The following is a 57,006-nucleotide window of genomic DNA, read 5'->3' as shown; positions in this document are numbered from 1 at the left end:
GGCCACCGGCCGCAGTCGTTGTTGATCGCCATCCGCACCCGGTCGCGCGCCTCCGACAGGCTCTTGTCGACCCGCCCCACGATCGTGGTGTTGACCAGGCCGGGAGAGACGTCGACCTGGACGTCGATGACGTGCCCGTCGGCGCCCTTGAGCGCCAGCGAGCGAGCGGTCGCGAAAGCCATCAGCCGACCCCCTCGACGTGCTCGACCTCGACCGGTCGCCCGCGCGGGGCCAGCACGCCCACCAGGTCGATGCGGATGTCGTCAGGGTGGCAGTCGTGCACGAGCAGCCACCGCGCCCCCAGCCGTCGCAGGCGGTCGGCCTTGCGTCGGTCGACCGCCTCCAGCGGCGCGCCGTAGTCGGTGGACGTGCGGGTCTTGACCTCGCAGATCACCAGGACGTTGCCGTCGCGCAGCACCAGGTCGATCTCGCCGGCGTCGCAGCGCCAGTTGCGGTCGAGCAGGACCAGCCCGAGCCGCGCCAGGTGTCGCGCCGCGATCGTCTCGCCACGCTCCCCCAGCCGGCGACGGTGCTCGGCAGCGGGGTCGCGGGCGAAGGGGGAAGCGGCAGCTCGTCGGGCCATCGTGGGTGCCTTCCGGTGGGCAGGTTCTGGGAGGAACCAGCACACCGCGCGGCGGCGACGGTGGGGGGCGGCGGGGAGCGGGGGCTGTGGAGGACGGCTTCCGGGGACCGCCTGTGGACGGTTCGTGGCCATCGGCCCGCGGCGACGCGCCACACGCGCACCGTCGGCGTACGGCTGGCCATCGGCGCCGGGCGACACGACCTGTGGGGGCAGTCCGACACTTCGTGGGGGTTGCAACGGCCACCAAGTGGCGGACTCCCCACTCGAGCGGGGAGTCCGCCAGCCGGTGCCGGGCCCTCCCCGGACAGACGGCTGACGGCTGACGGCAGACGAGCGGTCAGTCCTTGGGCGGGTCGATGTCCTGCGGTGCGAGCTCCTCGACGTTGACGTCCTTGAACGTCAGCACCTTCACGTTCTTCGCGAAGCGCGCGGGGCGGTACATGTCCCAGACCCAGGTGTCGCTCATCGAGACCTCGAAGAACACGTCGCCGCTCTCGGAGCGGGCCTTCACGTCGACCTGGTTGCACAGGTAGAAGCGGCGGTCGGTCTCCACGACGTACTTGAAGATGCCCACGACGTCGCGGTACTCGCGATAGAGGGTGAGCTCCATCTCGGTCTCGTACTTCTCGAGATCCTCGGCGCTCATCGGTCCTCCTCGGTGGTGCTGCCCGGCCCTGGGCCGAGACTAGCCACCTCCTCCGCACCGACCGGCTCCAGGCCCGCGGCGCGCCGTACGTTGACGAACCGCATGCGGTGCACCGGGCACGGGCCGTGCCGGGCGAGCGCCGCCTCGTGGTCGGCGGTGATGTAGCCCTTGTGGGTGCGGAAGTCGTAGTGGGGCCACTGGTCGTGCAGGTCGACCATCAGCCTGTCGCGGGTCACCTTGGCGACGACCGAGGCGGCCGCGATGCAGGCAGCGACCCGGTCGCCCTTCCACACCGCCAGGCCGGGCACGCCGAGGCCGTCGACGGGGAAGCCGTCGGTGAGGACATACGACGGCCGCGTCCCGAGGCGGGCGACCGCGCGCCGCAGCGCCTCGAGGTTGGCCACGTGCATGCCGAGGCGGTCGCACTCCTCGTTGTCGATCACGACGACCGACCACGCCAGGGCCCGCTTGACGACCTGCGCGTAGACGCGCTCCCGGGCCGCCTCGGTGAGCAGCTTGCTGTCGGCCAGGCCGGGCACGGTGCCCGCCTTGCCCGGCGGGAGGATCACGGCGCCCGCGACCAGGGGCCCGGCGCACGCACCCCGACCCGCCTCGTCGACGCCCGCGATCGGCTCCAGCCCGGCCCGCCTCAGGGCGCGCTCGTAGCCGTAGATCCCGGCGTCGCGTCGCACGGTCACCCCGCCCGGCAGGGGCGCGGGCGGCGGCTGGGGCGAGGGCGTCACGGGGTCGGGTCCGGCACGTCCTCGAACGTGGCCGGACGGGTGTTCCAGCGGAAGCGGTCGGCGGGCCACAGCAGCACGAAGACCTTGCCGACGACCAGGTCGACCGGGACGAACTCGTCGCCCGGCACGCACTCGGTCTCGTCGGACTGGCACATCTTCTGCGAGCTGTCGGCCGAGCGCGAGCGGTTGTCGCCCATGACGAAGATGTGGCCGTCGGGGATGGGACCCACGCTCCACTTCTCGTCGCAGGCGCCGTTGGTCGGCATCGGGCCGTTGCAGCTCGCACCCCCGCGCTTGACGTAGTCGGACTCGTCGAGCGGCTGCCCGTTGACCACGAGACGTCCCTGGTCGTCGCAGCACTCGATGGTGTCGCCGGCGACGCCGATGACGCGCTTCACGAGGTGGCCACCGGTCGGGTAGAGCCCGATCTTGGCCATGACCTTGGCGACGGGGTTGGTCGGACCGGCCGAGTCGACCGGCGGCAGCCAGCCACCCGGGTCCTTGAAGACCACGACGTCGCCCCGCTCGGGCTCCTCGTCACCCCAGTAGGAGACCTTCTGGATGAGGATCCGGTCGTTGAGGATCAGGCCCGGCTCCATCGACTCCGACGGGATGTAGAAGGCCTGGACGAAGAAGGTCTTGATGACGATCGCGAGCACCAGCGCGACGCCCAGCAGCAGGATCGTCTCCTGCCACAGCGGCAGCTGCTTGCGCTTGCTGCGACCGGTCTTCCGCCCCGACACCTGTTGGGTGCGACCACTCATCGCGCCATCCTCCGACTGCTCCCCCGCACGCGACGACCGCGGTTCCTCCCCCGCTGAGAGGGACGAGGAACCGCGGCCATCAGAAGTCACTTCCAGAGACTAACCAGTCCCTGGTCGAACTCGCGCCTCGCGACGCGGTGCGACAGATCACGCCTCGCGGCGCTCCTTGATCTTGGCGGCCTTGCCGCGCAGGTTGCGCAGGTAGTAGAGCTTGGCACGGCGCACGTCGCCCCGGGTCACGATCTCGATCTTCTCGAAGATCGGGGAGTTGACCGGGAAGGTGCGCTCCACGCCGACGCCGAAGGAGACCTTGCGGACGGTGAAGGTGCGGCCGATGCCCGAGCCGTGGACGCGGATCACGACGCCCTGGAAGACCTGGACACGCGAGCGGCTGCCCTCGATGACCTTGACGTGGACCTTGACGGTGTCGCCGGCGCGGAAGTCCGGGACGTCGTCACGCTTGATGGCGGTGCCGAGGTCGGCGATGACGTTGGTCATGACGTTGCTCCTCGCGAGTGCCACAGGTCAGCCGCGGATTCTGGTGGTGATGGACTTGGCTGGTGCTCGGTGCGGCCGGCCGTCGCGCCCCCTGTGGCAGGTGCGGTGCGGCGGGACCCCGGCGCGGCGCATCGGCTGATGCATCCGGGCGTCCCTGGCCTCGAGCGGACCAAGGGTGAAGTCTGCCAGAGCGTGGCGGTCAGCGTGAAATCCGCTTCCGGACGTCCTTGGTGAGCACCACGGCACCCGGCGGGGCCGTGCGGTCGGGGCGCAGCCGGAAGCCGGCCCTCTTGTACATCCGCAGGTTGTCCGTCGACCCCGCCCCGGTGAAGAGGACGTACGTCGTCACGTCGGCGGGAGCGAGTCCCTCGACCAGCTCGAGCAGCGCGCGCCCGAGACCCCGGCCCTGGAGGTCGGGCGCGACCATGACGCGGCCGATGTCCCACTCGCCGTGCGCGTCGACGCGACCCCGGACGGCCCCGACCAGGCGGCCCGACGACGGCTCGCGCGCGACCATGACGGTCCACTCCCCCAGCCCGCGGCGTACGTCGTCCAGCGACTCGCGCAGCGCCGGGATCTCCACGCCCGGGTTGGCCTCGAGCTCCTGCAGCCAGCACGCACGTTGCAGTGTGTAGAGCTCACCGGCGTCGGCGGGGACGGCAGGGCGCACGTCGAGGTCGGCGAGGGCGCCGACGAGTCCCGTCGCCGGCAGCAGGTCGGGGCGGCGATCAGCCGTGCGGCGCGCCGCCTGCTCGCGACGCCACGCGGCGATCCGGGCGTGGTCGCCGGACAGGAGCACCTCCGGGACGTCGCGCCCGTTCCAGGAGGCCGGCTTGGTGTAGACGGGGTACTCGAGCAGGCCGTCGGCGTGGGACTCCTCGACCAGCGACTCGGCGTTGCCCATGAAGCCGGGCAGCAGGCGCACGACCGCCTCGGTGATCGCCAGGGCGGCCACCTCGCCGCCGTTGAGGACGTAGTCGCCAAGAGAGATCTCGCGCACGGTGCCGAGCGTGGCGGCGTGCTCGACGACCCGCTGGTCGATGCCCTCGTAGCGGCCGCAGGCGAAGACGAGGTGGTCCTCCTCGCTCAGCTCGTGGGCGAGCGCCTGCGTGAAGGGCTCGCCGCTCGGAGTGGTGAAGACGATGGTCGCGCCCCGCGCGACCGCGTCCAGCGCCTGCCCCCAGGGCTCGGGCTTCATCACCATGCCGGCGCCGCCGCCGTAGGGCGTGTCGTCGACGGTGTGGTGGCGGTCGGTCGTCCACTGACGCAGGTCGTGCACCGCGAGGTCGAGCAGGCCCTTGTCGCGGGCCTTGCCCGGCAGGCTCAGGTCGAGCGGGGCGAGGTAGTCGGGGAAGATCGTGACGACGTCGATCCTCACGGACGGGCCTCGTCCGCGTCGTCGGGGAAGGGCGACACCAGGCCCGGGCGGTCGGCGACCACGACACGACCGGCCTCGAGGTCCACCTCCGGGACGAGCGCCGTCACGAACGGCACGAGCGCGTCACGACCGTCGGCCGTGCGGACGGTCAGCAGGTCCTGCGCCGAGCCGTGGACCAGGGCCTTGACCGTGCCCAGCGGCGTGCCGTCGACGTCGACGACGTCGAGGCCGACGAGCTGGTGGTCGTAGAACTCGTCCGGGTCCTCCGGGGTCTCGTCGTGGCCGATGGTGGCGTGCAGGACGGTGCCGCGAGCGGCCTCCGCCGCGCTGCGGTCGGCCAGCTCCTCGAAGGTCACCAGGAGCGTGCTCTGGTGCCACCGCGCGCGAGAGACGGTGAGGCTCGACGGCCGCCGGTCCGCCCCGGCGGGGGCCTCGGCGCGCAGCGTCGTACCGGGGGCGAAGCGACGCTCGGGCTCGTCGGTGCGTACGTCGAGGGTGACCTCGCCGCGGATGCCGTGCGGCTTGCCGATGCGGCCGACCACGACCTCGATGTCACCCTGCTCTTGATCGCTCACGGCCTCAGGGTAGAGGGGCTTGCGCACGAGTCCCCCCGCGACTCGACCGCGACGGTCGGCGCCGCCGGGCGAGCGCCGCCGACTGGCGCGGGATCAGCGGGGAAGGTCGTCCTCGACATGTCGGGACGAGGCTCCCCGGTGTCAGGAAATGACACCGGCCCGGTGGAGATCCGAGATCTCCACCGGGCCGGTCTGCTGAGCTGTGCTGGCTACCGCCGGCTCTACCGCCGTCGGTCGGTGTCGACGCTGTTTCAGATGCTTCGTCGACACCGGCAGGTGCGGGCTGCTACCGCCGTCGGTCGGTGTCGACGAAGTCGACCCGGGCACCGCCGCGGCCCGCGAGGGCCGAGACGACGGTGCGGAAGGCGGTCGCGGTGCGGCCGTTGCGGCCGATCACCTTGCCGAGGTCGTCGGGGTGCACCCGGACCTCGAGGATCGAGCCGCGACGCAGCTGCTTGTCGCGGACGACGACGTCGTCGGGGTGGTCGACGATGCCACGCACCAGGTGCTCGAGAGCCTCGGCCAGCATGATCAGGCCTGCTTGTCCGCGTCGACGCCGGAGGTGTTCTTGCCTGCGTCCTCAGCCGTGACGTTCTCGAGGTCGGCGTTGGCGTCCGCGGCGCCCTCGGGCGTCTCGGAGGCCGGGACCTCGGCAGGCGCCTCGGCGGCGGCCGGCTCCTCGGCCTTCTTCTCGGCCTTCTTCTTGGTGGTGGTCGCGGAGCCCTTCGACTCGGCGGACACCTCCTTGAGGGCCTCGTTGAAGATGTCGAGCTTGGAGCGCTTGGGCTCCTTGACCTTGAGGGTGCCCTCGGTGCCCGGCAGGCCCTTGAACTTCTGCCAGTCACCGGTGACCTTGAGGATCGCCTCCACGGCCTCGGAGGGCTGCGCGCCCACGCCGAGCCAGTACTGCGCCCGGTCGGAGGTCACCTCGATGAGCGAGGGCTCCTCCTTGGGGTGGTACTTGCCGATCTCCTCGAGCACCCGGCCGTCGCGCTTCTTGCGCGAGTCGACGACGACGATGCGGTACTGCGGCACCCGGATCTTGCCCAGGCGCTTCAAGCGAATCTTGACGGCCACGTTTGTGGTGTCTCCTCAGGAATTGTCGTGAGTGAGGGACCGTTCCCAGGTGGGGTCACCGGTGCTGGTCCTTCGAAGGGCGCTGCGTGCTCGGATGAGAGGGTCCGGGCGCGCAGGACACGAGGAGCGATTCTGCCAGACGGTGGCCGGGTGCGACCAATCCGGTCGCTCAGCCGCCCGTGGTGGCCCGGCAGACCGCCTCGAAGAGGTCGTCCTCGGACATCGCCTCGTCGAGCGACGCGTCCTCGTAGCGCGTCGTGACGCCGTCGCGGGTGACGTGGCCGGTGAACGTGCCGACCTCCCCGGGCGGCTCGACCGAGGTGCCCACCACCCGGAGGATCGACGGGCCACCGACCGGCCCGACGTCCCAGATCGTGCCGGTGGTGACGACGGTGGTGGTGGAGGCGTCACCGGGCACCGCGAACGGCTCGAAGAACCGCACGTGGCTGGTGATGGTGGCGCTCGTCGGTCCCCCCGGCGAGGTGCTGAAGTGGTCCACGTCGTGCATCCGCACACGGCGGTCGTAGTTGAGGTAGTCGTGGTCGTAGTAGCGGGTCGACCAGCGGTCGGAGACGTACCTGTTGTGGAGCGGGACGTGGCACGGGAGGTCGACGGGCGCCCACCCGCTGTCGAGGTGGCGCTCGCCGGTGCACACCGGCCCCGTCGGGCGGAGCCGGCAGGTGAACGGCGCGAAGGCGGAGTCGAGCGTGGAGGGGACGAGGAGTGACTGGTCGACCTCGGGTGGGCGGTCCGCCACCGCTGCGGCGGGGACGGCGCAGGCGATGCCGGCGGCCAGGACGAGGGCACGCGTGACGAGAGAGTTCATGGGAGGGCTCCTCAGGGCTGGGTGACGTGGGGAACAGCCGCCAGGCGGGTGGGCGGTTGACCCTCACTGCTCCTGTCTGGACCAGGACCCGACCACCATCAGCCGCTCCTCGGCAGCCAGCGCACCGTCCGGGTCCTCCAGCCGCAGGTCGCCACCGACGATCCGCCAGGCGACCGCGACCGTGCACCCGGAGCACCCGAAGCCGGTGCTGGTCAGGACGAGGCGCCCTCGGGCGTCGTACGACACGGTGCCGCGGTCCCCGACCGACCACCCGCCCGGATAGCGACCGCTCTGGCTGTAGAAGGCACCGTCGAGACTGAGGACGAGCGGCAGCCGGTCGGCATCGCCGAAGTTGTCCCGGAGGAAGTCGGCCCCCACGCCGAGCGCCCGGGCCTCGGACCGCGTGACGGTGCGGCGCCAGTCGGCGTCCGGGACGGTGGCACCGGGGGTGGCGCCGGGTGTGGCGCTGGGGGTCGCGCTGGGGGTGGGGGTCGTCGGGACCGGCGCCGCTGGCTCCACCCCGCGCCCGGGACCGCCGGCACCGTCGTCACCGCCCACGGCGACGAACCAGGCGGCCGAGACGCCCGACCCCAGCACCACCGTCAGGGCTGCGACCGCCACCGCCCGGCGACGGCGGTGGCGCCGCCGCAGCCGGTCGAGCCGGACCTCGCCCCGCGGGTGGAAGGACGTCGCGTTGGCCTCGAGCCCACGACGCAGGCGCTCATCGACGGACATCACCCACCTCCTCCCCCAGCGCGACGGCGAGCCGGTGCCTGGCGCGGTGCAGGTGCTGCTTGACGGTGGAGTCCGACACGCACAGCAGCTCGGCGATCTCGTGCACCGGGCGGTCCTCCCAGTAGTAGAGGACGACGGCCGCCCGCTGCATGGGCGCCAGCTCGGCCACGGCCCTCGCCACGTCAGGGTCCGGGAGCTCGTCGTACGACACCTGCTGGGCGAGCCGCTCCTTCTCCGGGCGTGCCGCCGCGCGCTGGACCTCCCGCACCGCGATCCGGATGGCGACCCTGCGCACCCACGCCTCGGGACGCTCGTAGGTCGACACGGTGCGCCAGTGCCGCAGCAGGCGGTAGAGCGCCTCCTGCGTGATGTCCTCGGCACGGTCGCGGTCGCGCACGATCAGGAACACCGTCCGGGACACGGGCGCGAAGCACGCCCGGAAGTACCAGTCGTACTCCTGCTGGTCAGCGGCTCGCATGCGACGCCTCCATGACACGACACAGCCGCGAGGGCACCGGACGGTTGACCCGTCCCCCGATCTTCTCGCTAGGCGGGCGCGCCGTCGAGGCCGATGAACGCGCGTACGGCCTCCGCCCCGGTGACCCGGACCGGCTCGGCGCCCCGGACGAAGGTCTCGGGTGTCAGCACGAGGCCCTGGTTGAGCGCGAGCTCACCCTCGCGCCGCTGGAGCCGGTGCACCGTGGTCGGCTGGTAGCCGATCTTGCGGGAGACGCCGAGCGACGCCGGGTTGTCGAGGAAGGCAGCCGAGGTGATCTCCTCGAAGCCGAGGTGGTCGAAGAGCAGCTCGCACATCGCCCGGCGCATGGCCGTCCCGAGCCCGCGGCCCTGGAACTCGCGGCCGAGCCACGACCCGGTCTCGCCGGTCCGGGTCACGGGGAAGTGCCTGGCCGCGACCCCTTGCGCACCGATGACGCGACCGTCGAGGAGCACGGCGAGGTCGAGGCAGAAGTCGTCCGGGGAGAAGGTCGAGCGCTTGCCCCAGTGGTAGGCCGCCGTGTTGCGGGCGAGCTCACCGGGCGGGGCTGCGGTCCAGGGGAAGTAGAAGGGCATCTCGTCGGGCGGGTGGATGCCCTGCTCCGCGAGGTCGCTCAGCTCGACGATCAGGTCGTCGGACAGTCCCCGCAGCTCGAGCGGTCCGGCCTGCACGCGTAGGCCCACGGGCGGGAAGAGGTCGACGAGGGTGCTCATGGGACCATCCCACCCCGCCGGGACCTGGCGGCTCAAATCGTTTACGACGTCGCTCCCACCAGCGCCCTGCTACCACACGCCGAGCCCGGTCGCCATGGCTCGAAGTGACCTCACAGGTTGGCCTGTCCTCGAGTTGTCTGGACCACTCGGCTCCTGCAGAGTGGGGCGCCGTCAAGTACTCCATCCCCCCAGTTCCACAGGAGCACTCTCGATGAACACCACCCGGCGCATCGCCGCCACCGCCCTCGCGACCGCTGCGCTCGTCGCGCCGGCCGCCCTGTCCGCCACCGCCGTGGCCGCACCGGACAAGCCGACGAAGCCGGGCAAGCCGGCGAAGACGGTGAAGGCCCAGACCAAGCAGCTGCTCAAGGACATCGCGGGCAAGGACAAGCGTCTCGCTCGGCTGTCGACCAGCAACGCCGTCGAGTCGCTGGCCGACGACACCGAGGCCGCCGTCGTCGCCAACATCACCGACGCGCGCACCGCCCTGACCGACCTCGGGGCCACCGTCGAGGCGGCCGACAGCACCGTCGACACCCGGGCCGCCCGCAAGGAGCTGCGCTCCTTCCGCGTGGAGAACTTCCGCATCGTCGTCAACGTGGTGCGGAAGGTCGATGGCCTCGAGGAGGCCGCCGCGGCCGACCCGGAGGCCGTCACGCACCTCGCTGCCGCCGAGGACGCCGCGCTGCTCATCACGGCCACCAGCACCAAGGCCGACATCCGCGCCGCGCGCGAGCACCTCGCGGCCGCCCAGGCCGAGCTCGAGGGCGAGACCGAGACCTCCTGAGCGTCGTCGCGTCCTGGTGAGGGGCGGTCACCCAGCCGGGTGGCCGCCCCTCGCCGTCGGTCGGGCTCAGGCGACGACGCTGCGGCCGCGGAGCACCACGCGCGTGGGCGTGCGCAGCACCGACAGGTCGGCACGCGGGTCGCGGTCGTAGACGACGAAGTCGGCCGAGGCACCCTCGGTCAGCCCGTCGACGCCGAGCCACTCCCGCGCGCGCCAGCTCGCCGCGCCGAGCGCGTCGTGCGCCGGGACGCCGATCCGCGCGAGCGCCTCGACCTCCCCCGCGATGTTGCCGTGGCGACTGATGCCACCGCCGTCGGAGCCTGCGTAGATCGGCACTCCCGCCTCGTAGGCCGCCATGATCGTCGCGGGCATGCGGGCGTAGAGGTCCGTCATCGTCTCGGCGTAGGCCGGGAACTTGTCCTGCCCGGCAGCGGCGTGCTCGGGGAACTTGTCGAGCTGCATCACGGTCGGCACCAGCCGGGTGCCGTGCTGGACCATCGCGTCGATGAGGTCCTCGGTCAGCCCGGTCCCGTGCTCGATGCAGTCGATGCCCGCCTCGATCAGGCCGGGCAGCACCCCGTGGCCGAAGCAGTGCGCCGTCACCTTCGCGCCCTCGGCGTGGGCGGCCGCGATGGCGTCGGCGAAGGCCTCCGCCGGGAACGACGGCGCGAGGTCTCCCTCGTCGCGCGAGATCCAGTCGCCGACGAGCTTGATCCAGCCGTCGCCGTTGCGGGCCTCCTGCGCGGCGTAGGACGCCAGGTCGGCCGGCTCCACCTCGTGGGCGTAGCCGCGGATGTAGCGCTTGGTCGCGGCGATGTGCCGCCCGCACCGGATCAGGCGCGGCAGGTCGTCGCGGTCGTGGATCCAGCGGGTGTCGGCCGCCGAACCGGCGTCGCGGATGAGGAGGGCGCCGCCGTCGCGGTCGGCGATCGCCTGCTGCTCGGTGGCCGCGTCGTCGGTGGCACCGAAGTCGTCGAGCCCGAGGTGGCAGTGCGCGTCGACCAGCCCCGGGACGATCCAGCCCTCCGCGACGGTGTCGGCGCCCGGCTGGGGCTCGTAGGTGATGCGACCGGCGACGACGTAGAGGTCGCGCGGCTCGCCGTCGGGCAGGACCGGTCCGCGGTAGCGCTGGGCTGGCTCGGGGGGCATGCGCGGCACGCTATCGCCACACGTGGACGACCGGTGCACCTCGATGCCCACTTCTGGGCATGACGTCGGTCGGGCAGGAAATCACGATGGAGAGCACGGTGCCTGCGGCGGTCGGCGTTCGCGGAGCGGTCCGTGGGCCGGGGAGAAGGAGCGAGCCGTGCCCGTGCCTCGACGTCTTGCAGTGCTGGTGACGCTGGTCCTCGCGTCGACCACCCTCGCCATCGTCACCGCCGCCACCCCCGCGGTGGCCGCGCCGTGCGACCCACCCGTGACCAATCCCGTGGCGTGCGAGAACACCCTGCCGGGGAGCCCCGAGAGCGAGTGGGGCGTCACCGGTGCCGGGTCCTCCTCGATCCAGGGCTTCGCGACCGACATGAGCGTGGACCAGGGGCAGACGATCGGCTTCAAGGTCGACACCAGCGCGTCGTCGTACCGGCTCGACATCTACCGGATGGGCTACTACGGCGGCGACGGGGCCCGCCGGGTCGCGACCGTGACCCCGACCGTGCTCAACAACCAGCCCAACTGCCTCACCAACACGACGACGGGGCTGGTCGACTGCGGCAACTGGACCCAGAACGCGTCCTGGGCCGTGCCCGCGACCGCGGTCTCGGGCATCTACTTCGCCAGGCTGGTGCGCACCGACGGCACCGCCGGGGCCAGCCACGTCTTCTTCGTGGTGCGCGACGACGACGGCGGCTCGGACATGCTGTTCCAGACCTCGGACACGACGTGGCAGGCCTACAACACCTATGGCGGCAACAGCCTCTACACGGGATCGCCGGCCGGTCGCGCCTACAAGGTCAGCTACAACCGCCCGTTCACCACGCGTGGCAACGCCCCCGAGGACTGGGTCTTCAACGCCGAGTACCCGATGGTGCGCTTCCTCGAGGCCAACGGCTACGACGTCAGCTACAGCTCCGGGGTCGACACCGCCCGCCGCGGCGCCGAGCTCCTCGAGCACAAGGCGTTCCTGAGCGTCGGCCACGACGAGTACTGGTCGGGCACCCAGCGGGCCAACGTCGAGGCGGCCCGCGATGCCGGGGTCCACCTGGCCTTCTTCTCGGGCAACGAGGTCTTCTGGAAGACGAGGTGGGAGGACAGCATCGACGGGTCCGGGACGTCGCACCGCACCCTCGTGTCCTACAAGGAGACGCACGCCAACGCCAAGATCGACCCGCTGGCGAACACCTGGACGGGCACGTGGCGCGACCCGCGGTTCAGTCCCCCGGCCGACGGCGGGCGACCCGAGAACGGCCTCACCGGGACCTGGTTCGCGATCAACTGCTGCGCGATCGACATGGTCGTGGGGCAGGCGGACGGTCAGATGCGGTTCTGGCGCAACACCCGCGTGGCCACGCTCGCCGCTGGAGCGACCACGACGATCGGCGACAACGTCATCGGCTACGAGTGGGACGAGGACCCCGACAACGGGTTCCGGCCACCGGGCACGTTCCGCGTCTCGCAGACCACCGGAAGTGGTGACCGTCTCCAGGACTACGGCAGCTCCTACAGCCAGGGACAGGCCACCCACGCGATGACGACGTACCGGGCCGCGAGCGGGGCCCTCGTCTTCAGCGCGGGGACGATCCAATGGGCGTGGGCGCTCGACGGCAACCACGACCGGGGATCAGCCGCCCCCGACGCGGCTGCGCAGCAGGCGACGGTGAACCTCTTCGCCGACATGGGCGTCCAGCCGGACACGCTGCGCCCGGGCCTCACCGCCGCGACCGCCTCGACCGACACCACCGCCCCGACCACGACCATCACCTCGCCGGCCGCAGGGGCGACGCTCCCCGTCGGAAACCCCGTCACCATCAGCGGCACCGCCACCGACGCCGGCGGCGGCCGCGTCGCCGGGGTCGAGGTCTCGACCGACAACGGCACCACCTGGCGGCGGGCCACCGGCCGGGCGTCATGGACCTACACCTGGACGCCATCGACCTCCGGCACGGTCACCCTGCGCGCCCGCGCCGTCGACGACAGCGCCCGCCTCGGCACCGCGGCAACCACCTCCGTGACCGTCGGCACCGGGTCGACCGCCTGCCCGTGCACGATCTGGCCCGGGACCGCCACGCCTGCCGCCACCGACCCGGACAACAGCGCCGTCGAGCTCGGCGTGAAGTTCCGTGCCAGCGCCGACGGCCTGATCACCGGGATCCGCTACTACAAGCCCACGCAGACGTCCGGCACCCACGTCGGGTCGCTGTGGAGCAGCACCGGCACCCGCCTGGGCCAGGCCACCTTCACCAACGAGTCGGCCAGCGGCTGGCAGCAGGCGTCGTTCGCGAACCCGATCCCGGTGACGGCCAACACGACGTACGTGGCGTCGTACTTCACCCCCGGCAAGTACGCCGTCAGCTCGGGCTACTTCGCCACCGCACCGACGACCCGCGGACCGCTCACGGCGCTGCAGAACGGCACCGACGGCGGCAACGGGGTCTACCGCTACACCGCCACCGCCGGCGCCTTCCCCAACCAGAGCTACAACTCCGAGAACTACTGGGTCGACGTCGTCTACGCCGAGGCCAACGACACGGCGAAGCCGACCGTCACCGCCCGCACCCCCGCCCCCGGCGCCACCGCGGTCGCCATGGGCACCGACGTGACCGCCACGTTCTCTGAGGCCGTGCAGCAGTCGAGCATCGCCTTCGAGCTGCGCGCGCCCGGCGGCGCGGTGGTGCCGGCGACGACGTCGTACGACGCCACGAGCCGCACCGCGACCCTGCGTCCGAGCGCCGCCCTTGCGGCCAGCACCACCTACACGGCGGCGCTGAGCGGCGCGCGGGACGTCGCGGGCAACCAGATGGACGCGGTCACGTGGTCCTTCACCACCGACGCACCGGACACCACGAGCCCGACCGTGACCGGCCGCACCCCCGCGGCGGGGGCGACGGGCGTGGCGCTCGGGGTCTCCCCCACCGCGACGTTCAGCGAGGCCGTCCAGGCGTCCTCGATCACCTTCGAGCTGCGCGGCCCGGGCGGCACGCTGGTGCCCGGCACCACGACGTACGACGGCCCGACCCGCACCGCCACGCTCGACCCGGGCAGCAACCTGGCCGCGAGCACCGGCTACACCGCCACCGTGAGCGGTGCCCGTGACGCCTCGGGCAACCAGATGCAGCCGGTGTCGTGGTCCTTCACGACCGCCGCCGTCACCTCTGGCTGCCCGTGCACCATCTGGCCGTCGACCGCCACCCCGGCCGCGACCGACCCGGACAACAGCTCGGTGGAGCTGGGCGTGAAGTTCCGCGCGAGCACCGACGGCTTCATCACCGGCATCCGCTACTACAAGCCCACCCAGACGTCCGGCACGCACGTCGGCTCGCTGTGGAGCCGCACCGGCACCCGGCTGGGACAGGCGACGTTCACGAGCGAGACGGCGAGCGGCTGGCAGCAGGCGACCTTCGCGAACCCGGTCGCGGTGACCGCCGGCACGACCTACGTGGCGTCGTACTTCACACCGGGCAAGTACGCCGTGAGCTCGGGCTACTTCGCCACGGCGCCGACGACCCGCGGCCCCCTCACCGCCCTGCAGAACGGCACCGACGGCGGCAACGGGGTCTACCGCTACACCTCCACCGCCGGCGCCTTCCCCGACCAGACCTACGGCTCGGAGAACTACTGGGTCGACGTCGTCTTCGAGGACGGGCCCGACACCACCAAGCCGACGGTGACCGCGCGGACGCCCGCCCCGGGCGCCACCGGCGTGGGCGTCGCCACCGACGTCACGGCGACCTTCTCCGAGCCGGTGCAGCAGTCGACGCTCGGGCTCGAGCTGCGCGGCCCGGACGGCACCCTGGTGCCCGGCGCCACGGCGTACGACGCGACCAGCCGCACCGCGACGCTCGACCCGACCGCGAACCTCGCGAGCAGCACCACCTACACCGCGAGCGTCTCGGGAGTGCGCGACACGGCGGGCAACCTGATCGACCCCGTCACGTGGACGTTCACCACCGCTGCGGCGGACACCACCAAGCCCACGGTGACCGGGCGCTTCCCCGCCCCCGGAACCACCGCGGTGGCCACCTCGGTGAGCCCGACGGCCACCTTCAGCGAGACGGTGCAGGCTGCGTCCGTGGTCTTCGACCTGCGCGGCCCTGGATCGACGGCCGTGGCTGGCACGACGACGTACGACGCCACGACCCGGACGGTGACGTTCGACCCGACCGCCAACCTGTCGGCCAGCACGACCTACACGGCGTCGGTGAGCGGGGCCCGGGACCTCGCCGGCAACCAGATGGATCCGGTGTCGTGGACGTTCACCACCTCCGCCACCGCCTCCACGTGCCCCTGCACGATCTGGCCGTCGTCGGCGGTGCCGGCGGCCACCGACCCCGACACGAGCTCGGTCGAGCTGGGCGTGAAGTTCCGGACGGACACGCCCGGCTTCATCACCGGCATCCGCTACTACCGGCCCAGCCAGGCCACCGGCACCCATGTCGGCAGCCTCTGGACCGCCACCGGCACCCGGCTGGGCCAGGTCACCTTCACCGGTGGCACGGCGAGCGGCTGGCAGGAGGCCACCTTCAGCTCGCCCATCGCGGTCACGGCCAACACGACCTACGTCGCGTCCTACTTCACGCCGAGCCGGTACGTCGTCAACGGCGGCTACTTCAGCAGCAGCGGCACCACTCGCGGCCCGCTGACAGCCCTGCAGAACGGCGTCGACGGCGGCAACGGCCTCTACCGCTACACCTCGACGGCCAGCACGTTCCCGAGCCTCAGCTACAACTCCGAGAACTACTGGGTCGACGTGGTCTTCCAGGAGGACTCCACCGACACCACCGCACCGACCCTCAACGGCCGCGTACCGGCTCCCGACGCCACCGGTGTACCGGTCGGCGTGCGGCCGCAAGCGGCCTTCAGCGAGTCGGTCACCGGGTCCACCGTCTCGATGGTGCTGCGTGGTCCCGGTGGCCAGGTGGTCCCGTCCTCCACCGCCTACGACAGCGGCACCCGCACCGCCACCCTCACCCCGTCGATCGACCTCGGCTACTCCACGTCGTACACCGTGGAGGTCAGTGGCGCGCAGGACGCGGCCGGGAACACCATGGCGCCGGTCTCCTGGTCCTTCCAGACCTCCGCCGCGCCCCCGCCCGGGATCGAGGACGGTCCGGGCGGCCCGATCGCGGTCGTCACCAGCACCGGCAACCCGTCGACGTCCTACCTCGGCGAGATCCTGCGGGCCGAGGGGCTCAACGAGTTCGCGAACGTACGGGTGTCGACGCTCAGCGCGACCACCCTGGCGCCGTACGCAGTGGTCGTCCTCGGCGACGTGGCACTCACCGACGCCCAAGTGACGGCGCTCACCGACTGGGTGGATGCCGGCGGCAACCTCGTCGCCATGCGACCGGACAGCCGGCTGTACTCCCTCGCCGGCATCACCGCGCAGACCGGCACCGTCACCGACGGCTACCTCGCGGTCAACGCCGCCGTCGAGCCCGGCGCCGGGATCACCACCGAGACCATGCAGTTCCACGGGTCCGCCAACCGCTACTCCCTCAACGGCGCCACCGCCGTCGCGACGCTCTACTCGAACGCCACGACGAGCACCGGGCTTCCCGCCGTGACGCTGCGGAGCGTGGGCACCAGCGGCGGGCAGGTCGCCACCTTTGCCTTCGACCTCGCCCGGTCGGTGATCGCGACCAGGCAGGGCAACCTCGCCTGGGCCGGTCAGGACCGAGACGGCGCCTCGCCGAACCGCTCGAACGACCTCTTCTTCGGCGGGTCAGCGACCGACTGGGTCAACCTCGCCAAGGCCCACATCCCCCAGGCGGACGAGCAGCAGCGGTTGCTGGCCAACCTCGTCACCGTCGCCGCTCGCGACCGGCTGCCCATGCCCCGGTTCTGGTACTTCCCGGGGAGCCACAAGGCCGTCGTCGTGGCGACCGGGGACGACCACGGCAACGGTGGCACGCCGGGCCGGTTCAGCACCTACGCGGCCGCCAGCCCCTCCGGATGCTCCGTAGCCCGGTGGGAGTGTCCCCGCTTCACGTCCTACGTCTACCCGAGCACGCCGATGACGAACACCCAGGCCGCATCGTTCGACGGGCAGGGCTTCGAGGTGGGGCTGCACCCGCAGAACGGCTGCGCCAACTTCACGTCGTACCAGGGCCTGCTGGACACCTACACCAGCCAGCTCAGCAGCTGGCGCGCCAAGTACACCTCGCTCCCCGCACCGACGACCAACCGCTACCACTGCATCGTGTGGAGCGACTGGGTCTCCCAGGCCAAGGCCGAGCTCGCCTCGGGGATCCGGCTCGACACGAACTACTACTACTACCCGGGCTCCTGGATCGCGGACCGGCCCGGCTTCATGAACGGCTCGGGCATGCCGATGCGTTTCACCGACACCGATGGCTCGATGATCGACGTCTTCCAGGCCAACACCAACATGACCGACGAGTCCGGACAGAGCTATCCGTTCACGCCGAACACGCTGCTCGACCGTGCGCTCGGGAGCCAGGGCTACTACGGCGCCTTCACCGCCAACCTGCACACCGACGCCGCGTCGACCTACGAGGACACCCAGGTGCTGGCCTCGGCGCAGTCACGCAACGTGCCCGTGATCACCTCCCGCCAGTTGCTCACCTGGACGGACGGCCGCAACGGCTCATCGTTCTCGGGGCTCTCGTGGAGCGGTGGCACGCTGTCCTTCACGGTCGGCGTGGGGGTCGGTGCCACCGGCCTGACGGCGATGCTGCCGACCACCGGCCCGGGCGGCGCCACGCTGACGGGGGTCCGTCGCGGCAGCACCTCGGTGCCCTTCACGACGATGACCGTCAAGGGCCAGCAGTACGCCGTGTTCGCGGCCGTCGGCGGCGCCCACCAGGCGACGTACGCGCCGGCCGGTGGCACCAACCAGGTCACCGCGGCGAGGGCGACCACGGACGACGCCGGCACGACCTCGCTCACGTGGACGACGAGCGACCCCGGGACGACCGTCGTGCGGCTCGGCACTTCGCCCGCCGCACTGGACGAGGAAGTGGTCGTGAACGGACGCACCACCGAGCACCTCGCCGAGCTCGACGGCCTCGACCCGGCGACGCGCTACCACTACGTCGTGGAGACGCGAGGCCCGGACGGCGGCGTCGTCCGGTGGCCGGCGAGGGGTGCGGCACCCGCGACCTTCACCACGCCCGGTGCGGACCGACGTCCGCCCAGCATCGGTGGTGTCCGGGTCCGCCCGATGCCCGACGGCACGGCGCGCATCACCTGGCGCACCGACGAGCCCGCCACATCGCGGGCCCGCTACGGCCGGTCCGGCCGCGCCCTCGACGGCCTGGGCCTCGACGACCGGCTGTCGCGCCGGCACGTCGTGGTGGTGACGGGACTCGCGCCCCGTCGCGGCTACACGGTCCGCGTCGGGTCGAGCGACGCAGCCGGGAACGCCGCGCCGGCCCGGACGGTGCGCTTCCGGTCGCTCGCGCCGGGGATGGCCATGTTCACCGTCGAGGACTTCCGCACCGGCGAGACCGACGGCCGGTCGCGGCTCGACGGTCGCGGGCTGGGCTCGCTCACCCTGAGCGGGCCGGGATCGGGCACCTACACCTCACGGGTGGTCGACTCCGGGCGCAAGGCGGGCTGGCGGCGGCTCGTCCTCGACGCCGACGAGCCACGGGGCTCGCGGATCCTGGTGCGGGTCCGCGCCGGCGACCGGCCGAGCCCTGACGGCACGTGGTCGGACTGGCGGCTGGCGGCCCCCGGGGTCGGCCTCGAGCTGGACGGGCGCTACGTGCAGTACGCCGTCCACCTGTCCGCCGGCTCGAACTCGCTGCCCACGGTGCGCGGCATCGGGCTCACCCGCACCGGGGGCCCGGCCGGCACTGAGCCGCGCGTCACAGCCGGTCGAGCAGCCAGGACGGGCTGAGCACCTGCGCGGGCGCGACGTTGGCGGCCAGCGCGCGGTCGGCGGTCACCACGACCACCTGGCCACCCGACTCGCCGGCACGACGCGCCTGCTCGATGATCGCGGCGTCCCCGTCCCGCGCGGCGTGCACCGTGAGCACGTGGGCGTCCCGGCCGGCGCGCACGCCGCCCTTGGCCTGCCCCTCCAGCACCAGCACGATCTCGTCGTACGGCGTGTCGGCGACCAGGAGCCGCTCGTGCAGGCGGCGAGCCGCGCCCGCGCGGTCCTTCCACCAGCCGTCGGGCACGGACCCGACGACGTTGGCGCCGTCGACGACCAGGGTGGTCACTTGAGGAACTGGGAGAAGTCCTTGGGCAGGTTGAGCTGCTCGGCAGCCTTCTCGTAGTCGACATCGGCGCCGTCGGGGTTGCCGAAGGGGTTGGCGGCCTTGTCGGCCGACGCGGCCTTCTGCTGGGCCTTCTGCTGCGCGGCCTTCGCCGGGTTGCCCGAGACGCGCTTCTTGCCCTTCTTGCCCTTGGCCTGCGAGGCCTGGCGGGCGCCCGCGCGCTTGCCTCCGCCGAGACCGGGCATCCCGGGCATGCCCGGCATCCCGGGCACCCCACCGCCGCGTGCCATCGACTCCATCATCTTGCGCGCCTCGAAGAAGCGGTCGACGAGCTGGTTGACGTCGGAGACCTGGCGCCCCGAACCCGCTGCGATGCGCGCACGGCGCGAGCCGTCGATGATCTTCGGGTTGTCGCGCTCGGCGGGCGTCATCGACTGGATGATCGCCTGGATGCGGTCGATCTCGCGCTCGTCGAAGTTCTCGAGCTGGTCACGGAACTGCCCCATGCCGGGGAGCATCCCCATGATCTTCGTCATCGAGCCGAGCTTGCGGATCTGCATCATCTGCTGGAGGAAGTCCTCCAGCGTGAAGCCGCCCTTGGTGGCGAGCTTCTCCGCCGCCTTCAGCGACTGCTCGGAGTCGAACGCCTTCTCGGCCTGCTCGATCAGGGTGAGCATGTCGCCCATGTCGAGGATGCGCGAGGCCATCCGGTCGGGGTGGAAGAGGTCGAAGTCGGTCATCTTCTCGCCGCTGGAGGCGAACATGACCGGCTTGCCGGTGATGGAGCGGATCGACAGCGCGGCACCACCGCGGGCGTCACCGTCGAGCTTGGTGAGCACGACGCCGTCGTAGCCGACGCCGTCGAGGAAGGCCTGCGCGGTGGTGACCGCGTCCTGGCCGATCATCGCGTCGACCACGAAGAGCACCTCGTCGGGCTGCACGGCGTCGCGGATGTCGGCGGCCTGCTTCATCAGCTCAGCGTCGACGCCGAGGCGGCCGGCGGTGTCGATGATGACGACGTCGTGGAGCTTGCGCCTGGCCTCCTCGATGGAGGCGCGTGCGACGGCGACCGGGTCGCCGCCGTGCTCGACCCCCTGGGTGTTGCCGGGCTCGGGCGCGAAGACGGGCACGCCGACGCGCTCGCCGTTGACCTGCAGCTGCTGGACGGCGTTGGGGCGCTGGAGGTCGGCCGCGACGAGCATCGGCGTCTTGTCCTGGTCCTTGAGCCAGAGCGCGAGCTTGGCCGCGAGCGTCGTCTTGCCGGCACCCTGGAGGCCGGCGAGCATGATGACGGTCGGGCCGGACTTGGCGTAGCGCAGGCGGCGGGTCTCGCCGCCGAGGATCGTGACGAGCTCCTCGTGGACGATCTTGATGATCTGCTGCGCGGGGTTGAGGGCGCCGCTGACCTCCTCGGAGCGGGCCCGCTCCTTGACCGCGCCGACGAACTCCTTCACCACCGGCAGCGCGACGTCGGCCTCCAGCAGCGCGATGCGGATCTCACGCGCGGTGGCGTCGATGTCGGCCTCGGAGAGCCGACCCTTGCCGCGGAGGTTCTTGAAGGTGTCGGCAAGGCGGTCGGAGAGTGTGGCGAACACGGTGTGGGTCTGTCCCTCGCATCGGTGGTGGATCAGGGTGGACCAGGGCGGGTGAGCGTCTGGTACGACGACCAAGACTAACGGCCACACCCCGCTGGGGCTCAGCCGACGAGCTGAGTCCGCCCGCGCTCAGCCGCCGAGCGCCGTGCGGACGGCGTGGGCGGCGGCCGCGGCCCGCTCCTCGGTCGGGCGCACCCCGCCGACCTCCTGGACGTAGAAGACGTCCACCGCCTGGGGTCCGAGCGTCGAGACGTGGGCGGACGCGACCGTCAGCCCCAGCCCGGCGAGCGTGGTGAGCACGCGGTGGACCACGCCCGGCCGGTCGGAGGTCCGGATCTCGAGCACGAGCGAGGTGCGCGAGGCGTCGGGGCGGACCTCCACGATGGGTGGCAGCTCGCCGTCCGGTCGTGCGGGCAGGTCGGGCAGCCGCTGGGTGCCCTCGACGACGCGACGGATCCGCTCGCGGACGACGCTGGCGTCGAGGTAGGCGTCGGGCACCTCCCAGGCGCTGACGCCCCACTCGCCGTCGGCGTCGACCTGCGCCCACGCGCGGGCCGCGTGGACCGGCACGCGCAGCGCTGCGAGGCCGCCGGCGACGTCGGCGAGCAGGCCGACCCGGTCCGCCGCGACCACCGTGACGGTGGCGCCCACCTCGTGCGGGGTGATCTCGACGGCGACGGCGGCGGGGTCACGTCGTACGGCCTCGGGGACCGCCAGCGACCCGACCGGGGCGACGTGCGCGATGTCGGCGCCCAGCGCCTGTCCGGCCCGGGAGACGAGCCGGTCGACCAAGGAGGCGCGCCACGTGGTCCAGGCCGCGGGCGACGCGGCCCTGGCGTCGGCCTCGGTGAGGGCGCGCAGGAGCTCCAGGCTGGCCGCGTCGGGGACGTGGGTGAGCAGCTCGGCGGTGGTGGCCGGGTCGTCGGGGTCGCGGGTGGTCGCGAGGTCGGCGAGGAGGAGGTGCCAGCGCACCAGGGACGCGACCACCTCGGCGTCGAGGTCGGTGAAGCCCATCCGGGCCACGACCTTGCGGGCCAGCGGCTCGCCGGCCACCGAGTGGTCCTGCAGCGAGCCCTTGCCGATGTCGTGCAGGAGGGCCGCCACCAGGAGCAGGTCCGGGCGGCGGACGCTGCGGATCAGCGCGCCGGCCTCCGCGCACGTCTCGACCACGTGCCGGTCCACGGTGAAGCGGTGGATGGCCGAGGCGTGCGGCAGCAGCCGGATCTGCTCCCACTCGGGCAGGAAGGTCTCGATGCCCTCGACCTCGTCGAGCGTCTCCCAGACCGGCAGCAGCCCCGGCCCGCCGGCGAGCAGGCGGACGAGCGCGTCGCGGGCGGGAGCCGGCCACGGCACGGGCAGGGGCGCGCCCTCCCGCACGAGGCGGGCGGCGGTGGTGGGGGCGAGCACCGCGTCGCGGCTCGCGGCCTCCGCCGCGGCGCGCAGCAGCAGCGTGGGGTCGTCACCGGGCCGCGTGCCGGCGTCGAGGACGACCTCGCCACGCGAGAGGGCGATGCCGGGGGCGATCCGTTCGAGCGCGGGCGTCCTGCGACCCCGCTCCCCCGTCGGCCGGGCCATGACGGCGTCCGTGCGTCGCCACGCCAGGCGGGACAGGTGCCCGATGCGGCGCCCGAGGGAGCGGACGTGGCGCTGGGCCGCCTCGGCGTCGGCGAGCCCGAGGCGCTGGGCCAGCGGATCCCACATCTCGGGGGCGATGCGGTCGGCCGGGCGGCCGGCGAGGTCCTGCACCTCGTCACGGACGTCCAGGAGCATCTGCCGCGCCGCCTCGAGCGCCGGGGTGGACGCGTCGACGAGCCAGCTGGCCTCGATCGCCTTGAGCACGCCGGCGTCCCGCAGGCCCCCCTCGGCCTCCTTGACGTCCGGCACCGACGCGTGGGCGAGCTCGCCGGTGACGTCGTGGCGCTTGCGGGTCATCGCCCTCAGCTCCGGCAGCCGGGTCCGGGCCTGGCGGCGCCAGTCGGCCAGCATCGTGGTGCGCAGCCGGAGGCTCAGGCCCGGGTCGCCGGCGAGGTGGCGGGCGTCGAGCAGCCCGAGCGCCACCCGCAGGTCGGCCGCCGCCTCGAGCACCTCGGCCATCGAGCGGACCGAGTGGTCGAGCCGGCGCCCGGAGTCCCACAGGGGGTACCAGAGGGTGGCCCCCAGGTCGCCGATGTCGAGGCCGTCCTCGTGGACCAGGACGACGTCGAGGTCGGAGTGCGGCGCGAGCTCGCCGCGCCCGTACCCCCCGACGGCGACCAGGGCCACCCCGGCGGCGGGCCCGCCGGCGGCGGCGTACGCCTCCCGGCAGAGCTCGTCGGCCGAGGCGGCCCTGGTCTGGCGTCCTGCTGCGGTCACGGGAGGATCCCCGAGAGGGCGGCCATCAGAGCGCGGACGCGTCCTGCTCGCCGGTGCGGACGCGGACGACGGTCTCGACCGGGCTGACCCAGACCTTGCCGTCGCCGATCCGACCGGTCTGCGCGGTCTTGACGACGATCCCGACCACGTCGTCGGCGTCGGCGTCGTCGACGACGATCTCGATGCGGATCTTGGGGACGAGGGCGATGTCGTACTCCGCCCCGCGGTAGACCTCGGTGTGGCCCTTCTGGCGGCCGTAGCCGCTGACCTCGGACACGGTCATCCCGGCGACCCCGAAGGTCTCGAGTGCCTCGCGGACGTCCTCCCACTTGTGCGGCTTGATCACCGCGGTCACGAGCTTCATGCGCTGGCTCCTTCGGTCTTGGTGGTGGCAGTGGCGGAGGCGGTGGAGGCGGCGAGGACGCTGCTGCCGCCGCCGCTGGTGCCACTGTGCAGGTCGTACGCCGACTCGCCGTGCGCGACGAGGTCGATGCCGTTGACCTCGTCCTCCTCGTCGAGGCGCAGACCCATCGTGTACTTGATGGCGAGGGCGATGACGGCGGTCAGGACGCCGGAGTAGATGACGGCCACGACGACACCGAGGGACTGGTCGGCCAGCGACCCGAGCCCGCCGCCGTAGAGCAGCCCGTCGACCCCGCCTGCGCCCTCGGCCGTGGAGAACACGCCGATCAGGACGGTGCCGACGACGCCGCCGACCAGGTGGACGCCGACCACGTCGAGCGAGTCGTCGTAGCCGAGCCGGTACTTCAGGCCCACCGCCCAGGCGCAGACGCCGCCGGCGACCAGGCCGATCGCCACGGCGCCGGAGAGGTTGACCGCACCGGCGGCCGGGGTGATCGCGACCAGGCCGGCGACGATGCCGGACGCGGCGCCCAGCGAGGTGGCCTTCTTGTGGATCAGGCGCTCGACCAGCAGCCAGCCGAGGATGGCCGCCATGGTGGCCAGCGTGGTGTTGGCGAAGGTGCGGCCGGTCTCGGACATGAAGCGCTCGGTGAACGCCTCGCCCTCCTCGCCGGCGAAGACGATCGAGCCGACGTTGAAGCCGTACCAGCCCATCCAGAGCAGACCGGCGCCGAGCATGGTCAGCGTCAGGTTGTGCGGGCGCATCTGCTCGCGCGGCCAGCCGATGCGCTTGCCGAGCAGCAGCACGAGCACCAGGGCCGCGACGCCGGCGTTGATGTGGACCGCCGTGCCGCCGGCGTAGTCCTGGGCGCCGATGCGGCCGCAGATGAGCGAGTCCTCGGTGCAGCTGAAGACCATGTGGGCCATCGGGAAGTACACGATGAGCGACCACAGCGGGACGAACACCACCCACGCCGAGAACTTCAGCCGGTCGGCGACCGCGCCGCTGATCAGCGCGGCGGTGATGATCGCGAAGGTCATCTGGAACATGACGCCGATGTAGGTGTCGGTGGTGACGCCGTCGAGCCACAACAGCTCGAAGGGGTTGGCGAAGAAGGTGCCCTCGCCGCCGAAGCCCATCGACCATCCGACGGCGACGTAGAGGATGCCGACGATGGCGGCCGCGACGTAGGACATCATCATCATGTTGAGCACGGACTTGGACCGCGACATGCCGCCGTAGAACAGGGCCAGCGCGGGCACCGTCATCATCAGGACGAAGGCAGTCGCCACCAGCATGAAGGCGTAATAGCCGTCCACAGGACCTCCAGGGACTCGAGCACGAACGAAACGGGGTGGTCACCCGAGCCATGACGCCGCTGTCATGCCGGTGCCCACGTGATGACCCGCAGCCTGTGCGGACGAGGTTTCGCCGGGCCGCGACGGATGTTGCACGCAGGCAACGGAATGGGCCGCCGTGTTACGGGTGTGTGAACTGACCGGGCCCGGACGGCCCCTTGTTAGTGTTCGGCCGTGTCCAGACTGGCCGTGATGGCGCACTACGACGTCGCCGGGGAGCTGCGGCCCCACGTGCGTGGTCAGGTGGAGGCGTTGGCCGCGTCGGTCGACAAGCTCCTGGTGTGCACGACGGCCAGCCTCCAGGACTCGGCGCGTGCCTGGCTCTCCGAGCGGGCGGTCCTGGTGGAGCGGGCCAACTACGGCTACGACTTCTTCAGCTACAAGGTCGGCCTCGACGCGGCCGGCGACCTCACGGCCTACGACGAGGTGGTGGTCTGCAACGACACCTACGTCTTCGCCCTCGACTCCTACGAGCCGGTCTTCACCGAGATGGCCACCCGCCCCTGCGACTTCTGGGGCCTGACGGGTGCGGAGCGCGTCGCGCCGCACATCCAGTCCTTCTTCATCGCCTTCCGGCCGTGGGTGGTCGGGTCACGCGCGTTCACGACCTTCTGGGAGGAGATGGAGCCCATCTCCAAGCGCCGCCAGGTGATCCGGCGCTACGAGATCGGCATGTCGCGCCGGCTCTACGAGGCGGGCTTCGTGTCCGACACCTACTTCGTCGAGACCCCGCAGGACCGTCGCATCGCCCGTGAGCGGATGCGCTGGTGGGCCGCCCACCGCTCCCACTTCCCGCGCACCCGCGCGGAGATCCGCGAGTGGCGCGAGCGCGCCAACGAGCCCTGGAACCCCGCGCGCAGCCTGGCCGACCGCGTCCTCGACAACGCCCGGCTCCCCTACGTCAAGATCGACACCTTGCGCTACGACCCCTACAACCTCGACGCCGACCGCCTGCTCGAGCTGTGCGAGCGCCGCTTCCCCCAGCGCTTCGAGGGCGTGCGCGAGTTCCTCGAGGACACCGCGCAGTACTACCCCCTCCGCGACACCGAGCGGCTGCTGCCGACGCCCCTGGCCATCGAGCCCCTCTTCCCCAGGGTGAGGTACTCCGATGCGCGGTGACCGGCGCCGACCCGCCCAGGTGCGGTTCGACGACGCCGCCGAGGTGATGGTCGCCTCGGGGATCGTCGACGTCGACTACGTCGCCGCCCAGCTCGGCACCACGTTCGCCTCGCCCCTCGAGGCGGCCCGCGCCGTCGTCGACGCCGGAGACGTCTCGCCCCACCCGCTCTTCGAGGCGCAGTGGATCGGGCGCCGCCGCTCGTGGCAGCGGGCCGGCCTGCACCCCGTGCTCTGGTACGTCGCCGAGCGGCGGCGGCGCAACCGCATCGCGCCGCACCCCCTGGTCGACCCGCGGATCATCTTCGCGGCCTACCCCGAGGCCCGACACCACCCGTACGGCGCGCTCTCCTACTGGCTCGGGGCAGCCGGGCCGGGCACCCCGTTGCCCACCCGCATCCTCCCCCGCAAGGTCTCGTGGTCCACCTACCGCGCGGCCGCCATCGACGCCGCCACGCAGTGGCGCGAGGAGGTCGTGCGCGAGCGCCCGCACCTCGTCGGCCCCATGCCCGCGCTCCCGGCCTCGCTGGGCACCTCCCCCGCGGTGACCGTCGTGATGGCCGCACAGGACGCCGGTCCGCTGGTGCACCGCACCGTGGCCTCGCTGCAGGCCCAGTCCTTCACCGATTGGCACCTCGTGGCCGTCGACCGGGGGTCCGCCGACGACACCGCCGCCGTCCTGCAGGGCGTGGCGGCCTTCGACGAGCGCATCACGGTCGTGCGCGAGGCGCGGTGCAGCGAGGCCCACGCGCTCAACGTGGCACTCGAGCACGGGACCGCGGAGCACGTGGCCTTCCTCCCCCTCGGGCGCGAATGGCTGCCCGACATGCTCGGCGACCTGCTGGCGCACGCCCACCACAGCGGGGCCGCCGCGGTCGTGGCCGGTGCCGGGGCGGTCGGCCGCTCACGGCACGAGCTCCTCGGCGGTCGTCCGGTCGACCTCGCGACCGCACTGCTGCGGCGTGACGCCGTCAAGGACGTCGGTGGCTTCGACGAGGGCCTCGAGGGTGCGGTGGAGCGCGACCTGGTGCTGCGGCTCACCCGCGACCACGAGCCGCTCGCGGTCGACGTACCCGTCCTGCGGCGCCCCGAGGCACCGCACCCCGGCTTCGCCGACGACTGGGACTCCGTCGTCCTCGAGCGCCAGCTCGTCGACTGGGACGCGGCCGCGCGCAAGCAGACCGACGAGGCGCTGGTCAGCCACGTGATGCCACTGGGCCCGGAGCCGCGGCGCACCGTCGAGTGGCTCGGCTCGGTGCCGCGCGAGGGGTCGGAGCTGGTGCTCGTCGGCGTCCGCACGCGGCGGGCGCACCACGTCCTGGCCGCCTCGATCGCCGCCGTCATCTCCGGCGCCCGCTTCGTCTCGGTCCCCGCTCCGGTCTCCCTCTCCGTGGCCACCAACGTCGGCATCGTGGAGGCCACCGGCAGCACCGTGGTCCTGGTCCGGCCCGAGGCGATGCCGCCGCGCCAGCCGATCGCCGAGCGGCTCGCCGGCGTGCTGCGCGAGCCCGGGGTCGGTCTGGCGCAGCCACTGGTCGTCGACCTGGACGGCGTGGTGCTCAGCGCGGGCGCCCGCTTCACCGCCGCCAACCCACACCCCGAGCTGTTCCTCGCCGGCCTGCCCACCAGCGACGCCGTACGCATCGGCCCGTGCGAGGTCGCGGCGCCGGCCGCCCCGCTGGTCGCCCTGCGCACCGAGGCGGCGGTCGGGCTGCGCGGGCTCGACGCGAGGTACCACTCCGTGCTCGCCGAGACCGACCTCGGCCTGCGCGCACACCGGGCGGGCCTGGGCGCGACGGTGCTCGTGCCCGACGCCGTGATCACCTCGCGCACCGCCTACGCCGAGCCCGAGCGGCTCATCGGTGCGATGGCCTCGCTGCGCCCGACCGTCCTCGCCGGGCCGCCTCCGCCGACCGACCGCTCGCGTGACCAGCTGCGCACCGCCGGGCTCGAGGTGACCGACGAGCGCAGCCGCCGGGTCGCCGCCGACCCCGAGGACCGGACGGCCCCCTCGGTCCTGGTGCCCGAGCTCGTCCTCCGAGCCGTGGAGGGCATCCGGGAGTCGCCCCCGCGCCTGCGGTGGGCCGTCGACATCGCCTCGCCCGCCGCCCAGCGCGGCGACCGGTGGGGCGACACCTACTTCGCGCGGTCCCTGGCCGACGCCCTCGAGCGCCGGGGCCAGCACGTCGCCGTCGACCGTCGCGACGCCCGCCAGCGCGACTCGCGCGACCACGACGACGTCCTGCTGGTGCTCCGCGGCCTCGACCGCGTCACGCCCCGGCCGGGACTGCTCAACATGGAGTGGATCATCAGCCACCCCGACATGATCACGCCCGACGAGGTGGCCGGCTTCGACCTCGTGTACGCCGCCAGCACGAGCTGGTCGGCGCGCGTGAGTCGGGAGTGGGGCACGCCCGTCTCGCCGCTGCTGCAGTGCACCGACACCCGCTGGTTCCACCCGGACCGGGCCGAGCCCGACACCGGGCCCGCGCTCCTCTTCGTCGGCAACTCACGCGGGATCTACCGCTACGCCGTCCGCAGCGCGCTCGCGATCGGCGCCGACCTCACCCTGCACGGCAACGACTGGACCGACTTCGTCGAGCGCGACCAGATCGCCTCCGGCGGCGTCGACAACCGCGAGGTCGGCGTGCTCTACGCCTCCGCCGGGATCGTGCTCAACGACCACCACCTCGACATGCGGCGCGACAGCTTCGCCTCCAACCGCCTCTTCGACGCGGCGGCCTGCGGCGCCCGGATCCTCAGCGACCGCATCGACGGTCTCGAGGAGATCTTCTCCGGCCTCGTGCTGCCCTTCGACAACGAGCACGAGCTGGCGCGCCTGGCGAAGCCGCCCTACGACGCGTTCCCCGACAACGAGACCCGGCGGCAGATCGCGACCCGGATCATCGCCGAGCACAGCTTCGACAAGCGCGCCGAGACGCTCATCGACGACGCCGTGCGCGCCCTGCTCGCCCGCCGCTGAGGCGGGTGGGCGCGTCCTGGCGCCTCGACCACGTCGAGTCGGCGCATCCTGGCGCCTCAACCGCGTCGGGGCTGCGCCCGTCAGCCGAGCAGCGCGTCGACGAACGCGGCCGCGTCGAACGGCGCCATGTCGTCGGGGCCCTCGCCGAGGCCGACCAGCTTGACCGGTACGCCGAGCTCGCGCTGCACCTGCACCACGATGCCGCCCTTGGCGGACCCGTCGAGCTTGGTCAGGACGATGCCGGTGACGTCGACGATCTCGCTGAAGACGCGGGCCTGGATGAGGCCGTTCTGGCCGGTGGTGGCGTCGAGGACGAGCAGCACCTCGGTGACGTCGGCCTGCTTCTCGATGACGCGCTTGATCTTGCCGAGCTCGTCCATCAGGCCGGCCTTGTTCTGCAGGCGGCCGGCGGTGTCGACGAGCACCGTGTCGACGCCGTTGTCGACGCCGTGCTTGACGGCCTCGAACGCGACGCTGGCGGGGTCGCCGCCCTCCGGGCCGCGCACGACCTCGACGCCGACGCGCTCGCCCCAGGTGGCGAGCTGGTCGACGGCCGCGGCGCGGAACGTGTCGGCGGCACCGAGGGTGACCGAGAGGTCCTCGGCGACGAGGATGCGGGCGATCTTGCCGACGGTGGTGGTCTTGCCCGCACCGTTGACGCCGACCACGAGCACGACGCCCGGCTTGCCGTCGGCGCCGGTCACCTGCACGCGGCGGTCGAGGTCGGTGCCGACGAGCTCGATGAGCTCCTCGCGCAGGACCTCACGCGCGTCGGGAGCGTTGCCGCCCTCGACCCGCAGGCGGGTGCGCAGCCGCTCGACCAGCGCCTGGGTGGGCGCGACGCCCACGTCGGCGGTGAGCAGCGTGTCCTCGATCGCCTCCCAGGTGTCCTCGTCGAGGCGGTCGCGGCTGAGCAGGGCCAGCAGGCCCTTGCCGAGGCCGCCCTGGGACCGGGAGAGCCGCTGCCGCAGGCGGACCAGGCGCGACGCCGTGCTCTCCGGCCTCTCGATCGTCGGTGCCGCGACGACTGGCTCGGCGGTGTCGACCGCCGGCTCCGGTGGCGCCCCGGTCGCGACCTCGGTCTCCGTCGGAGGCGGCGCGATGACGTCGGTGCCGCCGCTCGGCGGCGGCACCTCCTTGCGCCGACGCCCGGAGGTCAGCAGTCCGGCGAGCGTGATCACGCCGACGACCGCGATCGCGATGATCAGATACAGCCAGTCACCCATGGGGCCAATCCAATCAGAGGGGCACGACGCGCCGAATCCGGGTGAGCACCCGGGCCGGGCTACGGGCCTGCACCTCGGCCAGGCGAGCCCGCAGGCCGTCGCGCTGGGCGACGAGGAGGGCGGCCCGCTCACGCTCGCGAGCGAGGCGACCCTGGGCCCTCGCGAGACGACCCTGAGCCTTCGCCAGGTCACCCAGCACGGCGTCGAAGGCAGCGGTGAGACCCGAGCCGGTGCCGCCGGCGAGCATCGGGGACCCCGTCCGCCGGCCCGGGTGCACGACCCAGACCACCTCGTGGGGCATGAGCCGGAACCAGCGCACGGCCGACTCCCCCACGAGCGCCGGCGGCGTCACCCGCACCGAGGCGAGGCCGGCGTCCGCGAGGCGCGCGTCGAAGTCGTCGCCGTACCAGCGCACGTGGTCGACCTGGCCGAAGCGACGCAGGCGCTCCTCCGGGGTCGCCGACGGGTCCTCCTCGGTCGCCACGCCCATCTTGATCGGCACCTCCAGCAGCGCGATGCCGCGGGGGCTGAGCACCCGGGCGATCTCGCGCATCGCCGCGCAGTCGTCCGGCACGTGCTCGAGCACGTGGTAGCAGACGAGGAGGTCGACCGAGCCGTCCCGCAGCGGGAGGTGGGTCAGGCTGGCCAGCGCATCGACGTCGCGGGAGTCGTAGCCGGCGTCCAGGCTGATCCGGCGCCGCGCCTCGAGCCGGTCGAGCAGCACCTTCGACTGGCGCGACGGGGCGATCTCGACCACCGTGTCGAGGTCGCGCAGCTCGGGCGAGAGGCTGCCGAGCAGCAACGACAGGAACCGGTGACGCTCCAGGCTCCCGCACCGGGGGCAGGTGGCCTCGGGGCGACCGTCGGGCCCGGGCCGGAACTGCCGCGACACCATGGCGCCGCAGGCGGCGCAGTATCCCTTGGCGACGTCGTGGCGGGTGCCGGTCACCCCTCGCACGCTAGTCCGCGGGCGCGCCGGCGCGAGGCGCCACGCCGGGAGTCACCCCGACCGTGGCGTCAGACGCGTGACTCGGAGTCCTCGAGGGTCGGCAGGGCGTCGACGCCCTTGCGCATGGCGTCGCCGAGCTGGGGGGCGACGGGCATCTCCTCGCCGCGGTGCGGGTAGGCGACGTAGACGGCCACCGCCGCGGCGACGAGCACGCCGAGGGACATCATCAGGACGATCGCGAGCACGGGATTCCTCCGAGGTGGGCCGGGCGGGTCACCTCCACCGTGGCACACGAGCCGTGGCGCTGGCGCATCGCCGGCCGCCACCGGCGCGTCGGGGTGAGGGCGGTCACCCCTGCGGGCGGAGCAGGGGTACGACGGCCGCGCGCACGACGTCGGGTATCGGGGTGACCGGACGGTCGCCGGCGCCTCGCGTGTTGTCGACGTAGACGTGGACGAAGCGCCCCTCGGCCGCCACCTCGTCGGAGGCGCCCTGGAACAGGCCGATGCGGTAGACGATCGAGCTCGTCCCCACCTTGTCGACGACCAGGCCCATCTCGATCGGCTCGGGGAAGCCGATCTCGCGGAAGTATCGGCACCCGGTCTCGGCGACGACCCCGATCTGCGGCAACGCGCGCACGTCGACCCCGGTGGCCTCGTAGAGGTGGGCGTTGACCGCGGTGTCGAACAGCTCGTAGTAGGTGGCGTTGTTGAGGTGGCCGTAGGCGTCGTCGTCGCGCCAGCGCGTGGTGGCGGTGCGCCAGGCGACGTAGTCGGCCCTGGTGGGTCGATCGCTCATGCCGGCTCCGCGTCGCGGAGCCGCTGGCTGATCACGGCCGAGACGCCGTCGCCACGCATCGTGACGCCGTAGAGCGCGTCGCCGACCTCCATCGTGCGCTTCTGGTGGGTGATCACGAGGAGCTGGGAGTTCTCGCGCAGCTCCTCGTAGATCTGCAGCAGGCGGCCGAGGTTGGTGTCGTCGAGCGCGGCCTCCACCTCGTCGAGGATGTAGAACGGCGAAGGGCGGGCCTTGAAGAGCGCCACCAGGAACGCGACCGCGACGAGCGACCGCTCGCCACCCGACAGCAGCGAGAGCCGCTTCACCTTCTTGCCCGGCGGCCGTGCCTCGACCTCGACGCCGGTGGTCAGCATGTCGCCGGGGTTGGTGAGGACCAGCCTCCCCTCACCCCCGGGGAAGAGGCGCGCGAAGGTCTGGTCGAAGGCCTTCTCCACGTCGGCGTAGGCCTCGGTGAAGACCTGCTCCACGCGGGCGTCCACCTCGCGGACGATGTCGAGAAGGTCCTTGCGGGTGCGCTTGAGGTCCTCGAGCTGCTCGGTGAGGAACTTGTGGCGTTCCTCCATGGCCGAGAACTCCTCCAGGGCGAGCGGGTTGACCCGCCCGAGCATCGACAGCGCGCGCTCGGCCGACCGCAGCCGCTTGACCTGCTCCTCGCGCACGAAGGGCGTGGGCCCCGGCGGCTCCTCCCCCTCGGCCACCTCGCCGGCGAAGGGGATCAGGGTGGTCGGTCCGTAGTCGGCGACGAGGCCGTCGGGGTCGAGCCCGAGCTCCTCGAGGGCGCGCTCCTCCAGCTGCTCGATGCGCATCTTCTGCTGGGTGCGGGCCATCTCGTCGCGGTGCACCGAGCTGACGAGCTCGTCGTGCTCGCGACCGAGGTCGCGCAGCCGGGTGCGCACGGCCATGAGCTCCTGCTCGCTCCCATGCCGGGACTCCTCGACCGCGGCTCGCTCGTCGGCGGCCAGCATGACCGACCGCTCGAGCTGGTGCAGGACCACTCGCACGGCGGACGACACCGCCTCGGCGGCGCGACCCTCGCGGAGCAGCCGCTCGCGGCGCTCGGCGGCGCGGGCGCGCGAGTCGCGCTCGGCCTGTGCGGCACGCAGGAGGGAGTCCGCACGACCGTGCAGCGCGCGGGCGCGCTCCTCGGCGGTGCGCAGGGCGAGCCGCGCGTCCATCTCGGCCTGCCGGGCGTCGCGGGCTGCTGCGGCGAGCCGCTCACGCTCCGCGGTGTCGGGCTCCTCGTCGGTGACGTCCTGGGCCGCGGCGAGCCGCGCCTCGAGGTCGACCAGCCCCGCGAGCGCGGTCTCGCGAGCCTCCTGGGCCGTGGCGATGGCGCGCTCGAGCCGCTCGGCCTCACCCTTCGCGGCGCGAGCCTGGGAGCCGTACTGCCCGAGCTCCTCGGCCACTGCGGCCAGGGTGGCGTCGGACTCGTGCAGCTTGGCGAGGGCCACGTCGACCCGCTTGAGGGCGTCGTGGCGGGCGGCCTCGAGGCGGGAGATCTCGAAGCCGAGCCGCTCTGCGGACGCGGTCGCCGCGGCGAGGCTCGTGCCGGCCTCGTCGACGGCCGCCTGGATCTCGATCAGGCTCGGCTGGCTGCTCGAGCCGCCGGCCGCGAAGTGGGCACCGAGCAGGTCGCCCTCGCGGGTCACGGCGACGACGTCGGGCAGGTCGGCGACCAGTCGCCGCGCAGCCGGGAGGTCGTCGACGACGGCTACCCGGTCCAGCAGCCGCACCAGCGCAGGTCGTACGTCGTCGGGCGCGGACACCACGTCGACGGCGTAGCGCACCCCGTCGGGGAGCACCGGCCAGTCGCGGGCGGCGGCCGGTGCGCCGCCCAGCAGCATCCCGGCGCGACCGAGGTCGTCGTGCTTGAGGTGGGCGATCGCCTCGACGGCCGACCCGGCGTCGGAGACGACCACGGCGTCGGCGGCGGCGCCGAGCGCGGCGGCGACGGCCGCCTCGTAGCCGTGGTCGACGTCGAGCAGCGCGGCCACGGAGCCCAGCAGGCCGTCGACCTCGTCGGTCGCGGCCAGCAGCGCTCCGGCGCCGTCCTTGCGGTTGAGCCCGATCTCGAGCGCGTCACGACGCGCGACGAGGCCGGCGCGCTCGCGCTCGGCCTGCTGCGCCTCGTCGCGGGCCCTCGCGAGCTGCTCGTCGATCTCGTCGAGCGCGGCCACCGCGTCCTCGTGCTCGGAGTCGAGGCCCTCCTCGCCGGCGTCGAGCCCGGCGACGCGGGTCTCCAGTGCGGTGAAGTCGCGCTGCGCCCGCTCGGCGCGCGCGACGGCGTCCTCGCGGGCGTCGGTGAGTCGCTGGATCTCGGCGTCCGCCGCCTCCGAGCGCGAGGTCAGGGCGTTGACCTGACCGGTGAGCCGGGCGAGTCCCTCGCGCCGGTCGGCCGCCGCTCGCTGGAGACCGGCGATGCGCTTGTCCTCCTCGGCCGCGGCCTCCTCGGCCGCGCGCTTGGCGACCACGGCGGCGTCGAGGGCCGAGCGCTGCTGCTCCACCTGCTCGGCGATCTCCGCCTCCTGGCGGCGTACGCGCTCGGCCTGCGCCTCCAGGTCGTCGGGGTCGCGGCCGGAGTCGACCGTGTCGCCCTCGGCGGCCCCGGCGGCGTTGCGGATCCGTTCGTCGGCCAGAGACGCGGTGCCGCGCAACCGCTCCTTCAGGCCCGAGAGGGCGAACCAGGTCTCCTGGGCCGCGGCCAGGCGGGGCAGGTCGTCACGCAGGGCGGCCTCCAGTCGCGACTCCTTCTCGCGCCCGGCAGTGATCTCGGCCTCGACCTGCTCGCGCCGCTCCAGCAGCACGGACTCGTCGGCCAGCTCGGACTCGAGGGCCGTGCGGGCGGTGACCAGGTCGTCGGCGAGGAGACGGGCGCGGGCGTCGCGCACGTCGGCCTGCACCGTCTGCGCCTGACGGGCCACCTCGGCCTGGCGGCCCAGCGGCTTGAGCTGGCGACGGATCTCGGAGAGCAGGTCGGCGAGGCGGGTGAGGTTGCCGTCGGTCGCGTCGAGCTTGCGGAGCGCCTTCTCCTTGCGCTTGCGGTGCTTCAGGACGCCGGCGGCCTCCTCGATGAAGCCGCGGCGGTCCTCCGGGGTGGCGTGCAGGATCGAGTCGAGCTGGCCCTGCCCGACGATCACGTGCATCTCGCGACCGATGCCGGAGTCGCTCAGCAGCTCCTGCACGTCGAGCAGCCGGCACCCGTTGCCGTTGATGGCGTACTCCGAGCCACCGTTGCGGAACATCGTGCGGCTGATCGTGACCTCGGCGTAGTCGATCGGCAGGGCGCCGTCGGAGTTGTCGATGGTCAGCTGCACCTCGGCACGCCCGAGCGGCGGGCGGCCGGACGTGCCGGCGAAGATGACGTCCTCCATCTTGCCGCCGCGCAGGCTCTTGGCCCCCTGCTCGCCCATGACCCACGCGAGCGCGTCGACGACGTTGGACTTGCCCGAGCCGTTGGGGCCGACGATGCAGGTGATGCCCGGCTCGAGCTGCAAGGTCGTCGAGGACGCGAAGGACTTGAACCCCTTGAGGGTCAGGCTCTTCAGGTACAACGCGGGCTCCTCACCGGGTCGAGACGGCCACTGACAACTGGGGAAGCTCAGCGCGGCTCACCCTACGACACCCGACACCGCGCGGGACCGTTGCACGCGGCGTGGCACCGGGCCATGCTGGTGCGATGCGGAGCCCGCTCGTCGCCCTGGCCGTCCTCGCCGCGCTCCTCGCGCCCTCCCCGGTCGCGGTCGCCCAGGCGCCCCCGGAGCCGCTGACCCGGCAGCACCTGCTGACGTCCGAGGACTACCTCGTCGTCTACCCCGACATGCGCGACCCGCTGCGCTCGGTGATGCGGTCACCCGTGTTCGCGCCGCGCGGGTGCGACGACCAGGCCGTCGCCGTGCGCGGCACGAGCCGGATCCAGGGCAGCGTCTCCCCCGTCAGCCCCCGGCGCTCGGTGGCGCTGATCGACCAGACCCTCGTCCGGTTCGACTCGGTGCGCGAGGCCCGCGCGCTCGTGCGGCGCTACCGCGACTTCAGCAAGCGCTGCGTGGGTGACGTGGACACCGACGACGGCGAGGGCAGCGAGGTCCGCCTGAAGAACCGGGCCTGGTTCCCGCCGCAGGTCGGCGACGAGTCGGCGGGCCTGCTGATCGGCTGGTTCCAGTCGAACGTCGCGGACTGGCGCCGGGTCCTCGTGGTGCGCACCGGCCGCACCGTCTCGGTGCTCGACGTCAGCTTCACCGAGGTGCGCCCGCCGAAGCGCGGGGTGCTGGCGCTCGGCCGACTGGCCGTCGACCGCCTGCGCTGAGCCTCAGAGGTCCTTCCTCATCTGCTGCGCGGTCACGGCGTAGCCGGAGGACTCGTAGAGCCGGATCGCGGGGGTGTTGTCGCCGAAGACGTTGAGCGTCATCGACGTTGCTCCGAGCCCACGGCCGGCGTCGTGCAGCGCGTCCAGCAGCCGACGTCCCAGGCCCTGACCGCGCCGGTCCTCGTCGAGCCGGATGTCGAAGATCCAGGCCGAGACCCCCGACGCCCGCTGGCGGAGCTCGAACCAGCCGATGCCCACCGGCTCGTCGTCGACGACCGCGGTGAAGAGGTGCATGTCCGGGCTCGCGAGCCCGTCGGGCAGCAGCTGGGCGAACTCCCCCGCCGACGCCGCCGCTGCGGCCTCGGGATCCAGGTCACGCGACGTCGCGATCTCGCCGGCGTACTCGCGCTCCGAGCGCTCGCGCCAGGCGACGTACTCGTCCTGCGACATCGGCCGCAGCGAGAGCTCACCCACGCCCGAGCACGTCCTCCAGCGCGGCGAGCACCAGGAGCACGGCGTCGGGCCGGGCGTTGCGGCCCATCAGGCCGATGCGCCACACGCTGGCGGCGTAGGCCCCCGCGCCCGCGCCGATCTCGATGTCGTGCCGGTCGAGGAGCTCCTTGCGGACCGCCGCGGAGTCGACGCCGTCGGGCACCCGCACCGTCGTCAGCTCGGGCAGGCGACTGCCCTCGGCCGCGAAGAGCTCGAGGCCCATGTCCTGCAGGCCCGCCTGCAGCGCGTCACCCGCCGCCTGGTGGCGTGCCCAGACCGCGTCGAGCCCTTCCTCGAGGATCCGGGTCAGACCGCCGTGGAGGCTGGCGACCATCGCCGTGGGCGCGGTGTGGTGGTAGGTGCGCTGACCACCCTTGACGCCCGCCTCACCGACGTAGCCGCCCAGCATGCCGAGGTCGAGGTACCACGAGCGCGGCTTCTCCACGCGGCGCTCGAACGCCCGGTCGCCGATCGTGAAGGGTGCGAGGCCGGGCGCCACGCCCAGGCACTTCTGCGTGCCGGCGTAGCCGATGTCGACGCCCCAGTCGTCGGCGCGCAGCTCGATGCCGCCGATCGAGGTGACGGCGTCGACGAGGAGCAGCGCGTCGCCACCACAGGACCGGAGGCCGGCGCCGAGTGCGGCGATGTCGGAGCGGACGCCCGTCGAGGTCTCGGCGTGCACGGCCGCGACGATCGCCGGCGACGGATGGGCCGACAGGACGCGGTCCACGTCGACCGGCTGGCCCCACTCGTGCTCGACCGCGACCACCTCGGCGCCGCACCGTGCCGCGACGTCGGTCATCCGCTGGCCGAAGAGGCCGTTGACCGCGACCACGACGACGTCGCCCGGGTGGACGGTGTTGACGAACGCCGCCTCCATCCCGGCCGAGCCGGTCGCGCTGAGCGGGAGGGTGCGCGCGTTGTCGGTGCCCCAGACGGTGCGGAGCATGTCGCAGGTCTCGTCCATGATCCGGAGGAACTCCGGGTCCAGGTGCCCGAGCAAGGGCTCCGCGAGGGCGCGCGTCGCCTCCGGGTAGGGGTTGGACGGGCCGGGGCCGAAGAGGTGGCGCTCGCGGATCATGGAGTCGAACCTAGACCAACCCCACGACGTTCTTCTCCCCCGCTCCGCTCCTCCGGACAACGCCGCGGGGACCCCGGGCGACCGACGGGCTTCACAGGACGGCACCCGGGTTGAGGATGCCCTCCGGGTCGAGGGCGTGCTTGATCCGTCGCGACAGCGCCATCACGTCCTCGCCGAGCTGGTCGGGCAGTGCCGCCTTCTTGGTGCGACCCACCCCGTGCTCACCGGTGATGGTCCCGCCCAGCCGGATCGCGGCCTGCAGGATGTCGTCGAAGGCGGCGCGCGCCCGGCGCTCGGAGTCCGCGTCGGAGGCGTCGTAGACGATGATCGGGTGGGTGTTGCCGTCACCGGCGTGCGCGACGGTCGGGATCTCGACGTCGTGGCGCGCCGCGATCTCCGTGACGGCGGCCAGCAGGTCGGGCAGCAGCGGCACCGCCGCTCCGACGTCCTCCAGCAGCAGGCTGCCGCGGGCCTCGACGGCCGGGAAGGCCATCCGCCGCGCCTGGACGAACATCTCGCCCTCGTCGGGGTCGTCGGTCACCACGACCTCGGTCGCGCCGGCCGCGACGCAGGCCGCCTCCACGGACGCGATCTCCGCGACGCGGGCATCGCCCGGCGCGTCGGACTGCACGACCAGCAGCGCACCCGCGGCCCGGTCGAGGCCGCGCGGCGAGAAGTCCTCGACCGCATTGATCGTGGCCCGGTCCATCAGCTCCATCATCGAGGGCCGCAGCGTGCGTCGTACGGCGACGACGGCCTCGGCCGCGGCCACCACCGAGGCGAACGACGCGACCAGCGTCGCGGGCGGCAGCGGCAGCGGCACCAGCCGGAGGATCGCCCGCGTGACGATGCCGAGCGTGCCCTCCGAGCCCACGAAGAGCTTGAGCAGCGAGAGGCCGGCGACGTCCTTGATCCGCTTCCCGCCGAGGGTGATCAGCGTGCCGTCCGCGAGGACGACGTCGAGGCCGAGGACGTAGTCGGTGGTGACGCCGTACTTCACGCAGCACAGCCCGCCGGCGTTGGTGGCGACGTTGCCGCCGATGGAGCAGATCTCGTACGACGACGGGTCGGGTGGGTACCAGAGGCCGTGCTCGCGCGCGGCGACCTTCACCTCCGCGTTGAAGGCACCCGGCTCGACGACGGCGACCTGGCAGCCGGTGTCGACCTCGATCGCCCGCATCCGCTCCAGGCTCAGCACGATGCCGCCGTCGACGGCACTGGCACCGCCCGACAGGCCGGAGCCGGCCCCGCGTGGCACCACCGGTACACCGTGGGCGGCGGCCCAGCGCACGGCGACCTGCACCTGCCCGGCGTCCTCGGCGCGGACCACGGCGACCGGGGTGCCGGCGCCGACGTCGCGCGACCAGTCGTGACGGTAGGTGGCGACCGTGGCGGGGTCGGTCGCGACCACGCCCTCGGGCAGGGACTCCACGAGCTCGGCGAGGGCTTCCACGCGCCCATCGTGGCACGTCGCGTGGAGGGCGGACCGGGCCACGACCTAGGGTCGGCAGGCATGAGAGCCGCACGCCGTGCCCGGATCGTGGGCGACGCCGACCTGGGTCAGGGGCGATGCCTCGAGATCGGACCGCTGGCCAACCCGGTCGTCAGTCCCGAGGTCGCCGACGTCCGCTACGTCGACGTCGTCGACCGCTCGGGGCTCGTCGCCCACTACGACGGCAACCCGGCGGTCGACCCCGACGCGATCCCGGAGCAGCACTTCTGGCTCACCCGGCCGGACGGCACCGTGGCGACGCTCGCGGAGGCGGTCGCGGCCGACGCGCCCTACCAGCACGTCGTGGCGAGCCACGTCATCGAGCACGTGCCCGACATGGTCGGGTGGCTGCGTGACGTGGCCCAGGTGCTCACCTGGGACGGCGCGCTGCTGCTGGCCGTCCCCGACCGTCGCTACTGCTTCGACGTGCACCGCGCCCCCGCGACCGTGGGCCAGGTGCTGCAGGCCCACCTCGACGGCGACCGCACGCCGTCGGTGCGAGCCGTCCTCGACCACTTCATGCGCGCGGTCGACTACACCGCCGAGCAGGCGTGGGCCGGCGAGCCCCCTCCGGCACAGGGGTCGCACCCCATCGACGACGTCCGGCGCCACCTCGCCCGCCAGCAGGCCGGCGACTACGTCGACTGCCACGTCTGGCCGCTGACGCCACGGGGCTTCGCCGACCTGATGGACGACCTCCTCGTCCTCGGCGAGGTGGACTTCGCCGTCGAGCGGCTCACGGCCACGCGGGTGGGCGAGCAGGAGTTCTACGCCACCCTGCGGCGCCTCGACCGACCCCGGGCGCCGGCGGAGGCCGTCGAGGAGGCACGGGCCGAGCTCGCCCGCCTGCGGGCCGAGCTGCCCGACGAGTCACCGGTGGCGACCGGCGGCGACACGGTGCCGGCCCAGCAGCTGGCCGACGTCGAGCGTCGGCTGGCCGAGACACGCGACCGGCTCGCCCGGGTGCGAGCCGCACGAGACCGCGCGAGACGGCAGCGCGACCGGGCCGTCGCGGCGGCCGCTGCCGCGCCCGCCGACCGTCCCGGCGTGCTCGGGCGGCTGCGTCGCCGGGTGCGCCGGGGCTGACCCCGGTCAGGCCGCAGCGGTGGCCGCCTCGTCGGCGTGCGCGATGTGGGCGAGCGAGCGCCACACGAGCGCCAGCGTGATCCCCGAGCCGACGAAGGCGAACCACCACGGCGCGGTCAGCCCCCACTCGCGGGCGATCAGGCCACCGAGCAGGCCGCCCAGGAGCATCCCGCCCATCACGCAGACCATGTAGACCGAGCCGACGCGCCCCTGCAGCTCGCTCGGCACCGCCCGCTGGCGCACGGCCTGAGAGAGCGTCCCCCACACGAAGGCGTAGGCGCCGAAGAAGAACATCAGCGGGTACGCCGCCCACGGCGAGGTCGTGAACGCCATGGCGAGGTGGAAGAGCACCTCGGCCAGCAGCACCGCCCGCATCAGCGTGGCCAGGGGCACCAGCCGCTCGAGGCGTCCGTAGGAGAAGGTCCCGAGCAGGCCGCCCAGGGCGGCCGCCGTGGTGAGCAGGCCGAACCCGGCCTCCTCGATGCCGACGCGCTCGAGGGCCCACAGGACGAGCACCGACCACGGGGCCGCCCAGGTGACGTTGAAGACGACGATGATGACGGCCAGCGTGCGCACCGGCGGGTTGCCCATCAGCCAGCGCAGCCCGTCGGCGATGTCGCGCCGGATGTGGGTGTCCACGTCGCCGCGCACCGCCCCCGGGGGTGTCCCGATCCGGGACACGAGCACCACCCCGGCGGCCACGCACGCGACGGTGAGGACGAACGGCCACACCATGCCGACGGAGAACAGCAGCGCGCCGACCGCCGGCCCGACGAGCTGGTTGCCGGTGATCATGCCCGCCATCAGCCGCGAGTTGGCGATGCCCAGGTCGCGCTTGTCGACCAGCATCGGCGTGAGCGTGCCCGCCGTGGCGTCGACGAAGGTCTCGGCCGTGCCGAGCGCGAGCATGGCGGCGATGACCAGCCCGATGTTGACCTGGCCGGTCGCGATGACGGCGCACAGCCCGGCGAGCACGAGCGCGCGCACCGCGTTGGCGGTCATGATGACCAGCCGCCGGTCCAGCCGGTCGGCGAGCGCCCCGGCCAGCAGCCCGATGAACAGCCACGGCACCTGGAGCGCGATCATGGCCGCCGCGACCAGCAGCGGGTCACGGGTCTGGGACGCGACGAGCAGCGGACCAGCCGCGATGAGCACGCCGTCGCCGAGGTTGGTCACCCACGACGACCCGACGAGCCACCGGAAGCCGGTGCCCAGCCGGGGCGGGAAGACGGTCTCGACGAGGCGGGTCACAAGCACCTGAGCGTACGTGCGCGATCGCGTCAGCGCACGGCGATATCGCTGGTGACGTCGATGACGCCGGCGTCACCGAGGGGCGGGGCTCAGGCGGGCTGGAGGTCCTCGACCAGCAGCTCGGCCTCGCGTGCGGCAGCCGCGAGCCGGTCGTTGTCGGCCTGCAGGCGCAGCACGAGCGCCTCCAGGTCGTGCACGCGGCGTCGCAGCCGGTGGTTCTCGACGGCGAGGACGGACGCGGTCCGTACGTCGCTGTTCACATGACCCAACAGCGCCTTGGCCATGGGGAGCCTTTCGAGGGGACGGGTCGGCCGACGATCCGGCCGTCTACAAGAGTCCCACCGTGACGGGCCGTGGTCAATCCGCCCGGCGCGCCGGCCGGGCCCGCGGCGGCCGCTGGCAGCGGGGGCAGAAGAACGACGACCGGTTCATGAACGCGACCCGGCGGATCGGGGTGCCGCAGCGCCGGCAGGGCTCCCCCTCCTGCCCGTAGGCGTCGAGCGACCGGTCGAAGTAGCCGGACTCGCCGTTGACGTTGACGTAGAGGGCGTCGAACGACGTACCGCCCTGGGCCAGCGCCTCACCCATCACGTCGCGCACGTGGCCGAGCAGGCCGCGCAGCACCGGGCCGCTGAGCCGGTCACCGGGCCGCTCGCCGTGCAGCCGGGCGCGCCACAGCGCCTCGTCGGCGTAGATGTTGCCGACCCCGGAGACAAGTCCCTGGTCGAGGAGGAGCCGCTTGATCGCGGACGTACGCCGTCGCGCGCGGCGCACGAACTCGTCGTCGTCGAACGCGGGGTCGATCGGGTCGCGGGCGATGTGCACGATCTCGGTCGGCAGCTCGGCGCCGCCCTCCGAAACGACGAGGCCGCCGAACATCCGCTGGTCGACGAAGCGCATCTCCAGGCGACGCTCGTCGGCGGTGCGGAGGCCGAACCGGACGCGCAGGTGGCGCTCGTCGAGCGCACCCGGCTCGTGGAGCAGCATCTGGCCGCTCATGCCGAGGTGGCCCAGGAGCGCGTCGCCGTTGGCGAGCGCGAGCCAGAAGTACTTGCCGCGGCGGCGGACCGCCTCGATGCGCTGGCCCGCCAGGGCAGCGGCGAAGCCGGTCGACCCGCGGTGGTCGCGGCGCACGGGCCGCGGGTGGAGCACCTCGACGGCCTCGATGGTCGCGCCGACCACGTGGCGCTCGAGGCCGGCGCGGACGACCTCGACCTCGGGGAGCTCGGGCACGTCTCAGGCGTCGGGACCGGAGGCCAGTGCGGGCCGGCCGTTGGCAGCGGTCTTGATCTCGCGGTAGGCCGTCTCGGCAGCGCCCTGCTCGGCCTCCTTCTTGGAGCGACCCGTGCCGTTGCCGAGGGTCTGCTCGCCGACGCGCACGCGGGCGACGAAGGTCTTCATGTGGTCGGGGCCGTCGTCCTCGATGAGGTACTCGGGCACGCCGAGCCCGAGGTCGGCGGAGAGCTCCTGCAGGGAGGTCTTCCAGTCGAGGCCGGCACCCATCGACGCGGCGGCCTCCATCACCGGGTCGAACAGCAGGTGGATGACCTTGGCCGCCTCGTCGATGCCGCCGCTGAGGTGGATCGCACCGATGACCGCCTCGACGGTGTCGGACAGGATCGAGGCCTTGTCGCGACCGCCGGTGGTCTCCTCGCCGCGACCGAGCTTGATGTGCTGGCCGAGACCGATCTGACGAGCGACGTCGGCCAGCGCGCGAGCGTTGACGACCGCGGCCCGCAGCTTCGCGAGCCGACCCTCGCTGAAGTCGGGGTGGGCGCGGTAGAGCGTCTCGGTGACCACGACCCCGAGCACGGAGTCCCCGAGGAACTCCAGGCGCTCGTTGGTCGGGATCTGCCCGTTCTCGTAGGCGAACGAGCGGTGCGTCAGGGCACGCTGCAGCAGCTCGGGATCCAGGACCGGATCACCGAGCGCCGCGCGGAGCTCGTCGGTGGTCAGAGGACGATCAGAGAACTTGGCGACGGTCGGCCTTGGCGCCGTACTGGCCGCACTGACCGCACGCGCGGTGCGGGAGGTGCTTGGCACCGCAGGCGGGGTTGGCGCACGTCACGAGGGTCGGCGCGACGGCCTTCCACTGCGAACGGCGGTGGCGCGTGTTGCTGCGCGACATCTTCCGCTTCGGAACAGCCATGGTGGTCTCCTACTAACGTGTGCTTGCTTGCTTCTCCGTCCGGGGATTCCCGGTGGAGTCAGTCCTGGGGGTCCTGCTGGGGTGCTGCGGTGTCTGCTGCGGTGTCGGGCTGGAGCTGCTGGAGCCCTGCCCAGCGCGGGTCGATCGGCGCGTCGTGCGCATGGTCCGGGTCGTCCGCGAGTCGCGCACCACACTCGGTGCACAATCCCGGGCAATCGTCCATGCACAGCGGCTGGAACGGTAGTGCGAGCACCACCGCGTCCCGCAGCAGGGGCTCGAGGTCGAGCATGTCTTCCTCGAGCCGGCTGGTCTCGTCGTCGAGGTCGTGGTCGTCGTGCTCCGCGGCCTTGTCGTGCTGGTCGGGGTAGACGTAGAGCTCCTGCAGCGTCACGTGGATCTCGTCCTCGATCGGCTCCAGGCAGCGTACGCACTCCCCCTCGAGCGCGGCCGTGGCCGTGCCCGTGAGCAGCACGCCCTCCATGACCGCCTCCAGCCGCAGGTCGAGCTCGACCGGCGATCCTTCGGGGACAGAGAGGACTTCGATGCCAAGCTGCGCTGGCGCCGGAACGGAGAGCTCGAGCTCACGCTGGGACCCCGGGCGGCGGCCGAGCTCGCGAGTATCGAGCACGAGCGGCGCCCTCGGGTCCAGGCTGCTCACGTCGAACTCCCACATCTGGACACCAACACAACCTCGGAATCGTATCCGTCGCCCCGCCGACGGGGCAAAACGAGTGACGGGTGGAGCCTCACGCGGGCTCAGGCCCGGCGCTCGGCGAGGCGCGAGACGAGTTGCTCGCGGACGGGCTCGGGGACCAGACCGCGTACGTCGCCGCCCAGCGCCGCGACCTCCTTGATCAGGCTCGAGGAGACGAACGCGTTGCCGACCGCGCCGGGGAGGAACACGGTCTCGACGGCGGTGAGGTGGGAGTTCATCTGCGCCATCGGCAGCTCGTACTCGTAGTCACCGGCCCCACGCAGGCCCTTCACGATCGCCACCGCCTCGATGTCGCGACAGAAGTCGACGATGAGCCCCTCGAACCCCGACACCCGCACGTTGGCGATGCCCGCGGTGGCCTCGCGCAGCATCGCGATGCGCTCGTCGGGGGTGAACAACCTGTTCTTGCTCACGTTGACGCCGACGGCGACCACCACCTCGTCGAAGAGCGACGCTGCTCGGGCGACGATGTCGAGGTGGCCGTTGGTCACCGGGTCGAACGACCCGGGGCAGACAGCGCGACGCACAGGCGTCCTTCCTTCGAGCTGGGACTGGGCGGGGGCTCTGGTCCGTCTCGGGATCAGGGGGCCGGGGTGGCGTGACCGTACCAAAGCGCGGTCTCGCCGTAGCGCTTCGTGCGCTCGCCCTCGATGCCGGGAGGCCAGGTCAGGACGGTGCGCTTTGCCGCCCGCTCGACGACGACCAGGGCGCCCGGCACCAGCCAGCCGTGGGACACGAGGGCGACCAGGTCGGCGTCGACGTCCGCGTCGGACATCGGGTAGGGCGGGTCGGAGAAGACGATGTCGTAGGGCGCGGCGGGCGGGGAGGCCAGGAACGAGGCGACCGAGGTCGCCACCACCCGGGCCTTCGAGAAGCCGAGGGTGGCCGCGTTGCGGGTGATCAGCACGGCCGTGCGCCGGTCGTGCTCGACCATCGTCACGACACCGGCACCCCGCGACCACGCCTCGAGGCCGACGGCGCCGGAGCCGGCGTAGAGGTCGAGGAAGCGCAGCCCGTCGAGCGAGCCCGTGCGCGACTCGATGGCCGAGAAGAGCGCCTCGCGCACGCGGTCGCTCGTGGGGCGGGTCGTCTGGCCGCGCGGTGTCTCCAACCGGCGGCCCCCCGCCGTTCCCCCGATGATCCGAGTCATGTCCCCGTGGTCAGCCCCTCTTCGTTCATCCCTTGTCCAAGTAGGCCGACGCGGCTGAGCGCTCCACCTCGGTGACCGCCTCGGCCAGGTCGGGCGCTCCAGCGAGCGCAGGATCCTCGGAGAGTAACGCCTCTGCGGCGCTCCGGGCTCGGACGATCGTCTTCTCGTCGCGCAATACCCGAAGTGTGACGAGACCGGAGCGGAAGCCCGACTGGTTGGCCCCGAGCACGTCGCCCTCACGACGCTGCTCGAGGTCGACCCGGCTGAGCTCGAACCCGTCGGTGGTCGCCGCGACCGCGTCGAGGCGTGCCCGGGCCGGGGTGTCGGCGTCTGCGTGCGACACCAGCAGGCAGAGGCCGGGCAGGCCGCCGCGGCCCACGCGACCGCGCAGCTGGTGCAGCTGCGACACGCCGAACCGGTCGGCGTCGAGGAGCACCATCATGGTGGCGTTGTGGACATCGACACCGACCTCGATGACCGTGGTGGAGACCAGCACGTCGACGTCACCGGCGGCGAAGGCGCGCATCGTGCGGTCCTTGTCGTCGGGCGCCAGCCGTCCGTGCAGGACGGCCGTGCGGAGTCCGGCGAGCGGGCCCGCGGCCAGCTCGGCGTGGACGTCCTCGACCGCTGCGAGCTGGCGCCGCGGCGTGATGTCGGCACCGTCCTCGTCGAAGTCGAGCTGGTCGCTCTCCCCCTCCTCGCCGGAGTCGCCGGAGATGCGGGGGCACACGACGTAGACCTGGTGGCCCTGCTCGACCTCCTCGCGCACGCGCTGCCAGACCCGGTCGATCCACGACGGCTGGTCGGTCAGCGGGACGACGTTGGTCTGGATGGGCGCACGCCCGGCCGGGAGCTCGGCGAGGACGGACGTCTCGAGGTCGCCGAAGACGGTCATCGCGACGGTGCGCGGGATCGGGGTCGCGGTCATGACCAGGACGTGGGGCGGCCTGCCGGCCTTGTCGGTGAGCGCGGCCCGCTGCTCGACGCCGAAGCGGTGCTGCTCGTCGACGACCACCAGCCCGAGGTCGGCGAACTCCACCCTGTCCTCGAGGAGGGCGTGGGTGCCGATCACGATGCCGGCCTCGCCCGTCACGGTGCGCAGCATCGCCTCCTGGCGGGCCGTCTTGCCCATGGAGCCGGTCAGCAGCACGACCTGGGTCGCGTGCGCGTCGCCGCCGAGCATGCCGCCCTGGGCGAGGTCGCCGAGCATGGCGGAGATCGAGCGGTGGTGCTGCTGGGCGAGCACCTCGGTGGGCGCGAGGAGCGCGGCCTGTCCCCCGGCGTCGACCACCTGGAGCATCGCGCGCAGGGCGACGAGGGTCTTGCCCGAGCCGACCTCGCCCTGGAGGAGACGGTTCATCGGGTGGTCGCGGCCGAGCTCCTCGGCCACCAGGTCGCCGATCTCGCGCTGCCCGCCGGTCAGCTCGAACGGCAGCCGCGCGTCGAAGGCGGCCAGCAGGCCGTCGTCCCGGCGGGTGCGGGCGCGCGCACCCTGGGCACGGTGTGCCGCCCGCCGGCGGGCGAGCACGAGCTGGAGCACGAGTGCCTCCTCGAAGCGGAAGCGCTTCTGGGCGGCGCCGAGCTGCTTCCAGTCGTCAGGGGCGTGGATCCAGCGCAGCGCCTGCATCACGTCGAGGACCTCGAACCGCTCGCGCAGCTCCGGGGTGAGCAGGTCGGTCACGCCGGTGACGAGGTCGAGCGTGGCCGTCGCGACCTTCTGCAGGTCCCACGAGTAGAGCTTGGCCGTGAGGGGGTAGATCGGGATCAGCTTGCTCAGCGAGACCGCCTCGTCGCCGTCGAGCGCGAAGCCGTGGGGCTGGTCGAGCTGCCAGCTGCCCCGGAACTGCTTGGCCTTGCCGGTGAAGATGGCCCGGCTGCCCGGACGGAACTCGGCCTCGTAGCGCTCGGCCTGGTTGCCGTAGGGGCTGAAGAAGGTGATGGAGAAGTCGGGACCGTCGGTGCGCACCCGCACCGTCGTACGGAACTGGCGGCGGTTGCCGCTGACGAAGGAGGCGCTCTCGCACGAGCGCACCTCGCCCACGATCGTCAGCTGCTCGCCGACGACGGGCGTGGCGACCTCGGTGAGCTCGGTGGCGGCGACGTAGCGGCGCGGGAAGTGGCGCAGCAGGTCTCCCACCGTCCTGAGCCCCAGGCCCTCCTCGGCGAGCTTGCGCTTCTTGTGGCTGTTGCCGAACACCGCGCCGATCGGGCTGTCCGGGGTGATCGCGACCATGGGGTGATCCTGCCGGTCACTCGACGCTGACGAGCAGCGGGTAGCGCGGCTGGCCGCCCTCGTGGACCGCGACGTCGACGTGGGGGTGGTGCTCCTCGACGTGGGCGGCGACCCGCTCGGCGAGCTCCTCGCCGTCCTCACCCGACACGATCGTCACCAGCTCGCCGCCGCCCGCCAGCAGGCGCTCCAGCACGTCGGTGGCGACCTCCTCGAGGTCGGTCCCCACGACCGCGAAGTCGCCGGCGATGACGCCGAGGGCGTCGCCGGGCTCGCAGGGGCCGGCCATCGTGATGGCCCGGCGGGCGGCGACGGTAACGGCACCGTGGCGGGCGTGGCGGGCCGTCGCGGTCATCTCCCGGACGTCGGCGTCGAAGGCGCGGCCGGGCTCGTGCACCGAGATGGCGGCCAGGCCCTGCACCTGCGCGTGGGTCGGGATCACCTCGACGGAGACGTTGAGCTCCGCCTCGGCCGTGCGGGCCGCGATCTCGGCGGCGCGAACGGTGTCGCCGTCGTTGGGCAGAACCACGACCTCGGCCGCGCCGCACGCGGTGATGGCCTCGAGCAGCTGCCCGGTGGAGGGGCGCCGCCCCGGTCCCCCGGTCACGACGACCGCGCCGGCCGACTCGAACAGCGCCGTCAGCCCGGGCCCGGCGGCGACCGCGACGACCCTGCGCCCCGTGCGGGTCGAGGTCCGCTGCCGACCGGCGGCGACCTGGTCGGCGAAGTGGGTGACACGGATGCGGTGCGGGCGCCCGGCCGTGATCCCGGCCTCGATGGCGGCACCGACGTCGTCGACGTGCACGTGGACGTTCCACAGCCCGTCGCCGCCGACCACGACCAGGCTGTCGCCGAGGCCGGCGAGGGTCGCACGGAGCTCGGCGACGTGCTGGTCGTCGGCGTCGAGGAGGTACATCACCTCGTAGCCCGGCCCGTCCTCGGTGAGGTCGTCGCCGGGGACGGCCGTGGCGACCGGGATGAGGTGGGTGCCGATCGGGGCCGACCACGGCGTCGGTCGCCGACCCGTGGCGGTGGTCTCGACCGCGTCGAGCACGACGCACAGCCCGCGGCCGCCGGCGTCGACGACCCCGGCCTGCGCCAGCACCTCGAGCTGCTCGGGCGTGCGGGCCAGGGCGGCGCGGGCGGCCGCGGCCGCCGCGGTGAAGACGTCGCGGGCGCGCGCGGCCCCGCGACCGGCCACCTCGAGCGCCGCGTCGGACGCGGCCCGCGACACGGTGAGCATGGTGCCCTCGACCGGCGTGCCCACGGCGGCATAGCTGGCCTCGGTCGCCTCGGCCATCGCCGCTGCGATCGTCTCGGCGGGCTTGTCGGCGATCGCCGCGCCGGCCAGGTGGTGCACGTAGGCGCGCAGCATCTGGCTGAGGATCACCCCGGAGTTGCCGCGCGCCCCCATCAGCGCCGCGCGGGCGAGGACCGCCATCCCGTCACCGAGCGAGAGGTCGGGGTCGGCTGCGCGGGCCGCGCGCAGCGCGTCGCGGGCAGCCGAGACGGTGAGGAACATGTTGGTGCCGGTGTCGCCGTCGGGCACGGGGTAGACGTTGAGCGCGTCGATCTCCTCGCGGGCCGAGGACAGCGCGTCGGTCGCGATCTCGACGAAGCGCGCGACGCCGTCCAGCGTGATGCCGTGGGTGACGTGCTCCATCGCGTCGGTCTGCTCCCGGTGTCTGCTCGAAGGTGGCGGCGGGGCCGCCCGGTCGTACGATGTGGTGCGCGCCACAGGGTAGTGCCCGGCACCCACGGCCCCTGCGATTTCATCTCGCCGCAGGTCCTCGGCTACTCTTGCGCGGTTGCCTGCTGCCGCTTCCGGCGGGGTGTGGGCCTCGTGAACATCTATCAACCTCGAACGGATCGGAGTGCACGGTGGCTGCCGTCTGCGACATCTGCGCCAAGAAGCCGGGCTTCGGAAACAACCGTCCCTGGTCGCGCAAGATCACCAAGCGTCGTTTCAACCCCAACATCCAGCGCGTCCGGGCGACCGTCAACGGCACGCCCAAGCGTCTCAACGTCTGCACCGGCTGCCTCAAGGCCGGCAAGGTCTCTCGCTGACCTGACCAGATCTCCACACGTAGCCCCCGTCGCTCACGCGACGGGGGCTACGTCGTTCCCGGGCGGTGCGGGGTCGGTCAGAAGTGGGTCCAGCCGGTCGGGCCGTCGTAGGGGCTGCCGTCGACGGTGACGCCCTCGCCCTCGGCCACCTCCCCGACGACGTGCCAGCCCGAGGGGACCGACGCGGTGTCGGGGAAGGTCGCCAGCAGGGCGTGGTCGTCGCCGCCGGTGAGGATGAACTGCATCGGGTCGGCGCCGAGCGCCGCGCCCACCGCCAGGAGCGGCTCGGGCACCTCGAAGGCCTCAGTGCGTACGTCGATGGCGACCCCGCTGGCCTCCGCGAGGTGCCCGGCCTCGGAGAGGAGGCCGTCGGAGACGTCGATGAGCGCGGTCGCACCGGCCTGGGCGGCCTCCTGGCCGGCGCCGTAGGGCGGCTCAGGCCGTCGGTAGGCTTCGACGAGCACGCGTGGGGAGCGGAAGCCGCGACCGAGGACCGCGAGCCCACCCGCGGCCCACCCCTGGCGGCCGGTGAGCGCGAGCACGTCGCCCGGCTGGGCCCCGGACCGCAGGACGGGCGCCTGGGTGCACTGCCCCAGCACGGTGACGGCGATCATCACCTGGTCGGCTCGGGTGACGTCCCCGCCCACGACGGTGGCTCCGACGCTCGCACACTCCTCGGCGAAGCCGCGGGCGAAGTCCAGCGCCCAGGCCACCGGCAGGTCGGCGGGGGCGGCGAGGCCGATCGTGAGGTGGCGCGCGGTGCCGCCCATCGCGTTGACGTCGGAGAGGTTCTGCGCGGCCGCCCGGTGGCCGACGTCGTCCGCGCTGGCCCAGTCACGGCGGAAGTGGCGGCCCTCGACCATCAGGTCGGTGGAGACCACCACGTGGCCGTGCTTGATGCGCAGCACGGCGGCGTCGTCGCCCGGTCCCACGAGCACGTGCTCGTCGCTCTCGAAGATCTCCACGAGCTCGGCGATCAGGCCGAACTCGCCTGCCTCGCCGAGGGTTGCGTCCGGTGACAGTGCCATGCGCCCATCCCACCAGACGGGGTCGTGACCACTGTCACCCATCCCCTGTCGGGCCCGGCGCGCGGCGCGGTAGGTTGTGCCGGTCACACCCGATGAACGAGACCGAGGAGTCCACGATGGTCGTCCAGGCCTACATCCTGATCCAGACCGACGTCGGCAAGGCCGCGGAGGTCGCCCGCGAGATCGCCCAGGTCAACGGCGTCACGCTCGCCGAGGACGTCACCGGTCCCTACGACGTGATCGTCCGTGCCGAGGCCAAGAACGTCGACGAGCTGGGCAAGCTCGTCGTCTCGAAGGTGCAGAACCTCGACGGCATCACCCGCACCCTCACCTGCCCGGTCGTCCACATCTGAGCCACCGGCCCCACGTGCAGCTGCGCCGACGCCTCGGTCCGTCCACGGACCGGGGCGTCGTCGCGTCCGCGGCCGCCCTCGTCGTGCTCACGCTCGCAGGGTGCAGCAGCACCCCCACGATCGACGACGCGGACCTCTCCGGCGCCGACCGGGCCGCGTGCGAGTCCCTGGTCGACGACCTCCCGGACACCCTCGCCGGCCTCGACCGGCGCGAGGTCGAGCCGGCGGACGCGCTGGGCGCGGCGTGGGGCGACCCGGCGTACGTCCTGACGTGCGGCGTCCCCGAGCCCGACGACTACGAGCCGACCGCCGAGTGCAACGTCATCGCGGGCGTCGGCTGGTACGTCGCCGACGACCAGCTCTCCGACCTGTCGCGCGACGCGACCCCCATCGCCCTCAGCCTCCAGCCCTACGTCGAGGTGTCGGTGCCGGCGGACTACCGCACCGAAGGCATCGACCGCGCCCTGGCCGAGCTCGCCCCGGCGCTGACGGAGCACCTCGGCGAGGGGCTCTCCTGCCTCTAGGCCTCAGCGGAGCCCGGTGTCGCGACGCAGCGCCAGCTGGACGAGCCGGTCGACCAGGTCGGGGTAGGACATCCCGGTGGCCGCCCACAGCTGGGGATACATCGACGTCGGGGTGAAGCCCGGCATCGTGTTGAGCTCGTTGATGACCAGCGAGCCGTCGGGCATCACGAAGAAGTCGACGCGCGCCAGGCCCTCGCACGACAGCGCCTCGAAGGCGCGCACCGCCATCGCCCGCAGCTGCTGCTCGGTCTCGGCGGCCAGGTCGGCCGGGATGTCGATCTCGGTGTGCTGGTCGGCGAGGTACTTCGCCTCGAAGTCGTAGAACTCGTGGTCGCCGCCGGTGCGCACCTCGCCCGGTCGCGAGGTCTCCGGTGGGCCCTCGACCGTGCCGAGCACGCCGCACTCGACCTCACGCGCGCCCTCCATCGACTGCTCGACGAGCACCTTGGGGTCGTGACGGAACGCCTCCTCGAGCGCCTCGTCGATCTCGGAGGCGTCGTGGACCTTGCTGATGCCCATGCTCGAGCCGGCGCGGGCGGGCTTGGCGAAGGAGGGGAAGCCGAGCTCCTCGACCCGTGCGCGTACGCCGACCGCGTCCTGCTCGTGCTCGGTGCGGGTGACGACGATGCCCGGGGTGACGGGCAGACCGGCCGCCTGCAGCACGACCTTCATGTAGGCCTTGTCCATGCCGATCGCGGAGGCGAGCACCCCCGAGCCGACGTAGCGCACGCCGGCCATCTCGAGCATCCCCTGCAGGGTGCCGTCCTCGCCCCACGGGCCGTGGAGGAGCGGGAAGACCACGTCGACCTCCCCGACGACGGAGGGGACGCTGGCCGGCTCGGCGACGACGAGGTCGGTGCCGGTGGCCGCGCCCATCAGCGCCACGGGCGACCTGCCGGCATCGACCTGCGGCAGGTCGCTGCCGCGGATCGCGAGGCGCGCGGGCTCGTCGCTCTCCAGCACCCACCGGCCGTCGGGGGCGATCCCGACCGGCACCACGTCGTAGACGTCACGGTCGATCGCGGCCATCACGCTCCCCGCCGTCACGCACGAGATGCCGTGCTCGGAGGAGCGACCGCCGAAGACGACGGCGACGCGGGGCTTGCGCCCGGCCTGGTGGGGGGTCTCGTCCGAGGAGGTGGCGTTCATCGGCACGACCCTATCCACCTACGCTGGCGCGCATGGCTGCAGACTCACCACTCAGGCCCAGCACGATCGCCGTCACGGCCGGCCGGCCGGACAAGGTCCCCGACGCCCCGCTCAACACCCCCATCACCATGGCGGCCACCTACGTGGCCGGCGGGGAGGTGGAGTACGGCCGCTACGGCAACCCGACGTGGACGGCTCTGGAGGACGCGCTCGGCGCCCTCGAGGGCGGCCGCTGCCTGAGCTTCGCCTCCGGGCTGGCCGCCGTCGCGACCGTGCTCGACCTGGTCGGCAAGGAGGGCAAGGTCGTGGTGCCGAGGCACGCCTACACCGGCACGATCATGCAGCTCGCCGACCTCGAGTCACGCGGTCGGCTGAGCGCCGAGATGGTCGACATCACCGACACGGACGCGGTCGTCGCGGCGTGCGACGGCGCCGCGCTGGTGTGGCTGGAGTCGCCGACCAACCCGGCCCTCGAGGTCGCCGACATCGCCACCATCACCGCTGCTGCGCACGAAGCCGGTGCCTACGTCGTGGTCGACAACACCTTCGCCACTCCCCTGCTCCAGCGACCGCTCGAGGACGACGTCGACATCGTCGTGCACTCCGCGACCAAGTACCTCGCCGGTCACTCCGACGTCCAGATGGGCGCGATCGTCACCCGCGACGACGAGCTCTGGACCGTGCTCAAGGGTCGTCGCGACCTCGTCGGCGCGATCCCCGGCCCGTTCGAGGCGTGGCTGACGCTGCGCGGCCTGCGCACCCTGCACCTGCGCGTCGAGCGCGCGCAGGCCAACGCCCAGGAGCTCGTACGACGCCTCGGCGAGCACCCCGCCCTGTCGGAGGTGCGCTACCCCGGGTTCGGCGCGATCGTCAGCATCGTCCTCGCCCAAGGCGAGATGGCCGCCGACCTGCTCAGCCGCAAGACGCGCCTGTGGATCCACGCCACCTCGCTCGGCGGCGTCGAGTCGAGCCTGGAGCGCCGGCGTCGCTGGAAGGCCGAGGCCGCCACCATCCCCGAGGGGCTCGTCCGGCTCTCCGTCGGCATCGAGGACGTCGAGGACCTCTGGGACGACCTGCGCGCCGCGCTCGACGGCTGCGTGGGCTGAGCCGAGCCGGCGTCAGGACCGGCCCACGACGTCATGAGAATCGTCGGTTCGAACCGCCACTTCCCATGACGTTGCGTGTGGCCTCGCTCAGTGCAGCTGGTCTCGATACAGCTCCGTCGAGGCTTCGTGCCTCAGCCCTGGTCGCCACTCGACCACCGTGAGCTGCGCCGAGCTCCTTCGTCGCTCAGTGCAGCTCGGGCTTGGTGTCGCGGGCGATGAAGGAGTTCATCATGTCGAGGGCGGTCATCTTGCCGTCGACGACGGCGTCGACGGCCTCGGCGATCGGGGCGTCGACGCCGGTGCGGCGGGCCAGCTCGAGCAGCGACTTGCAGGACTTGGCGCCCTCGGCGACCTGGCGGTTGGTGGCGTAGATCTCCTCGGTCGTCATGCCCTGGCCGAGGCGCTCGCCGAACGTGCGGTTGCGCGAGAGCGGCGAGGAGCAGGTGGCGACCAGGTCGCCGAGCCCGGCGAGGCCCATGAGGGTCAGCGGGTTGGCGCCCTGCGCGGTGGCCAGGCGCGCGGTCTCGGCGAGACCGCGGGTGATGACGGAGGCGGTGGTGTTGTCGCCGAAGCCCAGCCCGACCGCCATGCCGACGGCGAGGCCGACGACGTTCTTGTAGGCGCCGCCGATCTCGCAGCCGAGGACGTCGACCGAGGTGTAGGGCCGCCAGGACGGGCCGTGGGTGATCGCCTGGAGCTGCTTGGCACGCTCCTCGTCGACGCACGCGACGACGGAGGCGGCCGGCTCCCGGCGGGCGATCTCACGCGCCAGGTTGGGCCCGCTGATGACGGCGATCCGGTCCGCCGGGGCGTCGGTGACCTCCTGGATCACCTCGCTCATGCGCATGAGGGAGCCGAGCTCGACGCCCTTCATCAGCGACACGAGCGTGGCCTTCTCGGGGAGGATCGGCGCCCAGGCCGTGAGGTTCTCCCGCAGGCTCTGCGACGGGACGGTGAGCACGACGACGTCCGCGCCGGCGGCGACCTCCTCGGGGTCCGTGGACGCCGCGATCGACGGCGGCAGCTCGATGCCCGGCAGGTAGTCGGTGTTCTCGCGGCGCTCGTTGATCGCCTCCACGACCTCGCCGCGACGGGCCCACAGGGACACGTCGTTGCCCGCGTCGGCCAGCACGAGCGAGAACGCGGTGCCCCACGAACCTGCGCTGAACACTGCGATCTTCGTCATCGGCTGTGCTTCCTCTTCGTCTTGTGGTGCGTCCTGGGGGCCGCGTGGCGCGCGGTGGGGTGGGGGTTGCCGATCTCGCGTACGCCGGTGCGGCGGGGGTCGTAGCGCTGCTCGGGCGCGGTCTCGTGGCGGATGTCGGCGACGATCGCGGTGATCGCGTCCATGATGCGGTCCGTCGCCCTCGCCGTCCGCTCGGCCGACGACGGGAGCGCGAGGAGGTCGTCGAGCGGCACCGGGTCGCCCGCCTTCATCACGATGTTCTTGCGCGGGACCAGGTGCGGCCTCTTCGTGTAGGGCGGGAGCACCTCGTGCGCGCCCCACTGCCCGACCGGGATCACCGGGCAGCCGGTGGCCAGCGCGAGGCGGGCGGCGCCCGTCTTGCCCTTCATCGGCCACAGGTCGGGGTCTCGGGTCAGCGTCCCCTCCGGGTAGACGATGATGCACTCGCCCTCGCCGATCGCCTTGACCGCGGCGTCGTAGGCGCCGACCGCGTTGCGGCTCAGCCGCTCGACGGGGATCTGGCCCGCGGCGGTCAGGAAGGCGCCGAGGTACTTGTTGGTGAAGAGCCCGGACTTCGCGAGGTAGCGCGGCAGCCGGCCGTGGTCGTAGACGAAGTGCGCCGACAGCAACGGATCGACGTGGGAGATGTGGTTGATCACCACGATGCAGCCGCCGGTGGCGGGGATCTTCTCGCCGTCGATCCAGGTGCGGGAGGTGGCGCTGAGCAGCGTCGGCTTGAGGATCGACGCCGCGACGGTCATCGCCCAGCCGCGCTTCTGCTGGAGCTTCCTGACACGCACCGCCATCCCTCCCCGTCTGCTCTCTCGCGGGCCCCGCCCGGACGCTGCCTGCGTCGCGAGCAGGCTACTCGCTCGACCGGCCACAGGGACCGCTGCGGCACGCTGGTCCCGGGTGGGAGGATCGTCGCGATGTCTGCCGAAGCCCGACCCGCACGCTGCGTGGTCGTCGTACCCGTCAAGCCGCCCGCCCGCGGGAAGTCCCGCCTGACCGGGCTGCCCGACGACCACCGGCGCGAGCTCGCCGAGGCCTTCGCGCTCGACACGGTCCAGGCCGCCGCGGCCACACCGGGCGTCGACGCCGTGCTCGTCGTCACCGACGACCACCGGTTCGCCGCGTCCGTGCGCACGCTGGGCTGCGAGGTGATCCCGGACGGCGTCAGCGACGACCTCAACGCGACGCTCGTGCAGGCGGCCGCGGAGGTCTCGCGACGCTGGCCGGGCTCGGTGCCCGTGGTGCTGTGCGCCGACCTGCCGGGTCTGCGACCCGTCGAGCTGGCCGGCGTGCTGCGTGAGGCACACGAGCAGGTCGCGTCCGGACGGGCCGCCTTCGTCCGCGATCACGCCGGCGTGGGCACGACGGTGTACGCCGCTCCTGCCGCCGGGTTCGACCCGTCGTTCGGTCTCGCGTCCGCGGCGCGGCACGAGGCCGCGGGGGCGGTCGAGGTGGGCAGCGCCGCGACGAGCGTGCGCACGGACGTCGACGACCCGGACGACCTGGGTGCGGCCCTGCTCGCCGGCGTGGGTCCGCACACCACACGGGCAAGCGAAGGGCGGGCCACCCCCTCGGGGTGACCCGCCCGCGTCGCGCGGCTGCAGCAGGACTGCAGCGTCAGGACTTCTTGGCCGTTGCCTTCTTGGCCGTGGTCTTCTTGGCCGGCGCCTTCTTGGCCGGCGCCTTCTTGGCCGTCGACGTGCTCGCGGTGCTCTTGCTGGCA

General features: G+C 72.8%; 54 protein-coding genes (2 of these 54 only partly in view). 11 read left to right on the top strand and 43 right to left on the bottom strand.

Translation table 11 applies throughout. The features are described 5' to 3' along the window. The 14 genes from NCI01_RS04530 to NCI01_RS04465 all read right to left on the bottom strand — a co-directional run. Positions 1-182, bottom strand: the start of a protein-coding gene (locus NCI01_RS04530) for a YifB family Mg chelatase-like AAA ATPase (RefSeq protein ID WP_254180289.1). Its footprint begins 1,420 nt before the window's first position; 182 of the gene's 1,602 nt are visible here — the first part of the coding sequence; it begins with the start codon at positions 180-182; its stop codon lies beyond the left edge, outside the window. Continuing rightward, positions 182-583: a YraN family protein gene (locus tag NCI01_RS04525; RefSeq protein WP_254180288.1), complete on the bottom strand. Its 402-nt coding sequence runs from the start codon at positions 581-583 to the stop codon at positions 182-184. The genes NCI01_RS04530 and NCI01_RS04525 overlap by 1 nt, the downstream gene beginning before the upstream one ends. Before the next feature lie 337 nt (positions 584-920). Further along, on the bottom strand, positions 921-1,229 hold the full coding sequence (locus NCI01_RS04520) for a DUF2469 domain-containing protein (protein WP_254180287.1): 309 nt from the start codon (positions 1,227-1,229) through the stop codon (positions 921-923). Continuing rightward, complete coding sequence (locus tag NCI01_RS04515) at positions 1,226-1,927, bottom strand: ribonuclease HII (protein ID WP_254180764.1); 702 nt, start codon at positions 1,925-1,927, stop codon at positions 1,226-1,228. The genes NCI01_RS04520 and NCI01_RS04515 overlap by 4 nt, the downstream gene beginning before the upstream one ends. 41 nt (positions 1,928-1,968) lie before the next feature. Beyond that, positions 1,969-2,736 carry a signal peptidase I gene (gene lepB, locus NCI01_RS04510; RefSeq protein ID WP_254180286.1) on the bottom strand — a complete coding sequence of 256 codons (768 nt, stop codon included), beginning with the start codon at positions 2,734-2,736 and terminating at the stop codon, positions 1,969-1,971. Positions 2,737-2,883: 147 nt separating this feature from the next. Next, a complete protein-coding gene (gene rplS / locus NCI01_RS04505; RefSeq protein ID WP_129454738.1) occupies positions 2,884-3,234 on the bottom strand; it encodes a 50S ribosomal protein L19 in 351 nt (116 codons plus the stop codon). 199 nt (positions 3,235-3,433) lie between these two features. Next, positions 3,434-4,612 carry a tRNA (guanosine(37)-N1)-methyltransferase TrmD gene (gene trmD / locus NCI01_RS22570; protein WP_254180285.1) on the bottom strand — a complete coding sequence of 393 codons (1,179 nt, stop codon included), beginning with the start codon at positions 4,610-4,612 and terminating at the stop codon, positions 3,434-3,436. Continuing rightward, positions 4,609-5,187, bottom strand: a complete 579-nt coding sequence (rimM, locus tag NCI01_RS04495) for a ribosome maturation factor RimM (protein ID WP_254180284.1) — start codon at positions 5,185-5,187, stop codon at positions 4,609-4,611. Before rimM ends, trmD begins: the two co-directional genes overlap by 4 nt. Positions 5,188-5,473: 286 nt before the next feature. Further along, a complete protein-coding gene (locus NCI01_RS04490) occupies positions 5,474-5,716 on the bottom strand; it encodes an RNA-binding protein (RefSeq protein WP_091196877.1) in 243 nt (80 codons plus the stop codon). Positions 5,717-5,718: 2 nt separating this feature from the next. Then, on the bottom strand, positions 5,719-6,264 hold the full coding sequence (gene rpsP / locus NCI01_RS04485; protein ID WP_254180283.1) for a 30S ribosomal protein S16: 546 nt from the start codon (positions 6,262-6,264) through the stop codon (positions 5,719-5,721). A 169-nt stretch (positions 6,265-6,433) separates the two neighbouring features. Beyond that, on the bottom strand, positions 6,434-7,090 hold the full coding sequence (locus tag NCI01_RS04480; protein WP_254180282.1) for a hypothetical protein: 657 nt from the start codon (positions 7,088-7,090) through the stop codon (positions 6,434-6,436). A gap of 63 nt (positions 7,091-7,153) precedes the next feature. Further along, on the bottom strand, positions 7,154-7,825 hold the full coding sequence (locus tag NCI01_RS04475; protein WP_254180281.1) for a hypothetical protein: 672 nt from the start codon (positions 7,823-7,825) through the stop codon (positions 7,154-7,156). Next, positions 7,812-8,303, bottom strand: coding sequence for an RNA polymerase sigma factor (locus NCI01_RS04470; RefSeq protein WP_254180280.1), 492 nt, complete (start codon positions 8,301-8,303; stop codon positions 7,812-7,814). Before NCI01_RS04470 ends, NCI01_RS04475 begins: the two co-directional genes overlap by 14 nt. Before the next feature lie 68 nt (positions 8,304-8,371). Further along, positions 8,372-9,034: a GNAT family N-acetyltransferase gene (locus tag NCI01_RS04465; protein ID WP_254180279.1), complete on the bottom strand. Its 663-nt coding sequence runs from the start codon at positions 9,032-9,034 to the stop codon at positions 8,372-8,374. A gap of 211 nt (positions 9,035-9,245) precedes the next feature. Between NCI01_RS04465 and NCI01_RS04460 the strand changes: the two genes are divergently transcribed. After that, the gene (locus NCI01_RS04460) at positions 9,246-9,821 is read left to right on the top strand and encodes a hypothetical protein (RefSeq protein WP_254180278.1); all 576 of its coding nucleotides are present in this window, start codon (positions 9,246-9,248) and stop codon (positions 9,819-9,821) included. Positions 9,822-9,887: 66 nt separating this feature from the next. On the opposite strand, the gene NCI01_RS04455 is transcribed toward NCI01_RS04460, so the two are convergent. After that, on the bottom strand, positions 9,888-10,970 hold the full coding sequence (locus tag NCI01_RS04455) for an amidohydrolase family protein (protein WP_254180277.1): 1,083 nt from the start codon (positions 10,968-10,970) through the stop codon (positions 9,888-9,890). A gap of 157 nt (positions 10,971-11,127) precedes the next feature. Here NCI01_RS04455 and NCI01_RS04450 point away from each other — a divergent pair, with 157 nt between their 5' ends. Further along, positions 11,128-18,843: a DUF4082 domain-containing protein gene (locus tag NCI01_RS04450; protein WP_254180276.1), complete on the top strand. Its 7,716-nt coding sequence runs from the start codon at positions 11,128-11,130 to the stop codon at positions 18,841-18,843. On the opposite strand, the gene NCI01_RS04445 is transcribed toward NCI01_RS04450, so the two are convergent. The 5 genes from NCI01_RS04445 to NCI01_RS04425 all read right to left on the bottom strand — a co-directional run bounded on the left by NCI01_RS04445 (position 18,812) and on the right by NCI01_RS04425 (position 24,798). Beyond that, on the bottom strand, positions 18,812-19,171 hold the full coding sequence (locus NCI01_RS04445; RefSeq protein WP_254180275.1) for an NYN domain-containing protein: 360 nt from the start codon (positions 19,169-19,171) through the stop codon (positions 18,812-18,814). The two genes, NCI01_RS04450 and NCI01_RS04445, sit on opposite strands and share 32 nt — an antisense overlap. Next, the gene (gene ffh, locus NCI01_RS04440; RefSeq protein ID WP_254180274.1) at positions 19,168-20,763 is read right to left on the bottom strand and encodes a signal recognition particle protein; all 1,596 of its coding nucleotides are present in this window, start codon (positions 20,761-20,763) and stop codon (positions 19,168-19,170) included. The genes NCI01_RS04445 and ffh overlap by 4 nt, the downstream gene beginning before the upstream one ends. 129 nt (positions 20,764-20,892) lie before the next feature. Next, positions 20,893-23,115: a [protein-PII] uridylyltransferase gene (locus tag NCI01_RS04435; protein ID WP_254180273.1), complete on the bottom strand. Its 2,223-nt coding sequence runs from the start codon at positions 23,113-23,115 to the stop codon at positions 20,893-20,895. 25 nt (positions 23,116-23,140) lie between these two features. After that, positions 23,141-23,479 (bottom strand): P-II family nitrogen regulator, encoded by a 339-nt coding sequence (locus NCI01_RS04430; RefSeq protein ID WP_210438240.1) that lies wholly within the window; start codon positions 23,477-23,479, stop codon positions 23,141-23,143. Beyond that, on the bottom strand, positions 23,476-24,798 hold the full coding sequence (locus tag NCI01_RS04425; protein ID WP_254180272.1) for an ammonium transporter: 1,323 nt from the start codon (positions 24,796-24,798) through the stop codon (positions 23,476-23,478). Before NCI01_RS04425 ends, NCI01_RS04430 begins: the two co-directional genes overlap by 4 nt. A gap of 213 nt (positions 24,799-25,011) precedes the next feature. Between NCI01_RS04425 and NCI01_RS04420 the strand changes: the two genes are divergently transcribed. Both NCI01_RS04420 and NCI01_RS04415 read left to right on the top strand, forming a co-directional pair. Beyond that, positions 25,012-25,956 (top strand): rhamnan synthesis F family protein, encoded by a 945-nt coding sequence (locus NCI01_RS04420; protein WP_254180271.1) that lies wholly within the window; start codon positions 25,012-25,014, stop codon positions 25,954-25,956. Next, on the top strand, positions 25,946-28,936 hold the full coding sequence (locus tag NCI01_RS04415; RefSeq protein WP_254180270.1) for a glycosyltransferase family protein: 2,991 nt from the start codon (positions 25,946-25,948) through the stop codon (positions 28,934-28,936). The genes NCI01_RS04420 and NCI01_RS04415 overlap by 11 nt, the downstream gene beginning before the upstream one ends. An 80-nt stretch (positions 28,937-29,016) precedes the next feature. Here NCI01_RS04415 and ftsY read toward each other — a convergent pair whose 3' ends face one another. The 5 genes from ftsY to smc form a co-directional block, all read right to left on the bottom strand. Next, positions 29,017-30,162 carry a signal recognition particle-docking protein FtsY gene (ftsY, locus tag NCI01_RS04410; protein ID WP_254180269.1) on the bottom strand — a complete coding sequence of 382 codons (1,146 nt, stop codon included), beginning with the start codon at positions 30,160-30,162 and terminating at the stop codon, positions 29,017-29,019. 13 nt (positions 30,163-30,175) lie between these two features. Beyond that, a complete protein-coding gene (locus NCI01_RS04405; RefSeq protein ID WP_254180268.1) occupies positions 30,176-31,111 on the bottom strand; it encodes a class I SAM-dependent methyltransferase in 936 nt (311 codons plus the stop codon). Positions 31,112-31,179: 68 nt separating this feature from the next. Further along, positions 31,180-31,356: a hypothetical protein gene (locus tag NCI01_RS04400; RefSeq protein ID WP_172259152.1), complete on the bottom strand. Its 177-nt coding sequence runs from the start codon at positions 31,354-31,356 to the stop codon at positions 31,180-31,182. Positions 31,357-31,459: 103 nt separating this feature from the next. Continuing rightward, a complete protein-coding gene (locus NCI01_RS04395) occupies positions 31,460-31,909 on the bottom strand; it encodes an acyl-CoA thioesterase (protein WP_254180267.1) in 450 nt (149 codons plus the stop codon). Beyond that, complete coding sequence (gene smc, locus NCI01_RS04390; protein ID WP_254180266.1) at positions 31,906-35,460, bottom strand: chromosome segregation protein SMC; 3,555 nt, start codon at positions 35,458-35,460, stop codon at positions 31,906-31,908. Before smc ends, NCI01_RS04395 begins: the two co-directional genes overlap by 4 nt. Before the next feature lie 125 nt (positions 35,461-35,585). Here smc and NCI01_RS04385 point away from each other — a divergent pair, with 125 nt between their 5' ends. Further along, on the top strand, positions 35,586-36,212 hold the full coding sequence (locus NCI01_RS04385; protein ID WP_254180265.1) for a hypothetical protein: 627 nt from the start codon (positions 35,586-35,588) through the stop codon (positions 36,210-36,212). A 3-nt stretch (positions 36,213-36,215) separates the two neighbouring features. Here the strand turns inward: NCI01_RS04385 and NCI01_RS04380 are convergent, their stop codons facing one another. The 3 genes from NCI01_RS04380 to NCI01_RS04370 all read right to left on the bottom strand — a co-directional run bounded on the left by NCI01_RS04380 (position 36,216) and on the right by NCI01_RS04370 (position 39,238). Then, positions 36,216-36,686 (bottom strand): GNAT family N-acetyltransferase, encoded by a 471-nt coding sequence (locus NCI01_RS04380; protein ID WP_254180264.1) that lies wholly within the window; start codon positions 36,684-36,686, stop codon positions 36,216-36,218. Beyond that, positions 36,679-37,785, bottom strand: coding sequence for a pyridoxal-phosphate-dependent aminotransferase family protein (locus NCI01_RS04375; RefSeq protein ID WP_254180263.1), 1,107 nt, complete (start codon positions 37,783-37,785; stop codon positions 36,679-36,681). Before NCI01_RS04375 ends, NCI01_RS04380 begins: the two co-directional genes overlap by 8 nt. A 91-nt stretch (positions 37,786-37,876) precedes the next feature. Further along, entirely contained in the window at positions 37,877-39,238 is a 1,362-nt protein-coding gene (locus NCI01_RS04370; RefSeq protein ID WP_254180262.1) for an FAD-binding oxidoreductase, read from the bottom strand. A 60-nt stretch (positions 39,239-39,298) separates the two neighbouring features. Between NCI01_RS04370 and NCI01_RS04365 the strand changes: the two genes are divergently transcribed. Next, positions 39,299-40,363 (top strand): class I SAM-dependent methyltransferase, encoded by a 1,065-nt coding sequence (locus NCI01_RS04365; RefSeq protein ID WP_254180261.1) that lies wholly within the window; start codon positions 39,299-39,301, stop codon positions 40,361-40,363. Positions 40,364-40,369: 6 nt separating this feature from the next. Here the strand turns inward: NCI01_RS04365 and NCI01_RS04360 are convergent, their stop codons facing one another. The 10 genes from NCI01_RS04360 to NCI01_RS04315 all read right to left on the bottom strand — a co-directional run bounded on the left by NCI01_RS04360 (position 40,370) and on the right by NCI01_RS04315 (position 49,521). Further along, positions 40,370-41,614, bottom strand: a complete 1,245-nt coding sequence (locus NCI01_RS04360; protein WP_254180260.1) for an MFS transporter — start codon at positions 41,612-41,614, stop codon at positions 40,370-40,372. Between the two features lie 89 nt (positions 41,615-41,703). Next, entirely contained in the window at positions 41,704-41,898 is a 195-nt protein-coding gene (locus NCI01_RS04355; protein WP_254180259.1) for a hypothetical protein, read from the bottom strand. A gap of 73 nt (positions 41,899-41,971) precedes the next feature. Next, the gene (gene mutM / locus NCI01_RS04350) at positions 41,972-42,847 is read right to left on the bottom strand and encodes a bifunctional DNA-formamidopyrimidine glycosylase/DNA-(apurinic or apyrimidinic site) lyase (protein ID WP_254180258.1); all 876 of its coding nucleotides are present in this window, start codon (positions 42,845-42,847) and stop codon (positions 41,972-41,974) included. 3 nt (positions 42,848-42,850) lie between these two features. Next, positions 42,851-43,657: a ribonuclease III gene (gene rnc, locus NCI01_RS04345; RefSeq protein WP_254180257.1), complete on the bottom strand. Its 807-nt coding sequence runs from the start codon at positions 43,655-43,657 to the stop codon at positions 42,851-42,853. After that, positions 43,578-43,763: a 50S ribosomal protein L32 gene (gene rpmF / locus NCI01_RS04340; protein WP_254180256.1), complete on the bottom strand. Its 186-nt coding sequence runs from the start codon at positions 43,761-43,763 to the stop codon at positions 43,578-43,580. The genes rnc and rpmF overlap by 80 nt, the downstream gene beginning before the upstream one ends. A gap of 58 nt (positions 43,764-43,821) precedes the next feature. Further along, on the bottom strand, positions 43,822-44,421 hold the full coding sequence (locus NCI01_RS04335) for a YceD family protein (protein WP_254180255.1): 600 nt from the start codon (positions 44,419-44,421) through the stop codon (positions 43,822-43,824). Between the two features lie 98 nt (positions 44,422-44,519). Next, positions 44,520-45,005: a pantetheine-phosphate adenylyltransferase gene (gene coaD, locus NCI01_RS04330; RefSeq protein WP_254180254.1), complete on the bottom strand. Its 486-nt coding sequence runs from the start codon at positions 45,003-45,005 to the stop codon at positions 44,520-44,522. 53 nt (positions 45,006-45,058) lie between these two features. Then, entirely contained in the window at positions 45,059-45,628 is a 570-nt protein-coding gene (gene rsmD, locus NCI01_RS04325; protein WP_254180253.1) for a 16S rRNA (guanine(966)-N(2))-methyltransferase RsmD, read from the bottom strand. A gap of 25 nt (positions 45,629-45,653) precedes the next feature. Then, positions 45,654-47,861, bottom strand: coding sequence for an ATP-dependent DNA helicase RecG (locus NCI01_RS04320; protein ID WP_254180252.1), 2,208 nt, complete (start codon positions 47,859-47,861; stop codon positions 45,654-45,656). A gap of 16 nt (positions 47,862-47,877) precedes the next feature. Further along, a complete protein-coding gene (locus NCI01_RS04315) occupies positions 47,878-49,521 on the bottom strand; it encodes a DAK2 domain-containing protein (protein ID WP_254180251.1) in 1,644 nt (547 codons plus the stop codon). Between the two features lie 218 nt (positions 49,522-49,739). Here NCI01_RS04315 and rpmB point away from each other — a divergent pair, with 218 nt between their 5' ends. Further along, the gene (rpmB, locus tag NCI01_RS04310; RefSeq protein ID WP_056602600.1) at positions 49,740-49,925 is read left to right on the top strand and encodes a 50S ribosomal protein L28; all 186 of its coding nucleotides are present in this window, start codon (positions 49,740-49,742) and stop codon (positions 49,923-49,925) included. A gap of 77 nt (positions 49,926-50,002) precedes the next feature. Here the strand turns inward: rpmB and NCI01_RS04305 are convergent, their stop codons facing one another. After that, positions 50,003-50,953 carry a thiamine-phosphate kinase gene (locus tag NCI01_RS04305; protein WP_254180250.1) on the bottom strand — a complete coding sequence of 317 codons (951 nt, stop codon included), beginning with the start codon at positions 50,951-50,953 and terminating at the stop codon, positions 50,003-50,005. 116 nt (positions 50,954-51,069) lie between these two features. On the opposite strand from NCI01_RS04305, the gene NCI01_RS04300 reads away from it, so the two are divergent. After that, positions 51,070-51,306, top strand: a complete 237-nt coding sequence (locus NCI01_RS04300) for an Lrp/AsnC family transcriptional regulator (RefSeq protein WP_090972075.1) — start codon at positions 51,070-51,072, stop codon at positions 51,304-51,306. A 14-nt stretch (positions 51,307-51,320) separates the two neighbouring features. After that, the gene (locus tag NCI01_RS04295) at positions 51,321-51,830 is read left to right on the top strand and encodes a DUF3515 domain-containing protein (protein WP_254180249.1); all 510 of its coding nucleotides are present in this window, start codon (positions 51,321-51,323) and stop codon (positions 51,828-51,830) included. Between the two features lie 3 nt (positions 51,831-51,833). Here NCI01_RS04295 and NCI01_RS04290 read toward each other — a convergent pair whose 3' ends face one another. Next, positions 51,834-52,979 carry a D-alanine--D-alanine ligase family protein gene (locus tag NCI01_RS04290; RefSeq protein ID WP_254180248.1) on the bottom strand — a complete coding sequence of 382 codons (1,146 nt, stop codon included), beginning with the start codon at positions 52,977-52,979 and terminating at the stop codon, positions 51,834-51,836. A 32-nt stretch (positions 52,980-53,011) separates the two neighbouring features. Here NCI01_RS04290 and NCI01_RS04285 point away from each other — a divergent pair, with 32 nt between their 5' ends. After that, positions 53,012-54,085 carry a trans-sulfuration enzyme family protein gene (locus NCI01_RS04285; RefSeq protein ID WP_254180247.1) on the top strand — a complete coding sequence of 358 codons (1,074 nt, stop codon included), beginning with the start codon at positions 53,012-53,014 and terminating at the stop codon, positions 54,083-54,085. 184 nt (positions 54,086-54,269) lie between these two features. Here the strand turns inward: NCI01_RS04285 and NCI01_RS04280 are convergent, their stop codons facing one another. Next, positions 54,270-55,271 (bottom strand): NAD(P)H-dependent glycerol-3-phosphate dehydrogenase, encoded by a 1,002-nt coding sequence (locus NCI01_RS04280; RefSeq protein WP_254180246.1) that lies wholly within the window; start codon positions 55,269-55,271, stop codon positions 54,270-54,272. After that, on the bottom strand, positions 55,268-56,077 hold the full coding sequence (locus NCI01_RS04275) for a lysophospholipid acyltransferase family protein (RefSeq protein ID WP_372495089.1): 810 nt from the start codon (positions 56,075-56,077) through the stop codon (positions 55,268-55,270). The genes NCI01_RS04280 and NCI01_RS04275 overlap by 4 nt, the downstream gene beginning before the upstream one ends. Before the next feature lie 123 nt (positions 56,078-56,200). Between NCI01_RS04275 and cofC the strand changes: the two genes are divergently transcribed. Next, complete coding sequence (gene cofC, locus NCI01_RS04270) at positions 56,201-56,863, top strand: 2-phospho-L-lactate guanylyltransferase (RefSeq protein ID WP_254180244.1); 663 nt, start codon at positions 56,201-56,203, stop codon at positions 56,861-56,863. Positions 56,864-56,900: 37 nt separating this feature from the next. On the opposite strand, the gene NCI01_RS04265 is transcribed toward cofC, so the two are convergent. Next, a protein-coding gene (locus tag NCI01_RS04265) for an HU family DNA-binding protein (protein WP_254180243.1) crosses the window boundary here: on the bottom strand, positions 56,901-57,006 show its end. 575 nt of this gene lie beyond the right edge of the window; 106 of the gene's 681 nt are visible here — the last part of the coding sequence; the start codon falls outside the window, past its right edge; the stop codon is at positions 56,901-56,903.

Source organism: Nocardioides pinisoli, assembly GCF_024199985.1.
In the GTDB taxonomy this organism is placed as follows: domain Bacteria; phylum Actinomycetota; class Actinomycetes; order Propionibacteriales; family Nocardioidaceae; genus Nocardioides; species Nocardioides pinisoli.
This window is presented reverse-complemented; position numbering and strand designations above follow the sequence as displayed.

Coding starts and splice junctions, on each gene's coding strand:
- NCI01_RS04275 (WP_372495089.1), bottom strand. CDS start 56,077: ATGGCGGTGCGTGTCAGGAAGCTCCAGCAGAAGCGCGGCTGGGCGATG.
- rpmF (WP_254180256.1), bottom strand. CDS start 43,763: ATGGCTGTTCCGAAGCGGAAGATGTCGCGCAGCAACACGCGCCACCGC.
- NCI01_RS04480 (WP_254180282.1), bottom strand. CDS start 7,090: ATGAACTCTCTCGTCACGCGTGCCCTCGTCCTGGCCGCCGGCATCGCC.
- NCI01_RS04365 (WP_254180261.1), top strand. CDS start 39,299: ATGAGAGCCGCACGCCGTGCCCGGATCGTGGGCGACGCCGACCTGGGT.
- NCI01_RS04460 (WP_254180278.1), top strand. CDS start 9,246: ATGAACACCACCCGGCGCATCGCCGCCACCGCCCTCGCGACCGCTGCG.
- NCI01_RS04375 (WP_254180263.1), bottom strand. CDS start 37,785: ATGATCCGCGAGCGCCACCTCTTCGGCCCCGGCCCGTCCAACCCCTAC.
- NCI01_RS04315 (WP_254180251.1), bottom strand. CDS start 49,521: ATGGAGCACGTCACCCACGGCATCACGCTGGACGGCGTCGCGCGCTTC.
- NCI01_RS04280 (WP_254180246.1), bottom strand. CDS start 55,271: ATGACGAAGATCGCAGTGTTCAGCGCAGGTTCGTGGGGCACCGCGTTC.
- ftsY (WP_254180269.1), bottom strand. CDS start 30,162: ATGGGTGACTGGCTGTATCTGATCATCGCGATCGCGGTCGTCGGCGTG.
- NCI01_RS04290 (WP_254180248.1), bottom strand. CDS start 52,979: ATGAACGCCACCTCCTCGGACGAGACCCCCCACCAGGCCGGGCGCAAG.
- NCI01_RS04475 (WP_254180281.1), bottom strand. CDS start 7,825: ATGTCCGTCGATGAGCGCCTGCGTCGTGGGCTCGAGGCCAACGCGACG.
- NCI01_RS04355 (WP_254180259.1), bottom strand. CDS start 41,898: ATGGCCAAGGCGCTGTTGGGTCATGTGAACAGCGACGTACGGACCGCG.
- lepB (WP_254180286.1), bottom strand. CDS start 2,736: ATGAGTGGTCGCACCCAACAGGTGTCGGGGCGGAAGACCGGTCGCAGC.
- NCI01_RS04430 (WP_210438240.1), bottom strand. CDS start 23,479: ATGAAGCTCGTGACCGCGGTGATCAAGCCGCACAAGTGGGAGGACGTC.
- NCI01_RS04385 (WP_254180265.1), top strand. CDS start 35,586: ATGCGGAGCCCGCTCGTCGCCCTGGCCGTCCTCGCCGCGCTCCTCGCG.
- NCI01_RS04525 (WP_254180288.1), bottom strand. CDS start 583: ATGGCCCGACGAGCTGCCGCTTCCCCCTTCGCCCGCGACCCCGCTGCC.
- NCI01_RS04395 (WP_254180267.1), bottom strand. CDS start 31,909: ATGAGCGATCGACCCACCAGGGCCGACTACGTCGCCTGGCGCACCGCC.
- NCI01_RS04520 (WP_254180287.1), bottom strand. CDS start 1,229: ATGAGCGCCGAGGATCTCGAGAAGTACGAGACCGAGATGGAGCTCACC.
- NCI01_RS04285 (WP_254180247.1), top strand. CDS start 53,012: ATGGCTGCAGACTCACCACTCAGGCCCAGCACGATCGCCGTCACGGCC.
- NCI01_RS04320 (WP_254180252.1), bottom strand. CDS start 47,861: ATGGTCGCGATCACCCCGGACAGCCCGATCGGCGCGGTGTTCGGCAAC.
- NCI01_RS04300 (WP_090972075.1), top strand. CDS start 51,070: ATGGTCGTCCAGGCCTACATCCTGATCCAGACCGACGTCGGCAAGGCC.
- NCI01_RS04465 (WP_254180279.1), bottom strand. CDS start 9,034: ATGAGCACCCTCGTCGACCTCTTCCCGCCCGTGGGCCTACGCGTGCAG.
- NCI01_RS04455 (WP_254180277.1), bottom strand. CDS start 10,970: ATGCCCCCCGAGCCAGCCCAGCGCTACCGCGGACCGGTCCTGCCCGAC.
- NCI01_RS04305 (WP_254180250.1), bottom strand. CDS start 50,953: ATGGCACTGTCACCGGACGCAACCCTCGGCGAGGCAGGCGAGTTCGGC.
- cofC (WP_254180244.1), top strand. CDS start 56,201: ATGTCTGCCGAAGCCCGACCCGCACGCTGCGTGGTCGTCGTACCCGTC.
- NCI01_RS04470 (WP_254180280.1), bottom strand. CDS start 8,303: ATGCGAGCCGCTGACCAGCAGGAGTACGACTGGTACTTCCGGGCGTGC.
- NCI01_RS04490 (WP_091196877.1), bottom strand. CDS start 5,716: ATGCTGGCCGAGGCTCTCGAGCACCTGGTGCGTGGCATCGTCGACCAC.
- rsmD (WP_254180253.1), bottom strand. CDS start 45,628: ATGACTCGGATCATCGGGGGAACGGCGGGGGGCCGCCGGTTGGAGACA.
- rplS (WP_129454738.1), bottom strand. CDS start 3,234: ATGACCAACGTCATCGCCGACCTCGGCACCGCCATCAAGCGTGACGAC.
- NCI01_RS04415 (WP_254180270.1), top strand. CDS start 25,946: ATGCGCGGTGACCGGCGCCGACCCGCCCAGGTGCGGTTCGACGACGCC.